Consider the following 55,279-nt stretch of genomic DNA (forward strand, 5'->3'; position numbering starts at 1 on the left):
CCTTCAACACCGACGCCGTCCAGGACGAGATGCTCGTCGGCGTCGCGAAGATCACCGCCGCCACGGAATAACACCCGAGGGTCGCACCCCTCGGGGTGTGACCCGGAATCCGGGTCGTCTTCGTGGCGACGCACCGGCCCCGCCCTGCTCGACGGGGTCGGCGATCCCGGTGGACCCCGCCTCGTGCTCACGCACGGGGCGGGGTTTTTCCGTTTCCGCAACGCGCCCCGCGCAGTCAGGAACCCGCGCCAGGCTCGGGAGGCGCGGCGGGCGGCCACGGGTCGGGCTCGGCCGTGCTGCGCGCGATGAGCGAGCGGACGTCGGCGTCGTGCTGCAGCGTCCACGCGACGGCCGAGTTGAGCGACGCGGCCGTGTGCAGCCACGGCCGACGCCCGTCGCCGTCCCGGCAATGGGCGTACACGTCGAACGCGAAACCGCCCGTGACCGGCCGCTGGCGCACGTAGCCGAGCGGAGCCGCCTCGCCCTGCCGGATCAACCAGAGCCCCTGACCGCCCGGGATCGGCGGGATCGCACACGGGTGCTCGGCCGGCGGCTTGTTCAACGCCGCCCGCGCGTTGTCGAACTTCGTCTGCACGCCCATGCCGGTGACCGTAGGCCCGACCACCGACGTCGGCCGGCCCCGCGAGATGTCACGACGTGCCGCTCACCTTTGGACAAGAGCGGCACGTCGTGACATCTCGAGCTGCTGGGGAGGCACCGGCGTACGACGAAAGTCGTAGGGCAGGTCCCGACTCCTGCACCCGGTGTCGCGGCGGCGCGACCGCGAGCGTAGAGACATGATCACGACACCGACCCGAGAAGCCCCTCCGTCCCGCCGGCGCCACCCGCGCCTCCTCGTCCGCAAGACCCTCGCCGCCGCGGCCGTCGTCGCCCTGGGCGTGACACTCGCCGGGTGCGCGACCGGCGCGACGGGAGCGACCGCCGACCCCGCGCCTCCTGCGCCGCCGCAGCACCAGCCCGGCGGGCACTCCCTGACACAGGACGACGTCGACTCGTGGCTCGACGGGGCCGTCGGCTCGGCGTTGCCGACGACCGGCATCCCGGGGGCGACCGTCTCGGTCGTCGCCGACGGCGAGCTGCTGACCGCCCGCGGCTACGGCATGGCCGACACCGGCACCGGTGACGCGCCCGCCGAGGCCGTCGACCCCGACCGCACGCTGTTCCGCGTCGGCTCGGTCTCGAAGGTGGTCTCGGCGACCGCGATCATGCAGCTCGTCGAGAAGGGCGAGCTCGACCTCGACGCCGACGTGCAGCAGTACCTCGACTTCGACCTCGACACCCCGAAGGGCCCCGTCACCCTCCGGCACCTGCTCACCCACACGGCCGGCTTCGAAGAGGTCATCGCGGGCCTGATCGGCACGCCCGGCAGCGAGAAGACCCTGCGCGAGGCCGTCAGCGACGCGCCGCCCGCCCAGGTCTTCGTGCCCGGCACGACCCCGGCGTACTCCAACTACGGAGCCACCCTGGCCGGTTACATCGCCCAGCGTGTCAGCGGCGTCCCCTTCGACGACCTGCTGCAGCAGCAGGTCTTCGACCGCGTCGGCATGACCTCGTCGTCGTTCGCCCAACCGTTGTCCGCCGACCTCGACGCCCGCCTGGCCCACGGCTACCCGGACGACTCGAAGCCCGCCGTCGCCACCGAGGTCGTCAACGCGGCCCCGGCCGGCGCGATGTCGGCGACGGCGACCGACATGGCCCGCTTCATGCTCGCCCACCTCGGCGACCTGCCCGAGGACGAGGCGCTGCTGCACCCCGAGACGCTCGCCGAGATGCACCGACCCGCCCTCGGCGCCGACGACCTCGGCACGCTCGCGGCCGGCCAGCGCATGGACCTCGCCTTCTTCGACGACAGCACCCCCGGGCTGGCCGCCTTCGGTCACGACGGCGACACCCAGGTGTTCCACTCGGCGATGAGGATGTTCCCCGATCACGACGCCGGCATCTTCATCAGCATGAACGGCAGCGGGCGCTCGGCACTGGCCTCGCTCGACCTGCGCACCACGGTGCTGCAGGGGTTCGCCGACCGATACCTGCGTGACTCGGCGACGGAGGCGTCCGCCGACGCCCAGGACGAGTCCGCCGACGCGTCGGACGGCCCCGTGGCCGCCGACCTGGCCGGCACCTACCTCTCGTCGCGCTCTCCCGTCACCAACCCCGGCGCCCTGCTCGCCCTGAGCGGTCAGACGACGATCGCGCCCCGCTCGGACGGCACGGTCGCCGTCACCCCGAAGCCGCTCGGCGTGACCACCGGCGTGTACGAGAAGGTCGGGACCGACCTGTGGCGCGAGGTCGGCGGGGACGCCCTGCTCGCGACGCGGACGGCCGGCACCGACGGGGACGCGACGGTCGAGGCGATCTCGTGGGGCGCCTCCTTCACCATGCTGCGGGCGCAGCCGTGGCAGGCGGCCTCGGCCGTGCTGCCGGGCGTGCTCCTCGCCGTCGTCGTGCTGCTCGCCTCGATGATCGTCTGGCCCGCCACCGCTCTCGCGGGGGTCGGACGCCGACGCCGGGACCTCCGGGCCGGAGTGACGGCCGGGTCGGTCGCCACGACACCGCGTCGCCGCGACCGCACCCTGTTGCTGTCCCGCCTGGGGCAGGCGTCGACGCTGCTGGCCCTCGTCGGCTGGGCGGCCGTCGCCGTGCAGGCCATGTCGTTCGCCGAGGTGTCGGCCGTGACCCTGCGTGTCCTCCAGGGACTGCAGCTGCTCGGAGTGGTCGCGATCGTGCCGGCGGCCCTGGTCGCCTGGCAGGCCGTCCGCGACCGTCGTGGCTGGGCCGTGGTGACCGGACGCGTGCTGGTCGTCGTGTCACTCGTGGTGCTCGCCGGCTTCGCCTTCGGGTTCCGCCTCATCGCGCCGAGCGTGAGCTTCTGATGACTCGTCCCCCGCGCGACCACCGGGCCGACGGTGCACAGCCGTCGTCGGGCCGGGGTCGCGAGGGCCGCGGCACCTGGCATGCTCGGACGGTGACCACGACCCCCGACACCGCGCCCGCCGCGACCATCTCGGCACCGGGCCACGCCTCGGTGGCCTCGGCCGGGCCCGGCGTGGCGACGGTGCGTCGCGTGCTCGAACGACTGGGCGTGCACACGGCACTCGGCCGCGACGTCGCACTCGCGGTCGTCTGGGCGCTCGTGACACTGGCCTTCCTCACGACGCTGGTGGCTGCGGGCGAGTTCTACGGGGCGAACCGCAGCATCCCGGCCGCCCAGGTCGTCGTCGTCGTCGTGCTGGCGCTCGTCCAGCAGGTGCCCCTGGTGATGCGGCGCATCCGACCGGTCACGGCGCTGCTCGCCGTCGCCGTGGTGCAGGCGGGCCTGCTCGCGGTGCTGCCGACCGGCCTCGCCCTCTGGACGGCGGCACCCGTCGTGACGGCCTACACGGTCGCCACGCTCCGACCGACGCGGGTCGTCGTCGGCGCCGTGCTCGCCGCCGTCGGGATCGAGGCCGTCGGCGCCGCCGTCGGAGCCTCGGCGATCGTCAAGGACCAGCTCGGGGCCACCCCCGGGCTCGGCGAACTCGGCGCGGTCGTCGAAGCACTCGCCCTCGTGGCCAGTGCGGTGCTGATCAACGGCGTGAGCGCCGCCGTCGGCTCGTGGGTGGCCCTGCGCCGCGCCCACGACCGCGACGCCCGGGCCCGTGCGGCCGAGAGCGTCGAGCACCAGGCGACGCTCACCCGGGCGGCGGTCGCCGCCGAGCGCACCCGCATGGCCCGCGAGCTGCACGACGTCGCCGCGCACCACCTCACGGGGCTCGTCGTGCAGGCGGGGGCCGCCGAACGCCTCGTCGACGGCGACCCCGAACGCGCGAAGGAGTCCCTGCGCAGCGTCCGCGCCCAGGGCCGCGAGACCCTCGACGCGCTGCGCTCCATCGTGGGCATCCTCCGAGAGACCGGCGACGGGCCGAGCGGCACGGTGCCGGTGCCGGGACTCGCTGACGTGAGCGACCTCGTCGACCAGGCCCGCGCCTCCGGGGCCGTCGTCGAGTCGCAGCTCGACGGGACCCTGCCGTCATTGGCCCCGCTCGCCGACGTGACGGCCTACCGCACGGTGCAAGAGGCACTCGTCAACGCCCGCCGACACGCACCGGGGGCGGCGGTCGAGCTGCGCCTGCGTGCCACGGCCGACTCCTTCGTGATCGTCGTCGAGAACGACCTGCCCGTCAGGCGCGACGCGTCTGCGGACGGCGGGTTCGGGCTCGTCGGCATGCGCGAGCGGGCCGACCTGATCGGCGGACGACTCGACACCGGGGCGACGCCCGAGGGGCGGTGGCGGGTGCGGCTCGAGCTGCCCGTCGAGACCGACGCCTCGGCGACCGGGCTCGCCGGCGGGGGTCCGGAGTGATCCGGGTCGTCCTGGTCGACGACCAGGCGATCGTCCGGACCGGCTTCCGGGTCGTGCTCGAGACGGCGGGCGGCATCGAGGTCGTCGGCGAGGCGGCCGGCGGGCGCGAGGCGGTAGAGGTCGTGCGACGCACCCGACCCGACGTCGTCGTGATGGACGTGCGCATGCCCGGGGGCGATGGCATCGAGGCGACGCGCGCGATCGTCGACGCCCGGGTCGGGCCCGGTGGTGCCACCACGCTCGCCGGCGCCACGACGCTCGCCGGCGCCACGACGCTCGCCGGCGACGGCGTCACCGGTGTCGAGCAGGAGGCACGGGTCGGTTCGACGAGTGCCCCTGCCGTCCTCGTCGCCACGACCTTCGACCTCGACGAGTACGTGTTCGGCGCCCTCGAGGCCGGCGCGAGCGGGTTCGTGCTGAAGGACGTCGAGCCGGACGAGTTCGTCGGGGCCGTCCGAGCACTGGCCTCGGGTCGGGCGGCGATCGACGGCGCCACCACGCGTCGGGTGATCGCCGAGTTCACCCGACGTCGGCGGGCATCGGCGGTCGAGCCGTCACCCGACGTCCTGACCGAGCGCGAGCGCGAGCTCGTCCGCCTGCTCGGCGAGGGGCTGTCCAACGACGAGATCGGCGAACGCCTGGTGGTCGAGACGAGCACGGTCAAGTCGCACCTCACGCGCATCACCACCAAGCTCGGCACCCGCGACCGACTGCAGACCGTCGTCTGGGCCTACCGCTCGGGCCTGCTGCCCTGAGCCCGTGTCGCACCACCTGCTGAACGTCGCACCACCCATTTAGGCGGTGCGACGTTCAGTCCGTGGTGCGACTCAGGGGCCGAGTCAGGCGACCGGCTCGACCAGCGCGACGTGCTGCGTCGCCACCCGCACGGGCTGGCCGGCGAACGCAGCGGCCCGCGCCTCGGACTGCAGGTAGGCGGCCTCGACCTCGGCGAACCGTGCGGCGTCGCCGGGCGTGCTGACGGCCCAGACGAACTGGTTCGCGTCACGGTCCGCATAGGCGAACTCGATCGCGAAACCCTCGGACAGGCGAGCCGGGATCAACGTCGAGGTGAACCACGCGACGAAGTCGTCGAGCACCCCCTCGACGAGCTCGTAGCGGCGCAGCTGGACGATCTTCGACGAGTCGGTCATGCCGCCACCCTACTGACGCCGCGCCCCTGCCCAGCCCCAGCCCCAGCCCCAGCCCCAGCCCCAGCCCCACAGCACCACGAGATGGCCACGGCACCACGACCAGTCCTGGCGCTGTGGCCACCTCCTGGTGCCATGCCGACCCAGCACGCCGGGTAGCGTGGCGGCGTGACACCGCTGACGCTCGCCCTCGCCGCCGCGGCCATCGTGGTCGGTGCGCTCACGCAACGGATGGCGGGCATCGGCTTCGCGCTCACCGCCGCGCCCCTGCTCGTCGTCGTGCTCGGCCCCGAGGCCGGCGTCTCGGTCGGCAACGCCCTCGCCGCCGTGTTGGCGCTGGTGGTGCTGGCGAGCACCTGGCGGACGGTGCGGTGGCGGACGGCGGCCCTGCTCGTCCTGCCCGCGCTCGTGACGATCCCGATCGGGGCGTGGGTCGTGCGGACCGCCCCGACCGGCCCGCTGACCGTCGCCGTGGGCGCCCTGGCCCTGATCGGGGTGCTGGTGATGGCGTTCTCGAGCCGCGCGCGCCTCCTGCCCGGCCGGGTCGGTGCCGTCGCCGCCGGGGCTCTCGGCGGCTTCATGAACGTCACCGCCGGCGTCGGCGGCCCTGCGCTCACGGTGCACGCCACGAGCGACCGCTGGCCGAGGGAGGTCTTCGTCGGGACCGGCCAGGTCTTCCTGCTCTCGATCAACCTGACCTCGGTGCTGACGAAGGGCATCCCGCCCGAACCGGTTCCGGTCTGGGCGGGAGCGCTCGGCCTGCTGTTCGTCGGCGCGTTCGTCGGGCACCACCTCAGCAAGGTCGTGCCGGCCCGGGTCGGTCGCGTCCTCGTGCTGACGCTGGCCGCCGTGGGCAGCGCCCTCGCCCTGGTCCGGGGCATCACCCAGCTCTGACCCGGGCCCGCATCCCGCCGAGACGTCACGACGTGCCGCTCGTGTTCGCACGTGAGCGGCACGTCGTGACATCTCGGCGGCTGGAGCCCGCGCCCCTCGCCTAGACTCGGCCCGCCATGCAGTGCGACTACTTCGACGCGGGGCTGTGCCGGTCGTGCACGCTCCTCGACCGCCCTTACCCGGTGCAGGTCGCCGAGAAAGAGGTGCGCGTCCGCGACCTCCTCGGCGAGCGCCACGCCCCTGCGGCCTGGCTGCCGACGATGACCGGCCCCGAGTCGGGGTTCCGCAACAAGGCGAAGATGGTCGTCGGGGGGACGATCGACGAGCCGACGCTCGGCATCCTCGACGGGCGCGGGCAGGGCGTCGACCTGCGGGGGTGCGGGTTGCACACGGCGGGCATCCAGGCCGTGCTGCCGACGCTGGCGGCGTTCGTGACCCGAGCGCGCCTCCTGCCCTACGACGTTCCGAAGCGCCGCGGCGAGGCGAAGTACGTGCACGTGACCGAGTCGCCGACGGGCGAGCTGATGGTGCGCTTCGTGCTGCGCAGCGAGCAGGCGTTGCCGCGACTGCGGGCCGAGTTGCCGTGGCTGCTCGAGATCCTGCCGCAGGTCGTCGTGGTCTCGGTCAACCTGCTGCCCGAGCACAAGGCCGTGCTCGAGGGCACCGACGAGATCGTGCTGACCGAGCGCGAGACGCTCACTATGGGGCTCGGTCGGGTCGACCTGCAGTTGAGGCCCCAGAGCTTCTTCCAGACCAACACCGCGATCGCGGCCGGGCTCTACGCGCAGGCGGCCGAGTGGGTCGACGAGCTCGATCCGGCCTCCGTCTGGGACCTCTACTGCGGCGTCGGGGGGTTCGCCCTGCACGTCGCCCGACCGGGCGACGGCCGGACGAGTCGGCACGGGCACCGCGAGGTCACGGGCATCGAGACCAGCGAGGAGGCGGTGGCCAGCGCCCGGGGCAGCGCCCGACGCGCAGGCCTCGACCACGTGCGATTCGCGGCGGACGACGCCACCCGGTTCGCGACGACCGCGTCGGCGGGGCCCGGCACCGCGCCTCCTGAGCTCGTGATCGTCAATCCGCCCCGACGCGGCATCGGCGCCACGCTGGCCGGGTGGCTCGAGGGGTCGGGCGTCGAGCACGTCGTCTACTCGAGCTGCAACCCCGTCACCCTGGCGAGCGACCTCGACGCCATGCCCTCGTACGACGTGGTCGCGGTGCGCCTGTTCGACATGTTCCCGCAGACGCCCCACCTCGAGGCGATGGCTCTGCTGCACCGCCGCTGAGTCGCGCCCGGCGGTCAGTCGCGCCCGGCGGTCAGTCGTCCTCGCGGCGCTCGTTCTCGACGTCGGGCGCGGGCTGGCCGGGCTGCGTCTGGCCGGGCTGCGTCTGCCCGGGCCGGCCCGCGCCGCCGTCCTCGGCACCCGGCGCGGGGGTCGGCGTGGCCGACGGGGCGGGCGCAGGAGGCGCGGGTCGCGTGACCGCGGACCCTCGCGGAGCCGCGAACTCGCCTCCGCCGTACTGCGCGTTGACCGCCTGCATGACCGGTCGGAACACCCGGTGCCGGGCGGTGTCGGCCGAGCCCTCGGTCAGCCGGTTGCCGCGCATGCTGATCTCGCCCTGCACGTTGCCGACCCAGACGGCGGTGGCGACCTCGGTGGTCGAGCCGACCATCCAGGTGTCCTTCGAGTTGTCGGTGGTGCCGGTCTTCCCCAGGACGTCCACTCCGTCGCCGGGGTTCGACGCGGTGCCGGTACCGCCCGAGGCCATGACCGACTCGAGCGCCAGGGTGGCACCACGGGCGGCCTCCTGCTGCACGGCCTGTCGGCAGTCGGCACCCGGCGGGGCGATGGCCGACCCGTCGGGCCGGGTCACGCTGTCGATCGCGATCGGGCGGCAGGCCTGACCGTCGTTCGCGATCGCGGCGAAGGCCGACGCCATCTGCAGTGGGGCGATCGTGTTGCCGCCCGAGCCGAGCACGTCCGACGGCAGGGCGCTCAGGTCGTCGCCGCTCGCCGTCGTCACCCCGAGGTCCGCCGCCGTCCCGGCGATGTCGCACAGGTCGAGCCGGGAGGCCATCGCGATGAAGCCCGTGTTGACCGAGGCACGCGTGGCCTGGAGCGGCGTGAGGTCGCTGCCCGCGCCTCCGGTGTCGTTGCGTACGTTGTAGGTGGGGCCACTGAGCCTGGCGTCGCAGGCGGTGAACGACGACATCGGCCAGGCGCTCCGCGACGCGGGGACGGTGTCGTACAGGCTGTTGCCCTGCTGCAGCCACTCGACCAGCGTGAACGCCTTGTAGGTCGAACCGACCTGGAATCCCGCCGAACCGCCGTGTGCCGTGTCGGCCGAGTAGTTGACCTGGGTGGTGCCCGGCCCGGCGTCGGCGCTGCCGTAGGCCGTGTTCTGGGCCATGGCGACGATGCGGCCGGTGCCGGTCTCGGTCGAGACGACCGAGCCGCCGATGTCGGTGAACGCCGCGGTGGCCGGCACCTGACGCTGCAGCTCGCCGGCCGCGACGTCCTGCAGTCCGAGGTCGAGCGTCGTCACGATCTCGAGCCCGCCGCGGCGCAGCAACTGGCTGCGCTCCTCGCGGGTCTCGCCGAACTCGGTGCTGTTCAGCACCTCCGAGCGGACGTACTCGCAGAAGTAGGCGGCCGAGGCGGGCTGGGCGTTGCCGCACCCGCTGGTCGACGGGGTGATGACGGGCGTCACGGGTGTACCGATCGCGGCCTCGGCCTGCTCGTCCGTCAGCAGGCCGGCATCGCGCATGTTCGCCAGCAACAGGTCGCGACGTTCGGTGTTGGCCGGGATGTTCTCGGGCAGGTCGATGCGCAGCGACTGAGGCGAGTTGACCATGGCGACGAGGCTCGCGGCCTGCTCGGGCGTGACGCCCGCGGCCGGGACGCCGTAGTAGTACCGGGCCGCCGACTCGATGCCGTAGACCGTGCCGCCGTAGTTGGCGATGTTGAGGTAGGCCGTGAGGATCTGCTCCTTGTCGAAACGCTCCTCGACGCCGATCGCCATCTTGATCTCGCGCAACTTGCGTTCGAGGGTCGTGGTCGTGGCCTCTTCGTAGGCGACCTCACCCGCCGCGACGACCTCGGGGTCACCCGACTCGAGTTGTGCCTCGGCCTGCTGGACGAGGACGTTGCGGACGTACTGCATCGTGACGGTGGACGCCCCGCTCTCGATGTCGCCCCCGCTGAGGTTCTGGAACACGGCTCGCACGGCGGCGAACGAGTCGACCCCGTTGTGCTCGTAGAAGCGGGGGTCCTCCGTCGCGACGACGGCGTCCTTCACGCTCTGCGCGATGGCGTCGGGGCCGACCTCCTCGCGGTTCTGCGAGAAGAACTCGGCGACCTTCACGGGCTGCCCGTCGCGCGTCGCGTAGATCGTGCTGGTCTGGGCCTGGTCGCCGATCTCGAGCGCCTCGGGGATCGTGTTGAACGCCTGCACCCCGAAGCTCGCGGTCGTGCCGGCCACGGCGATCACGGGTGTGACGAGGATCGTGACGAGCACACCGGCCAGCACGGTCAGGCCCGTCATCGCGGCCAGCGCACCGATCACCCCCGCGGGGCCGGAGCGGGTGGTCGTGCTCGGGAAGGTGGCCTCGGGTCGGGCCTCTCGGGTCGCCATCCCCTCCACGGTAGGTCGGCGACCCGGCCGGGCGCGAGGGCCGACCGCCCCCGGGGAGGTCATTCCCAGGCGACAGGTGTCGTTCTCTCAGGCGGTGAGGAGGCGCGGGAGGCACGGCAAGCGTGGGAGGCGCGAGGACGCGGGAGGCGCGAGCTACGTCAGAGCACGACGGTGCTGCTACGCCAGCCGAGCGAATCGTCGCCCGTCTGCCACACGACCGTGAGGCCACGACCGGCCCCGCTCGACTCGCCGATCTCGGTCGTGAAGCGTTTCCCCGAGCCGGCCGACACGGCCGCGATCGAGGGCAGCTGCTCCCCGTCGAGGAAGACCCAGAGCGTGTCGGGGTAGCCGACGACGCTCGGCTCGGTCTGGTCCTGGCTCTGCGGGCTCGCGAACGAGATCGACGCGGGGGCCGTCGTGTCGTAGGCCGCGCCTCCTGCGGTCTGGTCCTCGGCGCCGGCGGCGGGGTTGATCCACTCGTAGAGGGAGTCGCCGGTCGGCGGCACGCCGGCGTCGTCCACCCGCAGACCGTCGGCGGTCTCGCGCACGACCCAGGCGTCGGCCAGCTCGTCGGTGGTGGCGCTCACCAGGGTGAACGCCCCCTCGGGCCCCTCGGCGGAGACCAGCGGGGCGTCGCGGAGGACCGCCGCCTCGTCGGGCGTGACCGTGCCGTCCGTAGCCGAGGTCGACGCGAAGGTCGACTCCGAGCCGTAGAAGTCCTGGGCCTCGGGGCTCAGCAGGGCCCAGGCCGCCGCGGTGTCGGCATCGGCGATCGCGTCGAGGTAGCGGGTGACGATCGCCTGCTCGGCCGAGGCCGGCGCGGCGTCCACGGGGGCGGTGGTCGCGGTGACGCTCGGTGATCCGGTGCCCGCGGCGGTCGGCGCGGTGACGGCGGGGTCCGACGTGCACCCGGTGGCGGCGACCAGCGCACCGACGGCGAGGGTCGAGGTCATGAGTAGCTCTCGTGTCTTTGCCATGCGTGGCACGGTAGCGAAGGCCTCGGCGGCCTCGTCGCGACTCCCAGGGGATGCCCACGCACGGCGGCCGACCTCGAGCGGGCAGAAGATGCGGCTCGCGTGCGGCGGACGAGCATCTTGTGCCCACTCGTGACCGACACCTCGAGAAGGGGGCCACGACCGCAGGAGGCGCGGGCCGGGTCAGGCGCCCTCGACCACCGCCCAGCCGTGCGGGCCCACCGACAGGACGTCGCCGTCGAGCCCGGCGTCCCGGCCCGCCAGCCATCCGCCCGGGGCGGGGTCGGCCACGCGGAGTTCGTCGTCTCCGAGGTTCAGGGCCACGATCAGCGACTCCCCGGGCGACGAACCGGTCACCTCGAGCACGAGCGACTCGTTCGCGACCGACACGGTGCGGCTGCGGGCGGTGTGCAGCCACGGGTGCCGCCGACGGACGCCGATCAGCTGCTGGTGCAGGGCGAGGACGTCGGGGAGGGCGTCCGGCACGCCGGCCCCCGGGGCGTCGGCAGGCGTGGGCGGGAACGCGGGACGCACGGCGTCGTCGCCGCCGACCCGCGCCTCCTTCACTGCTCGCAGGCCGAACTCGTCGCCGTAGTAGACCGAGGGCGTGCCGCCCAGCGTGAAGAGCAGGGCGAGGGCGTGGTCGTGGTGGCGGTCGTCGCCGATCTGGCTGGCGATGCGCGTGACGTCGTGGTTGCCGACGAAGGTGAGCGGTACGAAATGGTCGAGGAACCCGTCGTGACGCTGCAGAGCCCACTCGAGCTCGAACAGGTTGACCTCGTCCAGGGCGTGCCAGACGCCCTGCCAGAGCTCGTACTGGGTGACGGAGTCGAGGCCCCCGTCGCGGACGGCCGCGACGTAGTCGCCGTGCAGCACCTCGCCGACGACGTACACGTCCGGGTGCCGCTCGCGCAGCGGGGGCAGCACCGTGGCCCAGAACGACGAAGGCACCGAGTAGGCGGCGTCGAGCCGCCACGCGTCGGCGCCGCGGTCGGCCCAGTGGGTCAGGACCTCGGTCACCATGCGGGCCACCTCGGGCGACGAGTGGTCGAGGGCGATGAGCCCGCCGTGCCCCTCGAAGGTCGCGAAACCGTCGCCGTCGCCCGCCTCGTCACGCCGGAAGAGGGCGGCGGAGGGCGAGTCGGGGTCACGACGTGCCTCGACGAGCGCGGGGAACTCGGGCCCGACGTGGTTGAAGACGCCGTCGAGCATCACCTTGACGCCCTTGGCGTGGGCGGCGTCGATCAGGGTGACGAGGTCGGCCTCGGTGCCGAGGCGCGGGTCGACCGTGAACCAGTCGATCGTGTCGTAGCCGTGGGTCGACGACGCGAAGACCGGCCCGAGGGCGAGCCCGTTGGCACCGAGCGCCAGCAGGTGGTCGAGCCACGGCACGAGATCGAGGAGGCGCGGTGCCGGCGAGCGGTCCGCCCCCGTCGTGTCGGCCCCGACGAAGCCCAGGGGGTACACGTGCCACCACACGACGTGCTCGGTCCAGGAGGGACCCGCCAGGGCGGTGCCGGTCGTCGCGGGATCGTGTTCGCTCATTCGCGCCACCCTAGTGACGGGTCGTCGTGAGGTGTCCCCCGAAGGCCACGCGTTCGTCGTCGACACCAGCCGAGAGGCCACAGCTTCCGACCGGAATCGGTATAACCGGGCATGGAACAGGCCGAAGTCTTGCCGACTTGGTCGCCGAACGGAATCCGTCTAGGGCATGAAAGCCTGCCCACCCCACTGACGTATTATCCAGACATTCCGGCGAACGGACATCTACCGAAAAAGTGGGAGAAAACGTGATCACACGACGAACACTGGCCACGAAGGCGACGGCCCCACTCCACAAAGACCGCAAGGAGGAACCGCGCATGACGTACGTCAAGTACTTCGGTTGGTTGATCCCCACGGTGATCGGTGCCGTCATAGCGATCTCGACTTCGATCGATCCCTGGCTGATCGGGGCGGCAGTCGCGGTAGTGATTCTGGTCGTCTACTCAGGTGCCGGAATGGTCACTCAGCGGGGCATGACCCGCGCGGCAACGAAAGCTAAACGACAGTCCCACCACGGCCATGCCCGCTCGGGGCGGTAGAACAGGGCGAGGCGAAAGGCCCCGACGCCGAGACGTTGCGGACTGTCGTCGCGACGAGTTCGGTCCGGCGGCTCATCCCCACAGCGGGCGGGTCTCAGCTCGCCGGGCCGAGCAGGACGGCGAGCAGGGCCGCGGCGCCCCCGACGATGAAGAGCATCGTGCCGGCCTGCATCGTGCGGGTCTTGTTGCGGTCGGCCGTCGGGACGTCGACCTCGAGGATGGGGCAGCCCGACCAGCCGATCAGCCCGACGCTCAGGGCGACGAGCGCGGCACCGACCCAGAACAGCGTCGCGAGCCCGGCCGTGAGCAGGGCGGGACGCCAGCCGGTCGAGAGCAGCAGCCCCAGGGCCACCGCCACGCTGCCGACCGCGGCAACGAACCAGATCGTGCCGGTCCACATGATGCGTTGGACGTTCTTCTCGGGGGTCATCAGGTCGTGCAGCTCGTGGGTCACCAGAACATCTTTCACCTTCTGCAGCGATCCGGCGCACACGGGCACGGCAGAACACGCAGAAACGGGCGGGTTCGGGCGGTGCGGGCGTCCGAAGACGTCCGGACCGCCCGAACCCGCCCGCCCTGCTCGCCGAGCCGCGAGCCGCGAGCCGCGACTACTTCGTGGCGCCCTCGAGGAGCGGCACCAGCTTCTCGAGCGCGTACTGACGCGAGAGTGCCGAGCCGAGCGAGTACGCGGCGGCGACGTCACCGTCGATGACGACGGCGTGGCCGTCCCGGACGGCCGCGAGGGCCTTCCACTGCGGGTCGTCGGTGATCTCGGTCGTGTCGATGTAGATCGGGAACGCCACGATGACGTCCGCGTCGATCTGGTCGAGCTGTTCGCTCGAGATCGACACCGAGAAGCCGCCGGCGTTCGGCTTCAGCGCCGTGATGGCGGGGTTCTGTTCGAAGCCGAGCGCCTCGAGCTGGTCGACGCGCTCACTGTCCTCGACGTAGGCGCCCCAGCCCTCGCTGGTCTTGGTGGCGGCGGTGATCGTCTTGCCCTCCCACTCGGGGTGGGCGGCGGCGACGGCTTCGACGGCCTTCTCGTTCTCGTCGACGAGCTGCTCGCCCTTGGCCTCTTCTCCCAGCGCCTTCGACACGAGCTCCATCTGGTCCTCGAAGTCGGTCAGGTAGCTGTCGCCCCCCTCGGGCACTCCGACGGTCGGGGCGATGCTCGACAGGCGGTCGTAGCGCTCCTGGTCGCCCGAGCTCTTCGTGTCGAGGATCACGTCGGGCTCGAGGGCCGCGATCGCCTCGTACGAGGGCTCCAGGGTGCCGATGATCTCGGGGGCCTGGTCGTAGAGACCCTGCGCCCAGGGGCCGACGCCGTCGTTCTCGTCGCCGAAGGCCAGCCAGTCCGACGCCCCCACGGGCTGCACGCCCAGAGCGAGCGCGGCCTCGGCGTCGCCCCAGCCGAGCGCGACGACGCGCGTCGGCTTCTTCTCGACGGTCACCTCGCCGAACTTCGTGTCGATCGAGACGGGGAACGCGCCCGACCCGCCCGAGGTGCCACCGGCGGCGTCGTCGGTGTCGGTGCCGGCCGAGCAGCCGGCCAGGGCGAGGGTGACGACCGTCAGGGCGGCGGCGATCGAGAGTGTCTTGCGCATGGATTCCTCGGGGCTGTGACGTCGGTGCTGTGACGTGGGGTCGGGCGGAAGGTCGAGTGCGGGGGTCGAGACGGGTGACACCCGGCACGACTCCAAGTGAGGGTAGCCTAAGCTAATCATCATGGCGATGCCCCGAGCGCTCACGGTCGGCCGCGCCCCGCGACCGACGCGAGGCTCCCGGCGCACCCGCACGCGCCTCCTCGCCCTCGTGGGCGCCCTCGCCCTGTTGGCCCTCGCCGTCGTGCTCGGCCTCGCCGTCGGCGCGCGGCCGGTCGCCTTCGACGAGGTGGTGCGCATCCTCTCGGGGGCCTCGAGCCGCGACACCGCCGACGCCACCGCCGTGCTCGACCTCCGCCTGCCGCGCACGGTGGCCGCGATCGTGGCCGGGGCAGGTCTCGGGGTCGCGGGCGCCGTCGTCCAGGCCGTGACACGCAACCCGCTGGCCGACCCGGGCATCCTCGGCGTCACCTCGGGCAGCGCCTTCGCCGTGGCCCTCGCGGTCGGCTTCGCCGGGGTCACCTCGGCGAGCGGCTGGGTCTGGTTCTCGTTCGTCGGCGCGGGCGTCGCCACCGTGGCCGTCGCCCTCATCGGCGGCGCCGGACGAGGAGGCGGTGGCCCTGCCCGCCTGACCCTCGCCGGTCTCGCGCTCGGGTCGGTGCTCGCGGGCATCACCTCGTCGATCGTGCTGGCCGACCCCCGTCGGTTCGACGCCGTCCGCGCCTGGGAGGTCGGGTCGCTCGCCGACCGCGGCTGGGAGCCCGTGCTCACCGTGCTGCCCTTCGTCGCGGCCGGGGTCGTCGTCGCCCTGATCGCCTCGCGCCCGCTCGACGCCGTCGCGCTCGGTGACGAGCACGCCGCGTCGGTCGGGGTCTCGGTGCCCGCGGTGCGCGTCGTCTCATTGGTCCTCGTCACCCTGCTGGCAGGAGGCGCGACCGCGGTGGTCGGGCCCGTCGCCTTCGTGGGGCTCATGGTCGCGCACGCCGCACGGGGCGTGGTCGGACCCAGCCAACCGTGGATCACGGCGCTCTCGGCCGTGCTCGGGCCCGTGCTGCTGCTGCTCGCAGACGTTCTCGGCCGCGTGGTCGCGCCCCCGGGCGAGCTGGCCGCAGGACTCGTCACGGCTGCCATCGGCGCGCCCGTGCTGATCGCCATCGCCCGACGCCGACGGGTGGGTGGCGCGTGACGCGGGCGACCGAGCCGGGCACGCGGACGACGCCGGGGTCCCCGGGTATCGGCCCGCGCCTCCTGCGCTCGTGGCGGTCGGCCGGTGGGCGGCGGCGCACGGCGACACCGGCACTGGTCGTGGTGGCCGTCGTCGTGACGATCGTCTCGCTCGGCATCGGCGACTACCCGCTCAGCCCGGCCGAGGTCGTGCGGGCCCTGTTCGGCGGCGACGGGTTCGCCTCGACCATCGTGCTGAACTGGCGACTGCCCCGGGTGCTCGCGGCCCTGGTCTTCGGAGCGGCGCTGGGCGTCTCGGGCACGATCTTCCAGTCACTGACCCGCAACCCGTTGGGCTCGCCCGACGTGATCGGCTTCTCGACCGGGGCCTACACCGGGGCGATCGTCGTGATCGTCTCGGGCGCGGCCTCGACGATCGGCACGGCGGCCGGCGCCCTGATCGGCGGACTCGTGACGGCGCTGGTCGTCTACCTGCTGGCCTACCGCCGCGGGGTGCACGGGCTGCGGCTGATCATCGTGGGCATCGGCGTCACGGCGCTGTTGCACTCGGTCAACAGCTGGCTGCTGCTGCGTGCGCAGACCGAGGTCGCCCTGACCGCGTCGTTCTGGGGGGCGGGCTCGCTCGCACTGGTCGGCTGGAAACAGCTGGTGCCCGCGCTCGTGCTGCTCGCCGTGCTGACCCCGCTCGTCATGGGTCTGTCCCGTCCGCTGCGACAGCTCGAGCTAGGCGATGACGCCGCCCGGTCGCACGGCCTCCGCGCCGAGCGGTCACGCCTGGCGCTGGTCGTGGTGGGCGTCGCGTTGACCGCCGTGGTGACCGCCAGCACCGGACCGATCGCCTTCGTGGCCCTGGCCGCGCCACAACTGGCCCGACGCCTGGTGCGGTCGGCCGGGGTGCCGCTCGTGGCCGGCGGGCTCGTCGGCGGGGTGCTGCTGCTCGTCGCCGACCTGGTCGCCCAGCACGTGGCCGCCAACCCGGTGCCGGTCGGCCTCGTCACCCTCGTGATCGGCGGCGTCTACCTGATCACGTTGCTCGTCTCGGAATCCCGGAGGTCCGCGTGAACGCCGATGCCACCCGCCCGCCCCGTCTCGTCGCCCGGCAGGCGCATCTCGCCTACGACCGCCGCACGGTCAGCGAGGCCGTCGACGCCGACGTGCGCGACGGCTCGTTCACGGTCATCGTCGGACCGAACGCCTGCGGGAAGTCGACCTTGCTGAGGGCCTTCGCGCGCCTCCTGAAGCCCCGCTCGGGCTCGGTCCTTCTCGACGGACGCGAGCTCGCGGGCGTGCCGGCGAAAGAGGTCGCCCGCATCGTCGGCCTGTTGCCGCAGACCTCGACCGCACCCGACGGCATCACGGTCGCCGAGCTCGTCGCGCGCGGTCGCTACCCGCATCAGGGGCTCTTCCGGCAGTGGACCGGCTCCGACCGCGAGGCCGTCGACGCGGCCCTGGCCGAGACCGACCTCACCGAGCTGGTCGACGTGCCGGTCGACGAGCTGTCGGGTGGGCAACGCCAACGCGTCTGGGTGGCGATGGCCCTCGCTCAGCAGACGCCGGTGCTGCTGCTCGACGAGCCGACGACCTACCTCGACATCGCGCATCAATACGACCTGCTCGACCTGTTCGCGCGGCTGCACGGGCAGGGCACGACCGTGGTCGCCGTGCTGCACGACCTGAACCAGGCGGCACGGTACGCGACCGACCTGATCGTGATGGCCGACGGCGACGTGGTGGCCACGGGCACCCCGACCGAGGTGCTGACCGAACGACTCGTCACCGACGTGTTCGACCTGCCCTGTGTCGTCGTGCCGGACCCCGTGACCGGGTCGCCGATGGTCGTGCCCCGCCGCCGCTGACGGCGGCCCCTGCCCCGACGAGGGAGGCAACGTCGAACCACAGATGTGGCGTCGAACCACGCATATCGGTGGTTCGACGCCACGTCGATGGTTCGACCCGAAGGGCGGGTGGCGCGGGCTAGCGGGTGCGGGCGGCCGGGCGGGCGCCGCGGCCACGGCGGTCGGCGCGCGGGGCACGGGAGGGCAGCACTGCCGCGACCAAGAAGAAGACGATGCCGAAGATGACGACGATCGACCCGATGACCATGAGGGCGATGATGACGGTTTCCATCCGACCATCCTCCCGGGCGGACGGGGCGCGCACAAGGCGCGACTCCTGAGCATCCGCCGCCGCGCCTCCTCGGCTCTCGGTCGGCGAGTGGGCAGGGACTGCCCTTCCGACGGGGGCGGACGGCACCTTCTGCCCGCTCGGCGCCTCCGACAGAACCAGGAGGCGCGGGTCGGCGGGGTACGCCTCCCAGCGTCCCGACCCGCGACCGCGGGCAGACAGTCGTACCACCGGCTCGTCTCGCACGCCCTCATTCGGCCCGATGACGGTGGCGGGACGTAGCGTCGAGGATGCCGGGGCGACGGGGGACGTCGCCCGGCACCACGTCTTCTCCGAGGAGTCCGAGTGACCAGCGACACCGCCACCACCCGCCCCACCCTGTTCTGCCTGCACGCCCTCGGCATGAGCCGGCTCGAGTTCGGCCCCCTGACCGAGGCGCTCGGCGACGAGTTCGAGGTGGTCTCGCTCGACCTGCCCGGCTTCGGCGACGCCACGACCGCCGACGGGGTGACCGTCGACGACATGGTGCGCCAGGTCACTCGGCAGATCCGCCGCCACGGCGCCACGCGATGGCTGCTCGTCGGCCACAGCATGGGCGGCAAGATCGCCTCCATCGTCGGCGCCCGCACGCTCGCCGGTCAGGGCGGGCTCTTCGGCCTCGCGGGGGTCGTGTTGCTCGCGGCCTCCCCGCCGTCGCCCGAGCCGATGAGCGAGGCGAACCGTGAGCAGATGATCGCCGCGGCCGCCGACGGTCCCCTCGACGCCGAGACGGCGCGTTCCTTCGTGGACGACAACGTCGGGGCACCGCTCCCGTCGGTGCTCGACGACCAGGCCCTCGCCGACCTGCACCGCGCCTCCCCCGAGGCGTGGACCGCCTGGTTCGACCGCGGCAGCCGAGAGGACTGGTCGGCCGAGGTCGGCACGCTCGATCTTCCCGCCCTGATCGTCGCCGGGGGTGCCGACGGGCCACTCGGCGAGGACGCCCAACGCCGCCTGAACGGCGGCGTCTACCCGCGTGCCACCCACCTGACCCTCGAGGGTGCCGGCCATCTGCTGCCGCTCGAGCGCCCGACCGAGGTCGCCTCGGCCATCGCCGACTTCTGGCACGACGACGCCGGGCGGGCTCCCGTGATGTCCGACGACTTCGCCCGCGTGATGGCGTCGAGCCGCACCGCGTCGAACACGCGCGGCATCCTCGCGAAGCGAGCCGTCGCCGACGACCCGCGCTACGCCCCGACGGTGCTGACCGAGGCCCAGCTGACCACGCTGCGAGCCGTCGCCGCCCGCGTCGTACCGCAAGAAGACCCCGCGCACTCGATCGACCTCGCCGCCCGGGTCGACGCCCAGCTGGCCGCGGGCTACGGCGACGGTTGGCGCAACGCCGACCTGCCGAGCGACCCCGAGGCCTACGCGCTGGGTCTCGACGCCCTCGCCGACTTCACCGACCTGACGCCCGAGCAGCAAGACGAGCGTCTCGCCGCGATCGTCGCCGGCGACCCTGACGACACCCTCGAGACGGTCGGCGACAGCGGCGGCGGCGACTCGCACCACGGCGGCGACCAGGGCGACGCCGGGCTCACCGGCGGCACCCCGGGCAGCACCGACCAGCCCAGCGCCGACGAGGCCCACCCCTTCTCGGTCGAACAGCTCACCGCGTGGTTCGAGGACTGCCGAGTCGACCTGGTCAAGCTCTGGCTCGCCCACCCCGCGACGATGGAACGCATCGGCTTCGACGGCTTCGCGAACGGCCGTGCCGGTCGCGCCCTGCAAGGATTCAGCCGGCTCGGCGCCGGCCAACGAGAGGGCTGGGAACCAGCCATGGAGGTCACCCGATGAAGCTCGACGGACAACGCACCTACGACGAGTCCGAGGTCGTCGACGCGGTCGTGATCGGAACGGGCGCCGGTGGTGCGCCGATCCTGGCGAAGCTCGCCCTGCAGGGGCTCAAGGTCGTCGCCCTCGAGGCCGGTCGCAACTTCGAGCCCGAGGAGTACACACAGGACGAGATCGAAGCCGTCCAGATCAACTGGATGGACGAGCGCCTGAGCGGCGGCGAGACCCCGACCGCCTTCGGCCAGAACAACAGCGGCAAGGGCGTCGGTGGCTCGACCCTGCACTGGGGTGCGTTCACGCCGCGCCCCGACGAGCGAGACCTCAAGCTCAAGTCGCTGACCGGCAAGGGCGAGGACTGGCCCGTCGACCACGCCGAGTTGATCGGGTACGTCGAAGAGGTCGAGCACTTCGTCGGCGTCTCGGGCCCGGCCGACTACCCGTGGGATCCCTCCCGTTCGTACCTGATGCCGCCGCCCGCACGCAACGCGTCGAGCGACATGATGATCCGCGGCTGCGAGGCCCTGGGCATCCGGGCGACGGACGCCCCCGCCGCCCTGGTCAGCCGTGACTGGCGCCAGGAGCACGTCGGCACCCGCCCGGCCTGCGTCGGCTGCGGCAGCTGCCACCAGGGGTGCCGCAGCGGCGCGAAGGTCAGCATGGACACCAGCTACCTGCCGATGGCCGTCGCGAACGGCGCCGAGATCCGTCCCGAGTCGATGGTCACGGGCATCGAGCTCGACGAGGCCGGCGAGGTGTCGGCCGTGGTCTACGTCCGAGACGGCGTCGAGCACCGCCAGCGCACCGCCGCGCTCTTCCTCTGCGCGGGCGGGGTCGAGACGCCGCGCCTGCTGCTGCACACCGGCATCGCCAACAGCAGCGACCAGGTCGGACGCAACTTCATGGCCCACGGGGCCACCCAGGTCTGGGGCACCTTCGACACCGAGATGCGCGGCTACCGCGGCTACCCGTCGTCGATCATCACCGAAGACACGATGCGGCCCGAGGGCGTCGACTTCGTCGGCGGCTACCTGATCCAGAGCCTCGGGGCGATGCCGCTGACGCTGGCGACGACCCTGGCGCGAGGTGCCGGCCTCTGGGGCCCCGAGCTCGTGAAGGCCCTCGACGACTACCGGTTCATGGCCGGTGTCGGCATCAACGCCGAGTGCCTGCCGAGCGAGCAGAACCGGCTGACCCTGTCCGACGAGGTCGACGAGTTCGGCATGCCCAAGGTGGTCGTCACGTTCACGCCGGGCGACAACGAGAAGGCCATCGACGACCACGCCGTCGAGACGATGACCGCGATCGTCGAGGCGGCCGGCGGGCGCGACATCAGGGTGCTGGCCCGCACGGCGCACACGATCGGCACCTGCCGCATGGGCACCGACCCGTCGACGGCCGTGGTCGACCCCGACGGGCGCAGCTTCGACGTGCCGAACCTCTGGATCGCCGACAACTCGGTCTTCCCGAGCGCCGTCGTCGCCAACCCGGCGCTGACGATCATGGCCCTCGGCCTACGCACGGCCGACCGCTTCCTGGCGAGCGCCGGGCTGTCGGGTGCCGTCGCCGGCGAGCGCGTGGGGGCCGACGTCTCGCGCGTGGTCGACGCGGCCTGACGCAGCTTTCGCGACCCGCGCCTCCCGCGACCCGCGCCTCCTGAGCCCCCGGCCCCGGAGGCGCGGGTCGCGTCGGCCGGCCGGCATCGTCCTCCGGGCGCACGGTGTGGTCCCCGAGGGGGACGCGGGCCGAGGGGCTCGTCCCTAGGCTCGACGGATGGCCTTCCGAACCCTGCGCCGGGCGATCGCGGCACCGGTGGCTGCCGCACTCGTCGTGTGCGGCCTCACCTCGTGCTTCTTCGCCGAACCGCCGCCGGAGGGCTCCGAGGAGTCGTTGGCCGAGCTGACCGATCGGATCGAGGCGATCGACGGCGTCGCCTCGGTCGAGACCCGACTGCAGCAGCGCGACGCGAAGGACGACCCCTTCACCTGGGATGCATACGTCGACGTCGTCGCCGACGGTCCCGACCTCGGGGTGGCGGCCCGCATCGACCACGCGGTGGGCGAGGGCGTCACGGGCGCGGCCCTCGACATCGACCTCGACGTCCCCGGCGTCCCGGGCCTCGCCCCGGTCACCCTCGATCCGAGGTCGGAGGTCCAGGTGGGGCTGGCGGACGCCCTGCGCGGCGAGAGCACCCTCGCCTCCGTCGACACCACCCGCTACGCCTACTCGGCGGTCGTCGCACCCGGGAGCTCGTTCGCGACCGCCGCGGCCGCCGTCCAGCCGCACCTCGGCACGGCCGGCCCGACCTTCGCCCTCCGCCTCGACGAGGCCGCGAACACGATGTCCGTCCCTCCGTCGGTGGCACTGACCCCGACCTCGCCGTCACCGACGATGCTCGCGACGATCGACGCCGTCCTCGCGCTCGACGGCGTCACCGACCTGGCCTTCGTGCCCGGAGAGGCCGCCGGGAGCACTCGCCCGTCGTTGGGCGTCTCGGCCTATGATCCCGACACCGTGGTCGCCGGCCTGGTCGGGGCGACCGACGACCAGGCCGACGCCGGGGTCGCCCGCCGCACCGAGTTCTCGGTGCGGCGACCCCGGGCGACCACGTCGATCACCGGCTGGATCGGTCTGCCTCCCGGCGCGCCCGAACCCGATGACGGCCCCGAGCCCCAGCCGGGCGACGTCGGCGAGGACCCGTTCGTCAACGAGGGCCCCGTCGCCGAGCTGCCCGAGCAGGAGGCCGCCGTGCGGGCGTACGTCGAGGCGTCCGTGGCATCGACCGGGGTGCCGGCCGAGGTCGAGACCCGACGCGAACTCTGCGAGACCGAGTACGGCACCCGGGTGGTCGGCTCGGTGGTCGTGCCCGTGTTCACCGTCTACGACGACGCGCAGGGCCCGTTCGACGCGGTCGTCGACGGCTGGTCGGCCGACGGGTTCCACCAGGCCGGCCGGGCCATGGGTCGTGACTACTGGTCCGCGCCTCCCGACCGGGCCGACGGCATCGAGTCGGCGAGCATCCGGGGCACGGCCGACGGCTTGTCGTTCGGCGTCCAGACCGGGTGCCTCTCGTGAGTCCGCGCGTCGAGTGGTCGCGAAGCGTCCTTCCGGCTGCGTCGAAGGACGGTTCGGGACCACTCGACCCTGGGCGCGGGCGGTACGGGCGTGGACGACGAGCCCGGAGCGTCACGGCGATCGCGGCGGCCACGACCGTCGCCCTCGGCGTCGTCGCGACGCTGGTCGTTCCGGGGCTGGCCGGCGACCTCCTCGGCTCGGCGCTCTACACCGTGCTGCTCGCCCTGCTGCTCGCGCTGGTCGCGCCGCGTCTGCCCGGGCTCGCCCTCGCGGCGACGGCGACCGCGGTCTCGGTCGGCGTCGAACTGCTGCAGCTGACCGGGTTGCCCGCAGCCGCGACGGCGGCGTTCCCGCCCGCGGCGTGGGTGCTCGGCTCGACGTTCGCGGCGACCGACCTGCTCGGGTACCTGGCCGGGGGCGTCGCGGGGCTGGTGCTGCTTGGGGTCCTGCGCCGCGCCTCCTGACCTCGCCACCCCGGGAGGCGCGGGTCGAGTGGGCAGGAACGGCCCTTCGTCGAGGCGGGAAGGGCACCTTCCGCCCACTCGACCGGCACGGGCGTGGGGGTGTCAGCTCGTGGCGCCCCGCCCGCGCCAGAGCAGCCAGACGAAGTACGGCGTGCCGATGACGGCGGTCAGCAGGCCGGCGCCGAGCTGCGCCGGAGCGATCACCGTGCGGCCGAGCACGTCGGCGGCGCACACCAGCACCGCGCCGAGCAGCACGGCGACGGGCAGCACCCGGGCGTGGCGCCTTCCGACCAATGACCGGGCCGCGTGCGGGGCGACGAGCCCGACGAACCCGACCACGCCGACGGCGGACACGGCCGTCGCCGTGAGCAGCACCGCCAGCGACAGGAACACCAGCCGCGACCGCGAGAGCGAGACCCCGAGGAGGCGCGGGGTGTCGTCGTCCACCCCGAGCAGGTCGAGGCGACGACGCAGCAGCACGACCACGACGAGGGCGGCGACGAGCACCAGCGACACCGGCACGACGTCGTCCAGCGTGCGGCCGTAGGTCGAACCGGACAGCCAGGTGAGCGCCTTGGCGCCGTTGAACGGGTCGGTCAGGACGATCAGCAGGCTGATCGCGGCCGCCGTCGCCGTCGAGACGCCGATGCCGATCAGCACGAGCCGGTTCTGCGGGAAGCCCCCTCGGGAGGCCAGGCCGAACACGATCACGGCCGCCAGGACGGCTCCCGCGAACGCCGCCCCGGCGACGCCCCAGCCGGTCGCGAGCGGCACGGTCGTGACGAGCAGCACGGCGCCGAGGCCGGCACCGCCCGTCACGCCGAGGATGCCCGGCTCGGCGAGGGGATTGCGCGTGACGGCCTGCACGAGCGTGCCGGCTAGGGCCAACGCGGCGCCAGCGGCGAGCGCCCCCACGACCCGGGGGACGCGCGTGTCGAGGACGTAGGTGACGACGCGGCCCGAGCGGCCGGCGGCCCAGTTCGCCACGTCGCCGAGCAGCAGCTTGGCGTCGCCGAGCAGCACCGAGCCGAGCACGACGGCGACGAGCGCGGCCGCGACGACCAGCAGCACCACCGTGAAACGCCGACGCGAGACCACGGGGTGCCGGTCGGTGGGGGTGACGCCGCCGTGGTCGCGGGCGCGGAACGCCAGCACGACCAGGAAGACGGCTCCGAGCAGCGAGGTCACCACGCCGGTCGGCACCTGCACCGAGGTCTCGGCACCGACCAGGGCACGCAGCAGCACGTCGGCGCCGAGCACGAGGGCCGCCCCGGCGAGGCCCGCGAGCGGGAGCAGGACGAGGAACCGGCGGACCGAGGGCACGGCCCGACGCAGCAGCCGGACGAGGGCGGGGGCACAGAGGCCGACGAAGCCGATCGGGCCCGCGAGGGTGACCGCGGAGGCCGAGAGCAGCACGGCCGCGAACACGGTCACCACGCGGGTGGTGCGGACGTCGACGCCGACGCTGCGGGCGGCGTCGTCACCGAGGGCGAGGGCGTCGATGCGGACGTTCACGACGACGAGCACGAGCAGTCCGACCACGATCACCGGGGCGAGCTGGACGACACCGTCGAAGCCGTTCTGCGAGATGCTGCCCTGTCCCCAGGCGTAGAGGCCCGCGGTCTGCTGCGGGAAGAGCAGCAACAGGGCGCTCGTGACCGAGGCGAGGCCGAGGGCGAGGGCGCTGCCGGCGAGCACGAGCCGCACGGTGCCGGCTCCCAGGCCGGACAGCGCGAGCACGAGCCCTGCGGCGAGCAGCCCGCCGACGAACGCGACGCCGGAGGACGCCAGCAGGGGCAGGCTGAGTCCGGTGACGGCGGCGATCGTGAGGGCGACGTAGGCGCCGGCGTTCACGGCGAGGGTGTCGGGCGAGGCGAGCACGTTGCGGCTCATCTGCTGCAGGGCGGCCCCGGCCGCTCCGAGGGCGACGCCGACGAGCAGGCCGGCGAGCATCCGCGGGAGGCGCGAGGCCACCACCACGGACGCGTCACCTGCCGTCGCGGTGCCGGTCAGCGCCTGCCAGACCTGGCGGGCGCCGACGTCGGCGGTGCCCTGCGTGACGTCGACGAGGGCGAGCACCACGACGACGGCGACCAGCGCGACCGTCACGCCCACCGACCCGAGCGTGAGCCGGCGGGGGGCGGCGAGCCGCGCCTCCCGGGCTCGTGCCGCACGGAGTGCGCGCTCGTCGGGCCCGGCAGGGGGCTCGCCGAGCCGGGGCGGCGCGGGGTCGGTGGGGGTGACGGTGGTGCTCACGGTGCGGGCGCTACTTCGTCAGGGTCGACACCAGCGAGTCGACGTAGGCGGTCATCGCGGCGGGACCGCCGAACATCCAGATGCCGTCGTCGAGACGGTGCACGTCACCGGACTGCACGAACGGCAGCGACGTCCACACGGCGTTCGAGGCGAGCGACACCGCGAACGGGTCGTCGGCACCGGCGGCCGTGTTGTCGATGTAGAGGAACTGCACGCCGGCCGGCAGCTGCGTCAGGCCCTCGACGTCGGTCGTGGCGAGGCCGTACGCCTCGTCGCCCTCGACGGTCCAGGCGTTGGTGAGCCCGAGCTCTTCGGTGACGTCGGAGACCAGCGAGCCCTCGGCGTAGGGGCGGATGCTGACCTGCCCGGCGTCGACGTACGCGTCGGCGAAGGCGAAGGGCTGACCCGCGAGCCCGGCGTCGGCGAGGGCCTTCGTGCCTGACGCGACGGCGTCGGTGAACTCCTTCTTCACCTCGGTCGCCTTGTCCTCGGTGCCGGTGGCCTTGGCGATGAGGTCGAGGTTGTCCATGCTGTGCTCGATCTGGCGCGAGGCGTCGGCCGAGGTGATCTGCAGCACGGGAGCGATCTCTTTGAGCTGCGTCACGGCGTCGGCGCTCAGGCCGTCGGTCGCGACGATCAGGTCGGGGGCGAGCGACGCGACGGTGTCGAGGCTCGGCTCGCCCCGGGTGCCGATGTCGGTCGGCTCGTTGGTCAGCGGCACGGCCGAGTCCCACTCGCTGTAGCCCTTCACGTCGGCGACGCCCACGGGTTCGACGCCGAGGGCGACGAGGTCCTCGACGACGTTCCATTCGGTGCCGACGACCTTCGTCGCCGGGCCGTCGAGGGTGATCTCGGCCCCCGTGCCGTCGGTCAGGGTGATCTGCTCGCCACTGCCCGAGGTCGGGCCGGCGTCGGCCGACTCGGTGGTGCCGCAGCCGGCGAGGGTCAGGGCCGCCGCGGCGGCGACGGCGGTGACCGTCAGCAGTCGGCGGGCCGGGCGGCGGGCGGGGCCGCCGGCGGTCGGGGTGTGGCGGGGCGTCGTCAACAGGCGCTGGGTCACAGGTGGTGCCTCTCTCATCGGACGGGCGTCTCGGCCCGGGCGTGGTGTCGGCCGATCGCGCGGGTGCGCAGGTGGCCGGTCGTGGGGTCGGTGTCGACGTCGATGCGGATGCCCCAGACGTCGGTCAGGAGGCGCGGTGTCAGCACGTCCCCGGGGTCGCCCTCGGCGACGATGCGGCCCTCGCTCAGCACGACGATGCGGTCGGCGAGCGCGGCGGCCTGGTCGAGGTCGTGCAGGACGACGCCGACAGCGATGCGGCCCGAGTCGGCCAGGTCGCGCACCAGGTCGAGCAGCTCGACCTGGTAGCGCAGGTCGAGGTAGGTCGTGGGCTCGTCGAGCAGCAGCACCCCCGTGTCCTGCGCGAGGCAACTGGCGAGCCAGACGCGCTGCAGCTGGCCGCCCGAGAGCTGGTCCACGCCACGGTCGGCGAGGTCGGCCACGCCGGTCAGCTCGAGCGCGCGGTCGACGGCGGCGGGGCCGTCGGGGTCGGAGCGCCCCCAGCGGCCCCGGTGCGGGTAGCGGCCGAAGTCGACCACGTCGCGCACGCTGAGGCCCCCGGGTGTCGGGCGCCCCTGCGTCAGCAGCGCCACACGGCGGGCGAACTGCCGCAGCGACAACTCGAACCCGTCGACGTCCTCGCCCGGGCTCGCGCTCGGCCGGTCGAGTGGTCCCGAATCGTCCTTCCCGTGTGCACGAACGACGTTCTCGGACCACTCGACTCTCGCAGGAGGCGCGGCGAGGGTCAGCGTGCCCGTCCGCGGCTTCTGCAGGCGGGCGAGGGTGCGCAGCAGGGTCGACTTGCCGCTGCCGTTCGGGCCGACGAGCGCGGTGACGCAGCCGGGACGCAGGTCGATGCCGGCCGCGTGGACGACGTCCACGCCGTCGTAGGCGACCGAGACGTCCTCGGCCCGGAGGGCGGCCGAGGCGGGTGCGGCGGGTGCGGTGGCCTCGGCGGGCAGGTCGGTGGTCACGCGCTTAGGTTAGCCTAACCTCACCCAGGGGCCGCAACCCCGGCCTCTCGACGTCGAGCGGACCCGCGCCTCCCGGGGCATCGGCGAGACTGGAGGGGTGATCTCACGGACGACGAAGACGACGACCCTCCTGACCGCCGCCGCCCTCGGCCTCGGCCTCGGCCTGACCGGCTGCGCGTCACCCGGTTCGGTGACCCCGACGGTCACCCCGAGCACGAGCGACACCCCGGTCCCCCTGCCCAGCCCGATCGCCCCGCCCGACCTCTCGACCACCGAGGTCGAGGCCGCCCTGACCGACCTCGAGGCGCGCTACGACGCGCGGATCGGCCTGAGCGTGCTCGACACCGGCTCGGGCGCCACCCTCGCCCACCGGGCCGACGAGCGGTTCGGCTACGCGTCGAGCCTCAAGGTCCTCGCCGCGGCGGCCCTGCTCGACGCGACCGACGACGCCGACCTCGACCGCGTCGTCACCTGGACCCAGGCCGAGGTCGACGCCGCGGGGTACTCCCCGCTGACCAGCGAGCACGTCGCCGACGGGCTGCCGCTGCGACAGCTGGCCGAGGCGGCCGTGCGGCAGAGCGACAACACCGCCCTGAACCTCGTGCTGACCGAGCTCGGCGGCCCCGGGGGCTCGACGCCGCCCTCGCCGCGCAGGGCGACGACGTCACCGACGTCGTCCACTCCGAGCCCGAGCTGAACACGCTCACCCCGGGCAGCACGGCCGACACGACCACGCCGGCGGCCTTCACGGCGACCCTCGCCCGCGTCACGGACGGCGACTGGCTCGCCGCCGACGACCGCGCCACCCTGCTCGAGTGGATGTCGGGCAACGCCACCGGCGACACCCTGATCCGCGCCGGAGCCCCCGACGGCTGGCAGGTAGCCGACAAGTCCGGAGGCGCGGGCGGCATCCGCAACGACGTCGCGATCGTGGTCCCCCCGTCGGGCGACCCCGTGGTCATCTCGGTGCTCACCACGCGCAACGACCCGGCCGCGACCTACGACGACGCCCTCGTCGCCGGGGCCGCCGAGGTAGCCCTCACCGCCGTCGCCGGCGCCCGCTGACCCGGCCTGCACCTCTCCCGACCAACACGCCGCCGAGTGGACACCACGCCGAGTCGTACCGCGGTGTCGTGTCCACTCGGCGGTGCCCAGCCACGCGCCGCACCCGCACCTCACACCTCACGCCGCACACCCCACGCCCCGCCACCCCCTGTTCGCCCCTCGTTCACGCGGCCTCCCCCGGGACGTCGCCGCGCCTCCTTAGCGTGCCCAGCGGGCCGTCCGGTCCCCCGTCGCCGCTCCCGGCGAACCCCGGCCCCGCACCCGAAGGACCCCACCGCATGATCGACAAGCGCCTGCTCGTCTCGGCCGCCACCCTCGGTATCGCCGCCCTCGCCCTGACCGGCTGCTCGGCGAACGCCGACGCCGACGGCGCAGGAGGCGCGGCGAACGGCACCGACGCCGCCACCGCCACCAGCGCCGAGGACTTCGGCGGCATGGACGCCCTGGTCGAAGCCGCACAGGCCGAGGGCGAGCTCAACGTGATCGCCCTGCCCGACACCTGGGCGAACTACGGGAAGATCATCGACGGGTTCGAGGAGAAGTACGACATCACCGTCAACTCGGACAGCCCTGACGTCTCGAGTGCCGAGGAGATCACGGCCGCCCAGAACCTGAAGGGTCAGGACACCGCTCCCGACGTCTTCGACCTCGGCTCGGCCGTGACGCTCGCGAACCTCGACCAGTTCGCGCCCTACAAGGTGTCGACCTGGGGCGACATCGCCGACGACCACAAGGACGCCGACGGCAGGTGGGTCTACGACTACACCGGCCTGATGTCGGTCGGCTACGACGCCGACGCCGTGCCCGCCCCCGAGAGCCTGGACGACCTGCTCGGTGGCGACTACAAGGGCAAGGTCGCGATCAACGGCGACCCGACCCAGGCCGGTGCCGCGGCCGCGGCCGTGGAGTGGGCCGCGCTGCAGTCCGGCGGCGGCGCCGACGACGTGAGCGCGGGCGTCGACTGGTTCTCGAAGCTGGCCGACGCGGGCAACTTCCTGCCCACCGACCCGACCCCGGCGACGATCGCCTCGGGCGAGACGCCCGTCGTCTTCGACTGGAGCTACAACAACCTGGCCGCGGCGGCCGATGCCGGCGGACGCGACTGGAAGACCGCCGTGTTGCCCGGCACCGCCCTCGGCAGCTACTACAACCAGGCGATCAACGTGGACGCACCGCACCCGGCCGCGGCCCGCCTGTGGCAGGAGTACGTCATGAGCGACGACGCGCAGAACCTCTACCTCGCGGCCGGCGCCTACCCCGTGCGCCTCGCGGCGATGACCGAGGCCGGCACGGTCGACCAGGACGCCCTCGAGAAGGTCGGCGAGCAGCCCGCCGACACCGTGCAGTTCACGGCCGAGCAGACCGAGGCCGCCTCGAAGGTCCTGGCCGATTCCTGGGCCACGGCGATCGGCTGATCGTGACGACGTCGACCCGCGCGGCGGACACGACCGCCGACGTGCGGTCGGTACACGAGGGGGGCCGGGGCGACCTGTCGACCCGCGCCTCCTCGTCCTCCGACGGCGTCGGCCCCTCACGGGGTCGGCGCCGTCCGGCGGCGTGGTGGGGACTGACCCCGTTCGCCGTCTGGGTGCTCGTCTTCTTGATCGTGCCGTGCCTGCTCGCCCTCGGCACGGGCTTTGTCGACGGCGACGGCACCCCCACCCTGGACAATCTCGCCGCGCTGGGCGATCCGCTGATCGTCCGGGCCTTCGCGAGTTCGGCCGCGGTCTCGGCCGTGACCGCCGTGGCCGGTGCCGTCGTCGGCGCCGTCGTCTGCTGGGGGCTCACCTCGGTGCGCCCGGACGGCGCCGTCCGCACCGCGATCGACGCCGCGTCGAGCGTGCTCGCCCAGTTCGGCGGTGTGATGCTCGCCTTCGCGTTCATCGCGACCATCGGCATCCAGGGCGTCGTCACCCGGCTGCTGATCGACGTCGCCGGCGTCGACCTCTACGCCGACGGGGTCTGGTTCTACCAGGTGCCCGGGCTGCTGCTGCCCTACCTGTACTTCCAGGTGCCGCTGATGGTGATCACGTTCATGCCGGCTGTCAGCGGCCTCCGCCCGCAGTGGAGCGAGGCCGTCGCCACGCTCGGCGGCACCCGGTGGCAGCACCTCGTCCGCGTGGTCGTCCCGGTGCTCGCCCCCGCGTTCGTCGGCAGCCTGCTGCTGCTCTTCGCCAACGCCTTCTCGTCGTACGCCACCGCCGCCGCCCTGATCAGCCAGGGTGCGCAGATCGTGCCGCTGCAGATCCGCGCGGCACTGATCAGCGAGACCGTGCTCGGCCGCGAGAACGTCGCGGGCGCTCTCGCGCTCGGCATGGTCGTCGTCATGGCCGTGCTCATGACGGGCTACTCGGTGCTGCAGCGTCGCACCGAGCGGTGGCAGCGATGAGCGCCCGGTCGGGGGACGTGACGCGGTCGACGAGCGCTCCGCGGTCGACGAGCCCAGGAGGCGCGGGCACCGTCGCGCGCCGCACCGCCCTGATCGTCGTCGGGGCCCTCTTCGCCGTGCCGATCGCGGCGATGGTCGCGTTCTCGCTGCGCAGCGCCGATGGCACCGGGCACGACCTGGGCCACTGGCTGGCGATCGTCGACCCCGAGAACGAGCGGATGTACCGCAACCTCGTCGAGGGGGTGACGAACTCGCTCTTGCTCGCCGTCGTCTCGGCGCTGCTCGTGCTCGTGCTGCTGGTGCCGGCGATGGTGCTCGTGCACCTGCGCTACCCGCGTCTGGTGCGCCCGCTCGAGTTCGTCTGCCTCGTGCCGATCACGGTGCCCGCGATCGTGCTCGTGGTCGGCCTGGCGCCGGTCTACTCGGTCGTCTCGCGGGTGGCCGGCTCGGGCGCTTGGACCCTCGCGCTCGCCTACGGCGTCACGGTGCTGCCCTACGCCTACCGTGCGGTGCAGTCGGACCTCGCGGCCACCGACCTCCGCACCCTGACCGAGGCCGCGCGCACCCTCGGCTCCAGCTGGCCTCGCACGATGGCCCTCGTCGTCGTGCCCAGCCTGCGCCGGGGCCTGCTCGCGGCGGCGTTCATCACCGTCGCCGTGGTGCTCGGCGAGTTCACCATCGCCTCGCTGCTGAACCGCGTGAACCTGCAGACCGCCCTGGTGCAGGTGTCACGGTCCGACCCCTACGCCGCCGTCATCCTCGCCCTGGTCTCGCTGGGCTTCGCGTTCGTGCTGCTGCTCGTCATCGGCCGTGTCGGAGCCCTCGGCGCCACCCGCCCGATCCCCTCCCGGAAGGCCCTCTCGTGACCGCCACGCTCCCCCGCCCCTCCGTCGCGAGTCCGACCGCGAGCGTCGGGGCCGCCGTGGCGTTCCACGACGTGACGAAGCAGTTCGCCGGACACCGCGCCCTGACCGGACTCGACCTCGAGCTGCAGCCGGGCGAGCTCGTCGCCGTGCTCGGCCCGTCGGGCTGCGGCAAGACGACCGCGCTGCGAAGCCTCGCCGGGCTCGAGGACGTCACGGGCGGCCGCGTCACGATCGACGGCCGCGACGTGGTGGGCGTGCCGACGCACCGCCGCGACGTCGGCATGGTGTTCCAGGCGTACTCGCTCTTCCCGCACCTGACCGTGCGGCAGAACGTCGAGTTCGGGCTGCGCATGCGTCGCGTCGACAAGGGGTCCCGGGCGGACCGTGCGGTCGAGATGCTCGACCTGGTCGGGCTCGGAGACCTCGGCGACCGTTACGCCCACCAGCTCTCGGGCGGCCAGCAGCAGCGTGTCGCCCTGGCCAGGGCGTTGGTCACCCGCCCCCGGGTGCTGCTGCTCGACGAACCGCTCAGTGCGCTCGACGCCCGGGTGCGGGTGCAGTTGCGGGACGAGATCCGACGCATCCAACGCGAGCTGTCGATCACGACCCTGTTCGTCACCCACGACCAGGAGGAGGCCCTGGCCGTCGCCGACCGTGTCGCCGTCATGCGGGCCGGGGCGATCGAGCAGGTGGGGACGCCCGAAGAGCTCTACTCGGCCCCGGCGACCGCGTTCGTCGCCGAGTTCGTCGGCACGAGCAACCGGGTGTCGGGCGAGGTCGTCGGCACGCTGGTGCGGCTCGCGGGCTGCCCCGAGGTGCCGGTCGTGGGGACACCGCCCGAGGGACCGGTGTGGGCCTACGTCCGGCCGGAGGACGTGTCGTTCGTCGAGCAGGGCGGGCTCGCGGGGGTCGTCGAGTCGGTGTCGTTCCTGGGGGCCGTGTGCCGCACCCGCGTGCGCGTCGACGCCGAGACGCTGCTGGTGGTCGACCACCGGGCCGACGAGCGACGCGAGCCGGGGTCGCCCGTGCGCGTCTCATTCACACCCGCTCGCGTGGCCGTGACGACCCGCGCCTCCTGATCCGCATCGCGTTTCGCGCCCGAGTGGTCGCGAAACGTCCTTCACGCGCCCCCGAACCACGATTCGGGACCACTCGACCGCCGAGGGTGCTAGAGGGGGCTAGCGGGTGTTCCAGGAGGCGCGGACGACGGTGTCGAGGGCGCTCGAGAGGTCGGTGCACCACCAGCGGCGCTCGGGGGCGACGGCGAGGACGAGTTCGTAGCCGGCTTCCGTCCGGGCGACCGTGCCGACGACGACGAGGGCGCCGCGCTCGGAGCGTCGGACGTCCACGACGCGCCAGCGGCCCCGGCCGACGGCGTCGAGCCGCAGGTCGAGTGCGCTCGCCACGGGCCCCCGCCCGGGCCAGGTCGTCCCCGACCGGCCCCTGCCGCCCTCGTTGACCATCGTCGCCCCTCTCGCGGCCCGCCCCTGTGCGGCTCCACGAGGTGCAGGCTAGCCACGCGACCTGACAGCGGTAGGGGTTGACGACCGAGACATCGCGTGATCCCCGAGGCCCGGCGCCTACCCGGCCCCCGTCGCGGGGGACGGGTCGCGGGTCCGGACGCACGGGCCTCCGCCTGTCAGGGTGGAGGCATGCCGTCCCCCACCTCGTCGTCCGAGGCCGCGTCCCTCGAGGACTTGCGCGCCTCCGTCCTGTCGACCCGAGGAGGCGCGGTGGACGACAGCATCCCCCAGCTCGCCGAGGCCGACCCCGAGTTGTTCGGGGTCGCCGTGGTGCGGCCCACAGGCGAGGTGGTCGCCGCCGGCGACTCCGGTCACTCGTTCTCGATCCAGTCGGCGGTCAAGCCGTTCCTCTTCGCGCTGGCCCTTGCCGACACCGGCGGAGCTGCGCTCGACCAGGTCGGCATCGAGCCGACCGGCGAAGCGTTCGACGCGATCAAGCTCGAGGGTGGCACCGGACGGCCGCCGAACCCGATGGTCAACGCCGGAGCCCTGCTCACGGCCAACCTCGTCGACGGCGACACCTGCGACGAGCGCACGACGCGCATCCTGTCGGGCCTCGGAGCCTTCGCCGGGCGCGAGCTCGACTACGACCGCGAGGTCAGCGAGTCCGAGCAGTTGCACGGAGACCGCAACCACGCTCTGGCACACCTGATGCGATCGGAAGGCACGCTCGAGCGGACGGCCGACGAGGCGGTCGCGCTCTACGCCCGGGCCTGCTCGGTGCTGGTCGACACGGAGGCCCTCGCCGTGATGGGCGCGACGCTCGCGTTCGGTGGGCGCAACCCGGTGACCGGCGAGCAGGTCGTCAACGCCCGGGTCGCCCGCGACGTGGTGTCGGTCATGTCGACCTGCGGCGTCTACGACGGATCGGGCCGGTGGATGCGCGGCGTCGGCGTCCCGGCCAAGTCGAGCGTCTCGGGCGCCATCGTCCTGTCGGCACCGAACCGGCTCGGGGCGGCGGTGTTCAGCCCGCCGATCGACGAGCAGGGGACGAGCGTCCGCGGCGCCGAGCTGAGCCGCCGGCTGAGTGACGAGCACGGCCTGCACTCGTTCGGCTTCGGCGGCTGAGCGGCGCGGCCGGCGCGCCCGCCGACCCGCGCCTCCTGCACTGCAGCCCCGCGCCTCCTGCGTTACCGCCCTGCCCTCTACCGAACCGAACCCGACCGCGCGCCCGCCCCCGAACGGGCAAATCGCGACACCTGCCGCCCGACACGCCGCCAGTTCGTGGCGTCGTGGTCGGAGAACCGGCGAGTTGTCGCGATTTGCACACCCCGCAGGGCGGGACGAGTCGGGTCCGGGCTCAGGCCTGGACGTCTCCGCGCCAGGCGCCGTCGACGTTGCCCTCGCGCTCGATGAACTCCTTGAAGTTCTTGAGGTCCTTCTTGATGGCGTGGTTGTCGGCGCCGAGCGTGTTGCCGACCTTCTCGAGGAAGCCCTCGGGGGTCCAGTCGATCTGCACCGTGAGGCGCGTCACGTCGTCGCTCAGCTTGTGGAACGTGATGACGCCGGCGTGGTCGACCTCGCCGCCCGTGCTGTTCCAGGCGACGCGCTCGTCGGGGTGCTGCTCGGTGATCTCGGCTTCGAAGGTCTTCTCGACCGGTCCGACCTTGACCTTCCACACCGTGAGGGTGGGGGTGGTCTGGGTGATCGACTCGACCTCGTCGAGGAACTTCGGGAACGACTCGAACTGGGTCCACTGGTTGTAGGCGACGCTGACGGGGACGTTGACGTCGATGGTCTCGATGGCCTGTGCCATGGTGCACTCCTTGCTGACGGTGTTCAGAAATGTCGGGCGACGCCGAGTCGGCGTCGTGCCCTGAGATGAACGGTAGGAGGCGCGGGTCGGCTTCGCCCACGTGCGGAGGCAACGGTCAGGTGCCGGGTGACACCGCCGACCGGGGCGCCGCACAGTACTCGCGTGCCCGCGTCCGAGTACTCGCGCGACCGGGGGCGGAGCGGCCGAGCGGTGTCGTCGCCGGAACGGGACCACCCCGCCACGACGGTTCGTGACGGGGTGGTGGGGCCGACGGCGTGACCGCCCGAAGGGTCAGCTGGCCGTGTCGCGGGCCGGTGATGCGTCGATCGCGTCGACTGGTTCGTGCGCCTGGCCAGAGACCACCTCGATCTTGCGCGGCTTCGCCCTCCCGCTGACCGGGATGACCAGCGACAGCACGCCGTTGTCGTAGTGGGCGGTGATGCGACTCGAATCGATGCCCTCGCCCACGCTGAACTCGTTGACGACACGAATGTACCTCTGACCAGCGTTTCGTACCTCAAATGCAGCTTGAACGCTGCCGAGAGATCACTGAGGATCGATCACGGCGTCCAGCCGGGCGATCTCGGCGAGGTTGTGCAGCTTGTCGAGGAACACCGCAGTGGCGGCATCCCGATCGGGGTGGAGTCGCACGGTCCTCTTCAGGACGACGCCACGCTCGTCCCGCAGGAAGGTCGTCCACCTCCCGTCCTGGTGGGCGATGACCTGAGCGTCCGGGATCTGTGACACTGCATCCCCGATGACACCGCCGAGGTCTCCGAGCCCCCGCCTGGCCACCTCTGCCCGGAGCCCGTCCAAACCCTCGCCGTCGCCCGATTCTTGGCTCGTCGGGTCGCGTTCGACGCGCTCGAGGTCGCGCTCCCGGTGCAGGTCGCGGAGGAGCTTCTTCAGCCGGAGCAGGACGAGGAAGTCCTCCAGGGCCTCGGACTCGCTCGGGTAGGTCCGCACGCTCCCTTCGACGACCGCCGCGCGCTCGTCGGTGGAAAAGGTCACCCAGGCATCGTCTCGTCGGGTGACGACGAGGCAGTCCGTCCTGTTCGCGTGGTCACCGTCGATGACGTGCGCCAGGTCGTCGAGTCCCTCCGCCGCCATGACGACGCGCACCGATTCGATCGTCGCCATGTCAGGCCTTCCCCGGTCGGTCGTCTCGTGACGCCTGCCACGTCTCGTGGGCGAGCCTGTTCTTCTCCCTGATGCGCGACATGAGTGCGTCCTCCTCGGCCCTCAGCCTCAGGAGACGCAGGAAGTCGTCCAGAGCGTCGGAGAGTTCCTCGTATGTGCGAACGCTGGTCTCCTCGACACCGGCACGTTCATTGGTCGAGAAGGAGGTCCAGACGCCGTCCCGTCGGGTCAGGACCAGGGCGTCCGCCGAGCTGGCGTGATCATCACCGATCACGTAGGCGAACCTGTCGAGCCCCTCGGCCTCGATCGTGGCGACCGTTTCTTGGAGCGTCGTCATCCCCTGGGGCCCCTCGGCGGTCGTCGATCCTCAGCCTCGAGGAGGGCCCTCAACTCCTTCAACCGGGCGACGTTCTGCATTTGGGACATGAACTCCGTCACGGCAGAGCGTTCATCCGGATGCTCGACGAAGGTCAGCTCTTCGACGACACCTCGTTCGTCGCGCAGGAAGGTCACCCACACCCCGTCGATCTGCCCGATCACGTGCGCGCCGGGGACGGGCAGGGACGTGTTCCCGATGAGGAAACGGAGGTGCCCGAGCCCGGCCGCTTCTACTTCTGCTCTCAGTCCGCCCACGTCGGTCCTACTCATCAGCCCTCGAGCACCGGCTAGACGTCCTTCTCAGCCGCGGCCTCGGAACGAAGCCGATTGACGAGCGCGATGCCGTCGAGCAGAACGAGGAACCCCTCGACTGCCGACCGCTCGTCCGGATACGTCCGGACGCTCTTGACCCTGGTCAGCCCTCTTTCATCCCTGACGAAGGTGCTCCAGCCATCTTCGCCCTGGGCGATGACGAGTGCGTATGGACGCTGTGTCTCCCCGTCACCGATCAGAAAGTTCAGGTGCCCGAGCCCGAGTTGGTTGACGCGGTTCGGCAACGAGGCGAGAGTGTTCGAGTCGTCATCAGTCATGGATCTCCTCGAGGAGGCGGTTGATCCTCTCGTGTAGTCACCATCGATGACGTGGTCCAAGCGAAGGAGACTCTGAGCCTCGAGGAGGGCCCGCAGCTCCTCCAACCGGGCGACGTTCTGCAACTGGGACATGAACTCCGTCACGGCAGAGCGCTCATCCGGATGCTCGACGAGTGTCAGCTCCTCGACGAGACCTCGTTCGTCGCGCAAGAACGTCACCCACACCCCGTCGATCTGCCCGATCACCTGCGCGCCGGGGGCGGGCAGCGACGTGTTCCCGATGAGGAAACGTAGATGCCCGAACCCGGCCGCTTCCACCTCTGCTCTCAGTCCGTCCTCGTTCATCACGCTCCGCGACGCGATCGTGACCGAAGCCCATCGCCCGGCCGCCCTTTCACGCGTTCGAGGACCGACCGAGGCGTTCCGCGTCTCGTTCTCGCTGCAACGTGGCGATGAGGCCTTTCAACCGCATGAGCTCGAGGAAGTCGTCCAAAGCTTCGGACTCGCTGGAGTAGGTTCGGACGCTCTCCGACATGACTGCGGCACGTTCGTCCCGGGAGAAGGACACCCACCCTCCCTCTTGACGGCACAGGACGAGGCAGTCGGTCTCGTTCGCGCCGTCAGAGCCGATGACGTACTTGAGACGATCGAGCCCCTCCGCCGTCAATGCCGCGCGTGTCTCGTCGATGGTGGTCATCTCGCTCCTAGTTCGCGACTCTCTTGAGGAGACCGAGATCGACCATGACATCGGCTCCGAACGGCAGCTGGTACTGGGTACCACCACCGACTTCGCCGAAAGCTTCGTCGATCTCGCCCGCGAAGACGCGGATGTCGTTCCAGTCCAGTTTGTAAAGCTTCATCGTGGCATCGATCTGCAGCTTCAGCTTCGTGTCGGTCGACGCGTCGTACGCCCCACGGATGTCCCTGAGGTCGCCGACGACCTCGTACGTGCGCAAGTCGTTTTCAACCCAGGGCAGCGCCCGAGTTCCGTGGGCGGCGTGCGTACCGTCCGCGTTGAGCGGAGAGGTGAACCGCCCCGTCTCCGGGCCCTCTCGATCAAGTCGCGTGCCGAGGGGGATGTCGGGGTCGGGCGTCTTGATGGGGTGTCCGTCATCGTTCAACGTGAATCCGTCGTGGGGCGCCTCGTCTCTCCAGTTGACCTTACCGTCCGGCCCGAGGACGCTGGCGTCGCTCGGCACCTGCTGATCGGCTGGCCACGTTCCCTTCTCGCGGAACACCGCGCCGGCGTTGGGGTCGACGGCGTCCAGGTAGTCGGCGAGCTGATTACGAGTCATGGCGCTTCTGTCGATGACATCGGTGAAGGGTCGACCGGTCGTGTCGGTGATCGGACCCGTCGGAGCGTCCTTGACCGGGGCTGGCTCCACAGGGCCGTCGTCGCCGCCCGAGCCACCCGTTCCGGCATCGTCGTCGGCGTGACCGGGCTGGTCGGCCGCGGGGGCGTCGTCGGCGTGACCCGCGCCTCCTGCGTCGTCACGGACGGGCGGGGCGGAGGCGTCGTCACCACGGACCGGCCCGGGCGTCGTGTCGGGGCCGTCGACGCGCGTGGGCGGCGGTGCGAGGCCGTCGGCGCGGACGCCGACGATGTCGTCGAGGCGGGTGAGTTGCTCGTCGAAGCGCGAAGGCGCGGCGTCCGAGCCTCGGTCCACCTGGGCCTTGCCCTCCATCACGCGACGAGCACCCTCCGACATGAAGTCGAGGGCATGACCCGCATGCGTGAGGCCGATCCGCGACAACGAGCCCGCGGGAGCTCGGTCGGCAGCCCGGTGCGCGGCGCTGCCGAGCCGCGCGAGGCCTGACGCCGCCTTCGTCCCCCCGACGGCCGCGCCTCCGACCGGGACGAAGAACGACGCCACGCCGAGGGTGGCGAAGGTGCCGGCCGCGACCGGGTCCTCGTCGTACATCTCGGGCGTGCCCACGATCCCCTGCGTGACGCCCTCGATCGTGGTGCGGTACCAGTCGACGGCCGGCTGGGCGGCCGCCGGCACCGTGCCGGGGGGCGAGTAGGCCAGCGCGATCGTCGCCGGACCCGTGATCGCGATGGCCCCCAGCCCCTGCAGCAGGCCGCTCCAGGCCTTCAGGCCGAACTCTTTGGTGACGCCCGTTCCGCCTTGGACGTCCCAGCCGACCAGGGCCGCGGCCCCGTAGCCCGCCTCGGCGATGAACATGCCGAGCCCCGTGCCGGCCGACTCGGCGCACGTCTTGTGCGGGTCGCCCGGGGCGCCGTAGGGCAGGTCCTTCATCGAGTCGAGCTGCTCGGCCGTGAAGGCGACCTGCTCGGGGAAGCACATCGGGTCGGTGCGCAAGGCGTTGATGCCGTTCTCGCACTCGGCGCGGGCGGCGTCGATCTTGGCGACCTCGGCGTTGACCTCGCCGAGCAGCTCGTCGTTGCGGTTGCGCGAGGGGATGTGGTCGTACCACTCGACGGTGACCTCGTCGGGGCCGCTCGAGATGTACGAGTTGTAGCTCTCGGTGCTGTAGGTGACGCCGCCGGACACCTCGGCGTTGAAGGCCTCGGCCTCGGTGACGAGCTCCTTGAGCCGGGCGACGGGCGCGGCGACGGCGCTGGCCAGGTCGTCGAGCAGCGTCGCGACCTTGCCGAACGTGTCGCCGAGGGTCTGCGTGCTCGTGCCGACCGGGTCCATGGCGACGAACAACTGCTCGGCCTCGGGCGCCGCGTAGACACCCGACAACCCGGACCACGACGTGACGACACCCGCACCCTGCTCGGCGATCGCCGTGGCCGTGCTGCGGAAGGTGGCGGCGGAGGTCGAGATGGCCGCCGGGTCGATGGTGACTCCGGGGATCGCCCCGGGGACGATCAGCGAGGGGCTCATCGCGGCACCCCCGGGGCCGACACGGGCGGGATGCCGGCGACGCCCTGCTCGCTCGCCAGGGCGGGCGCCTGGGACGCCGCCGTCACGGCGGCCGACTGGGCGTTGGCCGCCATCTCCTCGTCGCCGGCGACGTAGGCGATCGTGGCCTCGGCGGCACCGGCGCCGCACGACTCGATGCGGTTCACGACCGACGTGAGGGTCGTGGTCTGGGACTCGATCAACCCCAGTACGGCGTTGGAGACGCCGATCAGCAGGTCGCCGACGCCGCCGCTCAGCTCCTCGTGACCGGTCGCGAGACCCTCGGCCGCCGTGCCGAGATCGCCGGCCGAGACCTGGACGTCGGCCAGGACCGCCTGCACCCCGCTGGGCGAGATCGACCACGAACTCATGCGCCTGCTCCCTCGTTCGTCGTCGCGGGCGCCGCGGTCGCAGGCCTCGACCCGCCCGGCACCGCCTCGACGATGACCCGCCCCCCGGTGTTGCGGACGAGCGCCTGCACGACCGCGTCGGACACCGGGTCGGTCCCCGGCGCGTAGGCCTCGGTCAGCCAGCTGCCCGCCTCGACGTCCACCCCGAGCAGGACGGAGGCGTCGGCCGGGTCCTCGACGTAGGTGCTGCGCACGATGGCCAGCACGAGCCCGTCGTCGGTCGCGATCTGCAGCCCGCCGCCCTTCCAGAGCTTGCCCAGGCCGAGGTACGGGTCGACCTCGGCGGCCGCGCGGGCACCGTCGACGGCGGTCACGGGCTCGGGTGTCACCACGGTGTACTCACGAGGCACGGTGCACCCCCGGCGGCGTCATCGCGGCGAGGATCTCATCGGCGCCGACGATCTCGACCGCGTCGGCGAAGCGGTGCCAGCGGGCTGCGGCGACACCGTCGTCAGCACCAGCACCAGCACCAGCACCAGCACCAGCACCAGCACCAGCACCAGCACCAGCACCGACATCATCCGCCGGCCCCTCGTCGAACGACACGAGCACCGACGGCGTCCGGGACGACCCGAGCACCCGCCCGCCCACCCGACGGACGAGACCCTCGACGTCCAGCTGCATGCCCCGCACGCTCCGGGCCCCGACGACGGCCGCGAGCGGCTGCGGTGCCACCCGGTCGTGGGCGGACACCGTCCCGTCGGCCCGGCCGGACAGCGACCAGGCCGTGGCCAGCAGGACCTGCTGTCGACCGGCGACGTCGGCGAGGGCGTCCGCGACGACCCCCGGGGCGACGGCACCGGTCACGACGATCCGGGTCTCCTCGACGACCCCGTCGTCGCTGCGCGAGACACGCACCCACCCCCGGTACCTCGGTCCGGAGGCGTCACCGCCGGCCACGTGGAACCGCGTCTCGGACGGCATGCGGCTGCGCGCGGCGGCCGTGAAGAAGTCGCGGTCCCAGACCGTGGTGGCCGGCTCGGTCGTCCCCCACAGGGTGCGGGTGCCGGGCGCGAGCGCCTCCACGAGTCGTTCGAGCGTCCCGCCGAGTCGGGCCTCGGCCCGCGCGCGGTGGTGCGTGACGACGGCGAGCTGCGTCCACGGGACGGCGTCGGGGTCGACCGAGCGCCCCTCGTCGAGCCGCCCCTCCGACGGTGCCTCGTCCCGCGGCAGCGGGTAGCCGTCCTCGGTCACCCCGAGGCCGTGCGCCGGCGAGCGCACCGGCTCGAGCGTGACCGCCCGACGCAGCGAACCGTCGGAGGCGCGGGTCAACCAGACCCCGCCGAGCAGGTCGAGCAGGTGGAACAGCGAGTACGTGAGCCGCGACCCGGGGTCGGTGACGAGCGCGACGCGGGTGCCCGGCCCGGCACAGTCGACGAAGAGGGCCGAGAGGCCGCTGGACACCCCGACGACGGGCTTGCTCGACCGCGACTCGACCCAGCCGGGCCCGTGCGTGTCGAGCATCGGATGCAGCAACGAGACGGTCGTCGTGGCGTCGTCGGTCATGGCTTCCCCCCGGTAGCGGCGACGTCCATCGTACGGTGGCGTTCACACTCGGCGCGGTCGGCCTAACGCCCCACGTGGTCGTACCCCGGTGGCCGACACGCACCCGACGGCTCAGCCGAGGTCGAGAGAAGAGAGCGAGTGACGGGAATCGAACCCGCGCTATCAGCTTGGGAAGCTGAAGTTCTACCATTGAACTACACTCGCGCAGCGCCTCGAGGACGCGTAAGACCACTATAGCGGCCCACGTGTGGCACCACCGAATGGACCTCACACCGCCGAAAAGCGTGGTGCGACGTCCAGAAGGCGGTGCGACTCCGCGCACCATCGGCAGGAGGCGCGCTCAGGCCCCGGTCGCGACCGAGACGATGCGCAGGTCGACCGATGCCGGCGGAACGGGCTCCCCGCTCACCCGGTCGAGCAGCGCCTGGGCGACCGCCCGGGCCACGAGCGGGCCGGAGCCGGTCTCGTCGACCGCGATGTCGAGGGTGATGCGGGTCTCGAGGTCGGCCACGGCGATGCCGACGAGCGGCACGGGTCGGCCGGAGGCGGCGGCCTCGGCCGAGGCCGGGTCGGCGCGCTCGGCGTCGGGGACGTCGGACGCGCCCGACGCGGCAGCGACCGAGTCGTCGCTCTGCACGGTCGAGCCCACGACCCCTCCGCCCCCGACGACGGCGCTCAGCCCCTGCAGGGCCGAGCGGACGACGCTGCCGAACCCGGGCCGGGCCCGGACGTGGACGACGCCGTCGACCGCGGCCGCGATCTCGCCGAGCTCGGCGGCGAGCAGGGACAGGTCGGTCGGGCTGATGCGGGCCCGCAGGCCGTCCTCGTCGCTCATGCCGCGCCTCCTTCGCTCTGCAAGTGGACGTCGTCGACGACCACGTCCACGCTCTCGAGGGTCAATTCGGTCTGACGGGACAGGCTCGACGACACGGCCGACTTGACCGCCTCGGCGAGCGCCGGCAGCGGCTCGCCGAACAGGCCGCTGACGACGACCTCGACCCGGACGAGCGCCCCGGGCACGCTGACGTCGCCGTGGATCGTGCACGAGATGACCATGGCGCCGTCGACGCCGTCGCCCGCCTCGCGGATGAGCGCCCGCACGGCGCCCTCGGTGATGTGCAGGGTCGACCGGTCGTCGATCGAGGCGAGGGGGATCTGCCGTCCGGCCCGCGACTCGAGGCGTACGCGGTCCATCACGCCCGAGATCCAGCTGGGGTCCGGCGCGGGCGTCGCGTCGGCGTCGGACTCGAGCAGCCGGGCACCCATGGCCCGGAGGCGCTCGAGGGCGGCGAGCTGGGCCCGGGCCTCGGGCGACTCCTCGATCTCGGGGTCGTAGGGCTGGCGACCGGCGTCGAGGTAGTCGACGAGACGCTCGGGCGAGACGCCCTCGTCAGCGCCCTCGACGAACTCGTCGGGGGCCGGGTCGGCCTCGACGGACTCGCCCAGGTCGACGGGAACGTCGGGCGGGGTCGGGTCTTCGTGGGCGTGGTCGGTGCCGTGTGGACGGTCACTCATCGCCAGGCCTCCATCTCGCGGGTCAGGGTCTCTCGTGCCCGGGCGAGCTGCCCCCGGACCGCGGTCACGGTGGTGCCGGTCCGTTCGGCGATCTCGGTGTACGACTCACCGCCGACCTCGCGCAACGCCCAGACCTGCCGTTGAGCGGCAGGCAGTCGGGCCAGTGCCGCACGGAGTGCCTCCATGGCGTCGCTCGACGCCGCCCGGCGTTCGGGATCGGTCGTCGGCGTGGCCGCGGGCAGTTCGAGGTCGTCCACGTCGTCGGTGAGACGACGGGAGCGGATCAGGTCGAAGGCCTTCCGCGACACGATGCGCATCATCCAGCCCTTGACCGCGGCAGGAGTCTGCAGCGTGGGCAACTCGCGCCAGATCGTGATGGACGCCTCTTGCACCGCGTCGGTCGCGTCGGCGCGTGAGCCGGTCAGCCGGGTGGCGTAGGCCGTCATCAGCCCGAGGTGGCGTCGCAGCAGCACCTCGAAGGCCCGCTCGTCGCCCTCGGCGGCACGCGACGCGAGCACGGCGTCGGAGGCCTCGCTCAGGTCTGCCGACATGCCCACCCCCTCTGGTGCAGCGTCCGCCCGACCCCCGGACGAGGAGGCACGGGTCGAGACCCACGGAAAAAGTACCGACGGATTCCGTGACGTTCGAGCCCCGGGACGCGTCTCATCCCTGGATACACCGGAACCACCTGAACCGGTACCGGTTTATCCGGTGCGTCGATGTGCGCCCTCGGTGCTCCCCATCGGGTAGGACCGAAGGGCGGCATCGACGCCGCACGCACCGAACGACGAGAAGGAGTCCTCCATGGCACCCGCCGACACGGCCCCCCGCAGCACGCTCTCGAGCACCCCCGCTCCCATCACCACCGCCCCGGCAGGCAGGACCGTCGTGGCCGACGGCGTCGTCGCCAAGGTCGCCGGCATCGCCGCCCGCGAGGTGCCCGGCGTCTTCGCCCTCGGTGGCGGCACGGCCCGGGCGTTCGGCGCCCTACGTGACGTGATCGGCACGACCGACCTCGGTCAGGGCGTTCGCGTCGAGGTGGGCGAGACCCAGGTCGCCGCCGACGTCACGATCGTCGTCGAGTACCCGACCCCCATGCACACGGTGGCCGAACAGGTGCGTGCCGCCGTGACCCGGACCATCGAGCAGCTCGTGGGCATGGAGGTCGCCGAGGTCAACGTCGCGATCAACGACGTCCACATCCCCGGCGACGACGACGCCGACGACGACGCCATGCGCCAGAGCCGCGTCTCGTGACCGCCACCACCACGGGCATGGCCGTCGGCGCCGTGCTCGCCCTCTCGGCCCTGGCCTTCGGCTTCTGGGGTCTCGTGCTCGTCGCGGTCTTCATCGCCGTCGGGGCGCTCGTCGGGCGCGTGATCTCGGGCCGGACCGACGTCAAGGCCCTGCTCGACGCCCTGCGCGGACGGCGCTCGTCGTCATGACCGCCGCCGCCACCGCCTCCGGACGCGCGCCGGTCACCTCCGACGACGGTCCCGGCACGGGCACGGGCACGGGCACGGGCAGCGTCGCCGGGCACGTCAGCATCCCGGGCAAGGTCCTGCAGAAGGTGGCCACGGCCGTCGTCGCCGAGACCCTGCGCGTGCGTCGGGCCGACGTCCGCGTCGAGGCGGCGGACGACGCCGGTGACCTCGCCCTGCGCGTGTCGACGCCGGTGCGCGTCCCGATGCTCTCCGAGGCCGTGACGATGCCCGAGGGCGGGGTGGTCGCCGTCGTGCGCGACCTCCAGTCCACCCTGACGCGTCGGGTCTCCGAACTCGCCGGGCGCACCGTGTCCCGCGTCGACGTCACCGTCAGCGGCAGTCGTGTCGAGCGGACGGGTCGCACCTCGTGAGCGCGATCGAGCCCGGGCTGTACCGCCGCATCCTGCGTCGTGAGCAGCACTCCTCCCGTTCGGGCAGTGCCGTGGTCGTGCTCGTGCTGCTGACCCTCGTCGTCGGATACGTCGGCGTCGAGGCCGTCTACGCCTCGCTCGGGCGACGGGCCCTGCTCTTCTCCCCGGTCGACGTCCTCGCGACGCTGACCTCGTCCGTCGACGGCGGCGGCACCTCGGGCCTCGTCCTCGGCGCGGGTGTCGGCGCGGTGGTCGTGGGCCTCGTCCTGATCGCCCTCGCCGTCACGGCCGGCCGTCGCGGGCGCCACACCATCGACGACGACCGCCTGGCCGTGGTCGTCGACGACCGGGTCATCGCGTCCTCGCTCGCCCGGGTCGCCCGCACCTCGGGTCGGCTGTCCGACCAGCAGGTCTCGGCCTGGGTGTCACGTCACCGGGCGCAGATCGACCTCATCCCTGCTTCGGGGCTGGCGGTCGACGAACGAGCCGTCGAGACGTCCGCCCGCGCCGAGCTCGAGTCCATTGCCTACCGACCGGCGCTCGCGGCACGGGTGCGCACCGCCGACCGCGGAAGGCCCGGCGCATGACCTCCAGCAACCGGTTCGCGAACCGACTCCTCCTGTTCGTCGTCGGGCTCGTCACCCTGGCCGTCGGGGCGTTCCTCGTGATCGTCGCCCTCCCCGGCGGGGGTGCGGTGCGCGACCTGCTGCCCCCCGCGTCGTCGGCCGTCGACGACGCCGTCGCCACGACCGGCATCGACCCGGGCGACTCGACCGGTGGCAGCTGGCTGACCCTGGCCCTCGCGCTGCTCTGCCTGCTGCTCGTGATCGTCTTCGTCGTCGCGATCTTCGCGCGCGGGCACGGTCGGACCGACAGCGTCGTCGTGCACGACGACCCGGCCGGTTCGATCGCCGTGTCGAGCTCGTTCGCCGAGACCGCGATCACCGACGCGCTGGGCGACCGACGCGACGTGGCCTCCGTCGCCGTCTCGGCCTGGACGGTCACGGGCCGGGCCGCTCTCAAGGTGCGCGTGCGACTCACCGCGGGGTCGTCCCCGGCCCCCGTCGTCACGGCGGCGTCCGACGTCGCCCGCGGGCTCGACCGCGTGCTGGGCGAGACCGTGCCCGTGCTCGTCGAGATCACGGGAGCATCTGCCGTGCGCAAGGGGGCCGACAGCCGCGTGTCTTGACGACCCGCGCCTCCTCGGCTGTGCGTCGGGCCCGACCTAGCGGACCGCGAGCAGGATCTTGCCGCTGTGGCCGCCGGACTCCATGCGCTTGTGGGCCGTGGCGACGAACTCGAGCGGGTAGACGCTGTCGAGCACCGGACGCACCGACCCGGCCTCGACCAGCGGCCAGACGTTCTCGCGCACCGAGGCCATGATCGCGCGGCGCTCGTCGAGGGGGCGGGCGCGCAGGGTGGTCGCCCAGACCCGGCCGCGCTTGGCCATCAGGCGTGACAGGTCGACCGTGGCCGACGCCCCGCCCTGCACCGCGATCACCATGACCCGGCCGTTCACGGCGAGCGCCTCGACGTCTCGGGCGATGTAGTCGCCGCCCACCAGGTCGAGCACGACGTCCACTCCGCGTCCCTCGGTCAGCTCGTGGACCACCGCGACGAAGTCCTCGGTCTTGTAGTCGATGCCCCGGGTGGCGCCGAGCTGCTCGCAGAACGCGGTCTTGTCGGCCGACCCGGCGGTGGCGTAGACGGTCGAGCCGAGCGCCACGGCCATCTGGATGGCGATCGAACCCACGCCGCTGGCGCCGCCGTGGACGAGCAGGGTCTCGCCCGGCTGCAGTCCGGCGCTCATGAAGACGTTCGACCAGACGGTGGCGACGGCCTCGGGCAGGCCGGCCGCCTCGACCAGGTCGACCCCGCGGGGCAGGGGCAGCACGAGGCCCTCGTCGACCTGCACGCGGTCCGCGTATCCGCCGCCGGGCAGCAGGGCCACGACGTAGTCACCCACGGTGGCGGTGGTGACGTGCTCGCCGGTCGCGACGACGGTGCCGCTGACCTCGAGTCCGGGCCAGGCGGGTGCTCCGGCGGGCGACGGGTAGTGGCCCTCGCGCTGGTTCACGTCGGCGCGGTTGACACCGGCGGCGGCGACGTCGATCACCACTTCGCGGGGACCGGGCACCGGCTCGGCCACCTCGGAGACGACGAGGGCGGAGGGCCCTCCGGGCACGGGGACGGTGATGGCACGCATGCGACCATCCTCCCCCCGCGGCCCGGCACGCGCTGACTAGGCTTGTCGCGTGCTGCTCTCCGACCGCGACATCAAGCTCGAACTCGACGCCGGGCGAATCGGCCTCGACCCCTACGACCCGACGCTGATCCAGCCGTCCAGCATCGACGTGCGGCTCGACCGGCTCTTCCGTCTGTTCGACAACCACAAGTACCCGTTCATCGACCCGGCCGACGAGCAACCCGAGCTGACCCGACTGGTCGAGGCCAAGGCCGACGAGCCGTTCATCCTGCACCCGGGCGAGTTCGTGCTGGGCAGCACCTACGAGTTCGTCAGCCTGCCCGACGACGTCGCGGCACGCCTCGAGGGCAAGAGTTCGCTCGGGCGCCTGGGTCTGCTGACGCACTCGACCGCCGGCTTCATCGACCCCGGCTTCGGAGGGCACGTCACGCTCGAGCTGTCAAACGTCGCCACCCTGCCGATCAAGCTCTGGCCCGGCATGAAGATCGGCCAGCTCTGCTTCTTCAAGCTCAGCTCGCCGGCCGAGCACCCCTACGGTTCGTCCGAGTACGGCTCGCGTTACCAGGGCCAGCGCGGTCCGACCGCCAGCCGGTCGTCCCAGAACTTCGTGCACACGGACGTCTCCGCCCGCGACTGACCTCGGCCCCACAGACGAGAAAGGGGTGCGGAAGGAACCCGACTCCCTCCGCACCCCGGCGACACGAGAGAAACCCGACGTCGATCTCGTGCGCTGTGACTCGCGGTCCTGAACCTGTCACCGCGAGGCTTTTTCATTCTGCGGCTCTCCGCCCGACGGGCAAACCCGGCTCTGTCCGCAAAACGAAATGAAAGCTCAGCTTGCGAAGCGTCGGCGGAAAGTCACCCGTCAGGACTCGAGGGTGTCCCGCGGCGAACGGCCGAACTCGGCTGTGTACTGGGCGGCGAACCGTCCGGCGTGGGCGAATCCCCAGCTGAGGGCGATGCCGGCGACCGTGTGACCGAGGGTCGGATCGGCCATGACGAGGTCGCCGTGTGCCCCGCGCAGTCGGGCCCGCCGCAGCTCGGCCATGGGCGTCGAGTCGAGGTGACGACGGAAGGCCAGCTGCAGGGCCCGCGGCGTCACCCGTGCCGCCTCGGCGATCTCGACGACGCCGATGTCGTCGTGGGCGTGCTGCTCGATGTAGGCGCGAGCCCGTCTGACGGTCGTCGGCAGCGGGGGGAGACCGTCAGCCCCGCCCAGGGCGACGACGTTGGTCTCGAACGTCTCGAGGTAGGCGGCGACGAGCGACCGGAACGCCGACCCGCGCACCAGCGGGCTCGCCATCGCGGCGTCGTTGCCGATGACGTTCTGGTGCACGTGCAGGACGAGCTCCGACCAGTAGCGGCCCAACGCCACGGAGACCGCCTCGGTGGCCGTGGAGCGCAGGCCCCCGGGCGCCGTGAGTCGCATCGCGCCGAGCTCGCGTTCGACGGCCCCCCGGTCGAGCATCACCTGGCCGAGGACGAGGTCGAACGACTCCGTCGTCTTCGCGTCGTGCGAAGGGAACGCGACGGGGAGGCCTGGTGTGATCCGCAGGTCGTGACCCCGCGTCGTCAAGGACATCCGCCCGGCCATCACACCGCCGGCGACGAGGAACCCCGAGGGGTCGCTCTCGGTCAGCAGTCGGCCCCGCCGGTACTCGAAGCGGCACAGGGCGAAGCGGTCGTCGCCCGACACGGCACGACTGTAGACGAACGGGGCGGGCCCCTCGCCCTCCAGTCTCGTGACGCGGTAGTTCTTGCGGATCAGGGCGTGGGCGACCTCGCGGTCGCCCGTCGACACGCTGCGGACTCGCGGGTCGGCCGTCGCGCCGACGGACGGCCTGGCGATGAGGTTCTGGTGGTCGGATTCTGATCCGGCAGCCGATGCGGCCGCCTGCGGTGTGGATGACACGGTCGTTCTCCTCGGATGGGAGGTGATCCGGGGTGGTTGGTCCCGGCCCGGTCGGGTCCGACGTCGGTGTCGGACGACCATCTCGAGATTATCCACCAGGCGAACCGGGAGCGCCCCGGATGCGTGAGGTCTCGCACCCCCCGTCCGCAGCACCCCGGCACGCGTAGCGTCGGGTCATGGACTACAGAACCCTCGGAAACAGCGGTGCCTCGGTGTCGGAGCTGACACTCGGCACCATGACGTTCGGCGCCGAAGCCGACGAACCGACCTCGCACGCCATCCTCGACGCCTTCGTGGCCGGCGGTGGCACGTTCGTCGACACGGCAGACGTCTACAGCGCCGGCACCAGCGAGAGCATCATCGGTCGTTGGCTGGCGAGCCATCCCACCGACGCCGAACAGGTCGTGCTCGCGACGAAGGGGCGCTTCCCGATGGGCGACGGCCCCAACGACGTCGGCCTCTCGCGTCGGCACCTCGCCAAGGCCCTCGACGCCTCGTTGACCCGGCTCGGCGTCGAGCACGTCGACCTCTACCAGATGCATGCCTGGGACCACCTCACCCCGATCGACGAGACCCTGCGGTTCCTCGACGACGCGATCTCCGCCGGCAAGATCGGCTACTACGGATTCTCGAACTACCTCGGGTGGCAGGTGACGAAGGCCGTCGGCCGGGCCGAGGCGCTCGGTCTCGCCCTGCCCGTCACGCTGCAGCCGCAGTACAACCTGCTCGTGCGCGACATCGAGCACGAGGTCGTCCCGGCCTCGCTCGACGCCGGGATCGGCCTGCTGCCCTGGTCGCCGCTCGCCGGCGGCTGGCTGAGCGGCAAGTACGTCCGCGACCAGGCCCCCACCGGCGCCACGCGCCTCGGCGAGGACCCGAAGCGCGGCATGGAGGCCTGGGAGGCGCGCAACGCGGACGAGCGCACCTGGACCGTCCTCGAGGCGGTCACCTCGATCGCCTCCGCGCACGACGCCTCGGCCTCGCAGGTCGCGCTGGCCTGGTTGCTGCGCCAGCCCGCCGTCACGTCGGTGATCCTGGGCGCCCGGACGGTCGAGCAGCTCGACGACAACCTCGGCTCGTCGCCCCTGGCCGCGGCCCTCAGCGACGACGAGGTCGCCCGCCTCACGGCGGCGAGCGCACCCCGGGTCGACGACTACCCCTACGGCACGGCAGGCGTCGCCCAGCGCGACCGCAAGATCACCGGCGGCCGCTGACCAGGAGGCGCACCGCGCCTCCTGCGGGCACCGCGCCTCCTGCGGGCACCGCGCCTCCTGCGGTCCCCACACGACGCCATGAGATGGTCATCGCGCCAGGATTAATCCTGGCGCGGTGACCATCTCGCGGTGCGGTGCGGTGCGGTGCGGGCTCAGCGGTGCAGCGACGCGGTGGCGCCGACCCGACCGCGGGCGACCCGCACGGCGATCGTGACGACCAGCACGACGGCGGCGGCGACGATCGCGGCCACCCCGGCGACGGCGTTCTCGGGTTCGCCCGCCAGGCGTCCGACGGCGATCCAGGCGAGTCCCCACGAGAGCGACAGGGCCGGTGCGATGCGACCGCGCCCGGCGAGGGCGAGGACCACGCCGACGAGCGCGGCCACACCGAGCACCAGCGACGACCAGAACCCGGCCGCGATGCCGAAGCCGTCGAAGCCCGCGTCGACCAGGCCGGCGGCGATGTTGGCGACCGTCGCGACGCTGACCCAGCCGAGGTAGAGGCCGAGGGTGCCGTCGGTGACGACCGCGTCGACCCACCCGCTCGACGCGGTGTGGAACAGGATGACGAAGATGCGCGCGAGCACCAGCAGCAGCGCGACGATCACGACGGCGCCCAGCCAGACGCTGCCCAGCTGCACGGCGGCGAACAGCCAGGCGGCGTTGAGCAGCAGCGAGGCCGCGACCCAGTAGCCCAGCCGACGGTGACGGGTCACGGCGCGCTGACCGGGCAGGGCCTGGTAGATCGCGTAGGCGACGAGGCCGAGGTAGATGACGCTCCAGATGCTGAAGGCCGTGGTCGCCGGGGCCACCGTCGTGGCCGTCGCGCTGAGGGCCCCGCCTGCTGCGTCGGACACCGAGACGCCGCCGAAGGCTCCCGAACCGTAGGCCGCCAGCACGATCGCGAGCACCGCGGTGACGACCACGACGATCTGGCGGATGACGTCTCGCGACGTCGCGGTCTCGGCAGGGGGACGGTTGCTCGTGTCGGCGGTCATGAGGGGGACGCTAGTCGCGCCCGCCCACATTTCTCTTAGTTGCTAAGACGATTGCCAGGGAGGCGCGGTGCGGGCGGACGGTCAGCCCACCTGCACGGGCGGCCCCGCGATCAGCAGCACCACGAAGACGACGACCACGGCGGCGGCCAGCAGCACGAGCGCGAGCACGAGGTGCCCGAGCATCCAGCGCAGCAGTCGGTCGAGCGGGCGCCGGTCGCGCGGGTCGTCCGTCGCCGTGCGGCGCCACGAGCCGGCGAGGAGACCTCGACGGTCGATCCAGCGCTCGACGGGCAGCGACGCGAACGGCACGACGGCGCTGGCGAGGGCGGCCAGGGTCACCCCGGCCGACCAGCGCTGATTGACCGCGACGACGACCCCGGCGACGAGGTAGGCCAGGAACACGAAACCGTGGATCGGCCCGGCCACGCTCACGGGCCAGTCGCCCACCCGCACCGCGTACTTGAGGATCATGCCCACGATCAGCAGCGACCAGGTCACCACCTCGGCGACGGCGAACGAACGGAAGAGGGCGCGAGGCGACACGAGCTGCTCCTGCTGAGGGGCCGACGGGGTACCCCTCCATGCTCGCAGCCCCCGCCTGGACGTCGGCCCGGGGCCGGTCGGGCGCGAGCGAACAGGAGGCGCGGGGCGCGGTGACCACGCAGCCCGCGTACCCCGTCAGCTGGGTGCCGCGTCGCGCCTCTCCGGTTCGATGGACCGCATGACGACACTCGCGATCATCGGAGCAGGCAAGGGGCTCGGCGCTGCCGTGGCCCGACGATTCGGCGCGGAGGGTTTTGACGTCGCGCTCATCTCGCGACACCAGGGCCGGCTCGACGCCCTAGCCGCTGAGCTCGGAGCCGACGGCATCACCGCCGAGGGCTTCACCGCGGACGTGCGCGACCCGGCGAGCATCGCCGCCGCGCTCGAGCAGGCGACCGAGCGGCTCGGGGCGATCCAGGTGATGCAGTACAGTCCGCTGCCGCAGAAGGACTTCATGCGTCCGGTGCTCGAGACCACACCCGCCGACCTGGTCGGCCCGGTCGAGTTCTCGATCTACGGGCCGGTCGCGGCGGTCCACCAGGTGCTGCCCGGCATGAGATTCTTGCCCGACGGCGGCGGCACCATCCTCTTCGTCAACGGCGGCTCGGCCGTCACGCCCGGGGCGAAGGTCACCGGCACGTCCATCGCCTTCGCGGGCCTGACCGCGTACGCGCAGCTGCTGCACGACGAACTCGCCGACGAGGGCATCCACGTCGGGCAGCTGATCATCCCCGGCGGCATCGAGCCCGAGAGCCGCGACAAGAGCCCGGAGGCGCTGGCCGAGTTGCTCTGGCAGCAGCACGTCACGCGCGGTGAGTTCCGCACCACGGCGCCCGAGACGGGCACGCCCGCCTGACCGCCCGGGCTCGCCGCCCGAGTCCCCGCGGCGGAGCCACGAACCCCGTTTCGAACGATGCACCCCGAAGAAGGGGCGCATCGTTCGAACTGGGGTTCTCAGCGGATCAGGACAGCGACTTCCACAGAGAGGGAGCGTTGATCCAGTTCGGGTCGCCGGCCCCCTTGCTGCCCTGCACGGCCTCGAAGAGACGCCCGTCGTGGGCCACGACGTCGCCCTTCTCGTAGGTGCCGAAGGGGTTCCAGCGCGGAGCCGAGACCTGGTTGTCGTCGTCAGCCGCGTCGGCCTTGGGCGTGCTCACCTCGAGTTCCTGGCTGTGACCGGACTTGTTGCCTGCGGCGTCCACGGCGCGCACCGTGTAGTGGTATTTCTTTCCGGGCTTGACGGTGGTGTCGTCGAACATGGTCGCGTCCGACCTGAACGTCTTGACCTCGTGCCCCTCAGTCCGGGTGACGACGTAGTGGTCCACGCCGACGTCGTCGACCGACTCGGTCCACATGAGCGTGACGAGCCGCGGATCGACGGCCATGGCGTGCAGGCCGGTGGGCTTGGTCGGTGCGGACTCGTCCTTCGCCGGCAGCGCCTTCGTCGTGATCGTGAGCGCGTGGCTCGTGCCCGAGACGTTCCCCGCCGCGTCGAGTGCCTGCACCTGGTACTCGTAAGCCGTCTCCGCCGAGAGACCCGTGTCGGTGAACTCCGGGGCCGAGACGGAACCGACGACCTTGCCGTCCCTGAGCACGCGGTACTCGGCCACGCCGACGTCGTCCGTGGACGCCTTCCACCGGATCGTGGCCGAGGTCGTGGCGACGTGATGGGCGCTGAGCCCCGACGGCGTCGACGGGGCCTGGGTGTCCGGTGCCGACTCGCCCTCGATGTCGACGTCGATGGCGTTGTAGAACGCATTGGGCGTGTCGGCCACGTCCCACACGGCATAGATCACGTGATAGCCGTGGTGGTCTGCCGGGACGTCCACGAAGTGCTTCGGGTTCGTCGTGGCCGCGCTTCCGTCGTGCTTGATGGTCGAGATGCGCTGCAGGTCCGACCGCGTGATGGGGGCGTTCGGGTTCCAGCCGTTCTTGGTGATGTAGTAACGCCACTGGGACGTCTTGTGGGGCGCCGTGTAGTTCCAGTCGATCTCGACCGGACCGGCCTTGATCTCGTTCTTCGCCCACAGATCCGACTTCTGCTGGTCCACCTGCGAGAAGGCGGGGACTCCCGCCGACGGCAGATGACCATCGACCGGCCCGTCTGCGGGGAACCCCTTCGGAGCCTCGAACGACTGCTTGTCGTAGGCGGCCGCGCCGACCACTCCGGCGTTCGCCGGCATCGCCTGGCGAGCGACGAGTTGCGACCCGCTCGCCCCGACCCAGCCGTGCGCACTGGCGGCGGTCGTCAGTCCGAGGGTGGAGACGCCGGCCAGGAGGCCACAGGCGACGACCCCGGCCACGAAACTGTTCTTCTTCGACATGTAACAACACCTTTTCGCTCGCTGATGAATCTTGCGTACGAAATGTTACGTATCGATTCTTGGTAGCGGCTGTTAGTGTCGAGGAGGGCAGCAGGACGCACGAGAAGCAGCCGCCCTGCGGGGCGAGTGCGTCGGTCGCTGGTGTGGACCGCACACGAGAGGGCCTCTCGACCAAGGCTCAGACGCCGCCGAAGCGCTCGGTGCGGACACGGGTCGGCGCGTGCCCGAGTTCGACCAGCCAGCCGGCGACGACCGCCACGAACGAGTTCGCCCCGCAGACGTAGACCAGCGGGTGCTCGGAGGCCGGCAGCACGAGCTGCTCGAGCTCGTCGCGGGTGAGCCGGCCCGCCCGGCGGTCATGCCCCTCGGGGGCCGTGCGGCTGTGCACCCAGTCGACGACCAAGGGCGCGGGCTCTTCGCCCGCGACAGAGGGCGGCTTCGATGCGACGAGAGCCGAGGAGGCGCGAGCGGCCTCGTCGAGCTCCGTCACGAACCATCGAGACCCCGGGTCGCGCACCGAGGCGAGCAACCGCATCGGGGGCGCGTCCCGA

The 55,279-nt window shown here is 72.4% G+C and carries 59 protein-coding genes, 1 tRNA gene and 1 pseudogene (1 of these 61 cut by a window edge); 28 read left to right on the forward strand and 33 right to left on the reverse strand.

Going from position 1 to position 55,279, the window contains the following annotated elements; genetic code table 11:
- Nucleotides 1-235 precede the first annotated feature (235 nt).
- Nucleotides 236-601, reverse strand: a complete 366-nt coding sequence (locus HRF36_RS06270; protein WP_173208062.1) for a hypothetical protein — start codon at nt 599-601, stop codon at nt 236-238.
- Nucleotides 602-797: 196 nt separating this feature from the next.
- On the opposite strand from HRF36_RS06270, the gene HRF36_RS06275 reads away from it, so the two are divergent.
- The 3 genes from HRF36_RS06275 to HRF36_RS06285 all read left to right on the forward strand — a co-directional run bounded on the left by HRF36_RS06275 (nt 798) and on the right by HRF36_RS06285 (nt 5,118).
- Complete coding sequence (locus HRF36_RS06275; protein WP_173208065.1) at nt 798-2,894, forward strand: serine hydrolase; 2,097 nt, start codon at nt 798-800, stop codon at nt 2,892-2,894.
- 92 nt (nt 2,895-2,986) lie between these two features.
- Nucleotides 2,987-4,363, forward strand: coding sequence for a sensor histidine kinase (locus tag HRF36_RS16235; RefSeq protein ID WP_371740050.1), 1,377 nt, complete (start codon nt 2,987-2,989; stop codon nt 4,361-4,363).
- On the forward strand, nt 4,360-5,118 hold the full coding sequence (locus tag HRF36_RS06285; RefSeq protein WP_173208071.1) for a response regulator transcription factor: 759 nt from the start codon (nt 4,360-4,362) through the stop codon (nt 5,116-5,118). Before HRF36_RS16235 ends, HRF36_RS06285 begins: the two co-directional genes overlap by 4 nt.
- A gap of 84 nt (nt 5,119-5,202) precedes the next feature.
- Here HRF36_RS06285 and HRF36_RS06290 read toward each other — a convergent pair whose 3' ends face one another.
- Nucleotides 5,203-5,514, reverse strand: a complete 312-nt coding sequence (locus tag HRF36_RS06290; protein WP_173208074.1) for a hypothetical protein — start codon at nt 5,512-5,514, stop codon at nt 5,203-5,205.
- A 165-nt stretch (nt 5,515-5,679) separates the two neighbouring features.
- Here HRF36_RS06290 and HRF36_RS06295 point away from each other — a divergent pair, with 165 nt between their 5' ends.
- Together HRF36_RS06295 and rlmC are read left to right on the forward strand one after the other, a co-directional pair.
- The gene (locus HRF36_RS06295) at nt 5,680-6,405 is read left to right on the forward strand and encodes a sulfite exporter TauE/SafE family protein (RefSeq protein WP_173208077.1); all 726 of its coding nucleotides are present in this window, start codon (nt 5,680-5,682) and stop codon (nt 6,403-6,405) included.
- Nucleotides 6,406-6,521: 116 nt separating this feature from the next.
- The gene (gene rlmC, locus HRF36_RS06300; protein ID WP_173208080.1) at nt 6,522-7,691 is read left to right on the forward strand and encodes a 23S rRNA (uracil(747)-C(5))-methyltransferase RlmC; all 1,170 of its coding nucleotides are present in this window, start codon (nt 6,522-6,524) and stop codon (nt 7,689-7,691) included.
- A gap of 31 nt (nt 7,692-7,722) precedes the next feature.
- Here rlmC and HRF36_RS06305 read toward each other — a convergent pair whose 3' ends face one another.
- The 3 genes from HRF36_RS06305 to HRF36_RS06315 all read right to left on the reverse strand — a co-directional run bounded on the left by HRF36_RS06305 (nt 7,723) and on the right by HRF36_RS06315 (nt 12,560).
- Nucleotides 7,723-10,041 (reverse strand): transglycosylase domain-containing protein, encoded by a 2,319-nt coding sequence (locus HRF36_RS06305; protein ID WP_173208083.1) that lies wholly within the window; start codon nt 10,039-10,041, stop codon nt 7,723-7,725.
- A gap of 158 nt (nt 10,042-10,199) precedes the next feature.
- The gene (locus tag HRF36_RS06310) at nt 10,200-11,018 is read right to left on the reverse strand and encodes a hypothetical protein (protein ID WP_173208086.1); all 819 of its coding nucleotides are present in this window, start codon (nt 11,016-11,018) and stop codon (nt 10,200-10,202) included.
- Between the two features lie 180 nt (nt 11,019-11,198).
- A complete protein-coding gene (locus HRF36_RS06315; protein ID WP_173208089.1) occupies nt 11,199-12,560 on the reverse strand; it encodes an alpha-amylase family glycosyl hydrolase in 1,362 nt (453 codons plus the stop codon).
- A gap of 317 nt (nt 12,561-12,877) precedes the next feature.
- Here HRF36_RS06315 and HRF36_RS06320 point away from each other — a divergent pair, with 317 nt between their 5' ends.
- Nucleotides 12,878-13,099 (forward strand): hypothetical protein, encoded by a 222-nt coding sequence (locus HRF36_RS06320; RefSeq protein WP_173208092.1) that lies wholly within the window; start codon nt 12,878-12,880, stop codon nt 13,097-13,099.
- Nucleotides 13,100-13,193: 94 nt separating this feature from the next.
- Here the strand turns inward: HRF36_RS06320 and HRF36_RS06325 are convergent, their stop codons facing one another.
- Together HRF36_RS06325 and HRF36_RS06330 are read right to left on the reverse strand one after the other, a co-directional pair.
- Nucleotides 13,194-13,553 carry a hypothetical protein gene (locus tag HRF36_RS06325; RefSeq protein ID WP_123519733.1) on the reverse strand — a complete coding sequence of 120 codons (360 nt, stop codon included), beginning with the start codon at nt 13,551-13,553 and terminating at the stop codon, nt 13,194-13,196.
- Between the two features lie 154 nt (nt 13,554-13,707).
- Entirely contained in the window at nt 13,708-14,703 is a 996-nt protein-coding gene (locus HRF36_RS06330; RefSeq protein WP_173208095.1) for an iron-siderophore ABC transporter substrate-binding protein, read from the reverse strand.
- Nucleotides 14,704-14,824: 121 nt separating this feature from the next.
- Between HRF36_RS06330 and HRF36_RS06335 the strand changes: the two genes are divergently transcribed.
- From HRF36_RS06335 to HRF36_RS06345, 3 genes are read left to right on the forward strand one after another with little or no spacing between them, the layout of a single operon-like run.
- Nucleotides 14,825-15,886: an iron ABC transporter permease gene (locus HRF36_RS06335; RefSeq protein WP_173208098.1), complete on the forward strand. Its 1,062-nt coding sequence runs from the start codon at nt 14,825-14,827 to the stop codon at nt 15,884-15,886.
- Nucleotides 15,883-16,947, forward strand: coding sequence for an iron chelate uptake ABC transporter family permease subunit (locus HRF36_RS06340; protein ID WP_173208101.1), 1,065 nt, complete (start codon nt 15,883-15,885; stop codon nt 16,945-16,947). The genes HRF36_RS06335 and HRF36_RS06340 overlap by 4 nt, the downstream gene beginning before the upstream one ends.
- Complete coding sequence (locus HRF36_RS06345) at nt 16,944-17,741, forward strand: ABC transporter ATP-binding protein (protein WP_371740051.1); 798 nt, start codon at nt 16,944-16,946, stop codon at nt 17,739-17,741. The genes HRF36_RS06340 and HRF36_RS06345 overlap by 4 nt, the downstream gene beginning before the upstream one ends.
- A gap of 118 nt (nt 17,742-17,859) precedes the next feature.
- On the opposite strand, the gene HRF36_RS06350 is transcribed toward HRF36_RS06345, so the two are convergent.
- Nucleotides 17,860-18,012 (reverse strand): hypothetical protein, encoded by a 153-nt coding sequence (locus tag HRF36_RS06350; RefSeq protein WP_173208104.1) that lies wholly within the window; start codon nt 18,010-18,012, stop codon nt 17,860-17,862.
- 342 nt (nt 18,013-18,354) lie between these two features.
- On the opposite strand from HRF36_RS06350, the gene HRF36_RS06355 reads away from it, so the two are divergent.
- From HRF36_RS06355 to HRF36_RS16240, 4 genes are all read left to right on the forward strand, one after another.
- Nucleotides 18,355-19,845 (forward strand): alpha/beta hydrolase, encoded by a 1,491-nt coding sequence (locus tag HRF36_RS06355; RefSeq protein WP_173208107.1) that lies wholly within the window; start codon nt 18,355-18,357, stop codon nt 19,843-19,845.
- Nucleotides 19,842-21,455: a GMC family oxidoreductase gene (locus HRF36_RS06360; RefSeq protein WP_173208109.1), complete on the forward strand. Its 1,614-nt coding sequence runs from the start codon at nt 19,842-19,844 to the stop codon at nt 21,453-21,455. The genes HRF36_RS06355 and HRF36_RS06360 overlap by 4 nt, the downstream gene beginning before the upstream one ends.
- Nucleotides 21,456-21,612: 157 nt before the next feature.
- Nucleotides 21,613-22,914: a hypothetical protein gene (locus HRF36_RS06365; protein ID WP_173208112.1), complete on the forward strand. Its 1,302-nt coding sequence runs from the start codon at nt 21,613-21,615 to the stop codon at nt 22,912-22,914.
- Complete coding sequence (locus tag HRF36_RS16240) at nt 22,911-23,378, forward strand: DUF2809 domain-containing protein (RefSeq protein ID WP_173208115.1); 468 nt, start codon at nt 22,911-22,913, stop codon at nt 23,376-23,378. The genes HRF36_RS06365 and HRF36_RS16240 overlap by 4 nt, the downstream gene beginning before the upstream one ends.
- A gap of 102 nt (nt 23,379-23,480) precedes the next feature.
- Here the strand turns inward: HRF36_RS16240 and HRF36_RS06375 are convergent, their stop codons facing one another.
- The 3 genes from HRF36_RS06375 to HRF36_RS06385 form a co-directional block, all read right to left on the reverse strand.
- Nucleotides 23,481-25,634: an iron ABC transporter permease gene (locus HRF36_RS06375; RefSeq protein ID WP_173208118.1), complete on the reverse strand. Its 2,154-nt coding sequence runs from the start codon at nt 25,632-25,634 to the stop codon at nt 23,481-23,483.
- 10 nt (nt 25,635-25,644) lie between these two features.
- Nucleotides 25,645-26,619, reverse strand: a complete 975-nt coding sequence (locus tag HRF36_RS06380; protein WP_254281187.1) for an iron-siderophore ABC transporter substrate-binding protein — start codon at nt 26,617-26,619, stop codon at nt 25,645-25,647.
- An 89-nt stretch (nt 26,620-26,708) separates the two neighbouring features.
- A complete protein-coding gene (locus HRF36_RS06385; RefSeq protein ID WP_371740052.1) occupies nt 26,709-27,665 on the reverse strand; it encodes an ABC transporter ATP-binding protein in 957 nt (318 codons plus the stop codon).
- Nucleotides 27,666-27,855: 190 nt separating this feature from the next.
- On the opposite strand from HRF36_RS06385, the gene HRF36_RS16130 reads away from it, so the two are divergent.
- The 6 genes and pseudogenes from HRF36_RS16130 (at nt 27,856) to HRF36_RS06415 (ending at nt 33,064) form a co-directional block, all read left to right on the forward strand.
- Nucleotides 27,856-28,362 carry a serine hydrolase gene (locus HRF36_RS16130; RefSeq protein WP_371740132.1) on the forward strand — a complete coding sequence of 169 codons (507 nt, stop codon included), beginning with the start codon at nt 27,856-27,858 and terminating at the stop codon, nt 28,360-28,362.
- Nucleotides 28,356-28,730: pseudogene (locus HRF36_RS16135) on the forward strand (serine hydrolase); the annotation flags it as partial. The gene HRF36_RS16130 and the pseudogene HRF36_RS16135, both read left to right, overlap by 7 nt.
- 278 nt (nt 28,731-29,008) lie before the next feature.
- The gene (locus tag HRF36_RS06400) at nt 29,009-30,145 is read left to right on the forward strand and encodes an ABC transporter substrate-binding protein (protein WP_173208126.1); all 1,137 of its coding nucleotides are present in this window, start codon (nt 29,009-29,011) and stop codon (nt 30,143-30,145) included.
- Between the two features lie 2 nt (nt 30,146-30,147).
- Complete coding sequence (locus HRF36_RS06405; protein WP_371740053.1) at nt 30,148-31,119, forward strand: ABC transporter permease; 972 nt, start codon at nt 30,148-30,150, stop codon at nt 31,117-31,119.
- On the forward strand, nt 31,116-31,985 hold the full coding sequence (locus tag HRF36_RS06410) for an ABC transporter permease subunit (RefSeq protein WP_173208129.1): 870 nt from the start codon (nt 31,116-31,118) through the stop codon (nt 31,983-31,985). The genes HRF36_RS06405 and HRF36_RS06410 overlap by 4 nt, the downstream gene beginning before the upstream one ends.
- Nucleotides 31,982-33,064: an ABC transporter ATP-binding protein gene (locus HRF36_RS06415; protein WP_173208132.1), complete on the forward strand. Its 1,083-nt coding sequence runs from the start codon at nt 31,982-31,984 to the stop codon at nt 33,062-33,064. The genes HRF36_RS06410 and HRF36_RS06415 overlap by 4 nt, the downstream gene beginning before the upstream one ends.
- Nucleotides 33,065-33,163: 99 nt before the next feature.
- On the opposite strand, the gene HRF36_RS06420 is transcribed toward HRF36_RS06415, so the two are convergent.
- The gene (locus tag HRF36_RS06420; protein WP_217271078.1) at nt 33,164-33,448 is read right to left on the reverse strand and encodes a hypothetical protein; all 285 of its coding nucleotides are present in this window, start codon (nt 33,446-33,448) and stop codon (nt 33,164-33,166) included.
- Between the two features lie 189 nt (nt 33,449-33,637).
- Here HRF36_RS06420 and glsA point away from each other — a divergent pair, with 189 nt between their 5' ends.
- Nucleotides 33,638-34,576, forward strand: coding sequence for a glutaminase A (gene glsA, locus HRF36_RS06425; RefSeq protein WP_173208138.1), 939 nt, complete (start codon nt 33,638-33,640; stop codon nt 34,574-34,576).
- A 232-nt stretch (nt 34,577-34,808) separates the two neighbouring features.
- Here glsA and HRF36_RS06430 read toward each other — a convergent pair whose 3' ends face one another.
- From HRF36_RS06430 to HRF36_RS06500, 15 genes are all read right to left on the reverse strand, one after another.
- Nucleotides 34,809-35,264: an SRPBCC family protein gene (locus HRF36_RS06430; protein WP_056044418.1), complete on the reverse strand. Its 456-nt coding sequence runs from the start codon at nt 35,262-35,264 to the stop codon at nt 34,809-34,811.
- Between the two features lie 291 nt (nt 35,265-35,555).
- The gene (locus HRF36_RS06435) at nt 35,556-35,756 is read right to left on the reverse strand and encodes an Hsp20 family protein (protein WP_173209902.1); all 201 of its coding nucleotides are present in this window, start codon (nt 35,754-35,756) and stop codon (nt 35,556-35,558) included.
- Between the two features lie 54 nt (nt 35,757-35,810).
- Nucleotides 35,811-36,386 carry a hypothetical protein gene (locus tag HRF36_RS06440; RefSeq protein ID WP_173208141.1) on the reverse strand — a complete coding sequence of 192 codons (576 nt, stop codon included), beginning with the start codon at nt 36,384-36,386 and terminating at the stop codon, nt 35,811-35,813.
- A 19-nt stretch (nt 36,387-36,405) separates the two neighbouring features.
- A complete protein-coding gene (locus HRF36_RS06445) occupies nt 36,406-36,741 on the reverse strand; it encodes a hypothetical protein (protein WP_173208143.1) in 336 nt (111 codons plus the stop codon).
- Complete coding sequence (locus HRF36_RS06450) at nt 36,738-37,037, reverse strand: hypothetical protein (protein WP_173208145.1); 300 nt, start codon at nt 37,035-37,037, stop codon at nt 36,738-36,740. Before HRF36_RS06450 ends, HRF36_RS06445 begins: the two co-directional genes overlap by 4 nt.
- Before the next feature lie 32 nt (nt 37,038-37,069).
- Nucleotides 37,070-37,720 (reverse strand): hypothetical protein, encoded by a 651-nt coding sequence (locus HRF36_RS06455; protein WP_173208147.1) that lies wholly within the window; start codon nt 37,718-37,720, stop codon nt 37,070-37,072.
- A 46-nt stretch (nt 37,721-37,766) separates the two neighbouring features.
- Nucleotides 37,767-38,069: a hypothetical protein gene (locus HRF36_RS06460; RefSeq protein WP_173208150.1), complete on the reverse strand. Its 303-nt coding sequence runs from the start codon at nt 38,067-38,069 to the stop codon at nt 37,767-37,769.
- Between the two features lie 7 nt (nt 38,070-38,076).
- Nucleotides 38,077-40,227, reverse strand: a complete 2,151-nt coding sequence (locus tag HRF36_RS06465; protein ID WP_173208152.1) for a TNT domain-containing protein — start codon at nt 40,225-40,227, stop codon at nt 38,077-38,079.
- Nucleotides 40,224-40,616, reverse strand: a complete 393-nt coding sequence (locus tag HRF36_RS06470) for a DUF6507 family protein (RefSeq protein ID WP_173208154.1) — start codon at nt 40,614-40,616, stop codon at nt 40,224-40,226. Before HRF36_RS06470 ends, HRF36_RS06465 begins: the two co-directional genes overlap by 4 nt.
- Nucleotides 40,613-41,005 carry a hypothetical protein gene (locus HRF36_RS06475; RefSeq protein ID WP_173208156.1) on the reverse strand — a complete coding sequence of 131 codons (393 nt, stop codon included), beginning with the start codon at nt 41,003-41,005 and terminating at the stop codon, nt 40,613-40,615. Before HRF36_RS06475 ends, HRF36_RS06470 begins: the two co-directional genes overlap by 4 nt.
- A complete protein-coding gene (locus tag HRF36_RS06480) occupies nt 40,995-42,161 on the reverse strand; it encodes a DUF6177 family protein (protein WP_173208159.1) in 1,167 nt (388 codons plus the stop codon). Before HRF36_RS06480 ends, HRF36_RS06475 begins: the two co-directional genes overlap by 11 nt.
- Nucleotides 42,162-42,294: 133 nt before the next feature.
- Nucleotides 42,295-42,365, reverse strand: a tRNA-Gly gene (locus tag HRF36_RS06485).
- Nucleotides 42,366-42,501: 136 nt separating this feature from the next.
- Nucleotides 42,502-42,996, reverse strand: a complete 495-nt coding sequence (locus HRF36_RS06490) for a hypothetical protein (RefSeq protein WP_173208161.1) — start codon at nt 42,994-42,996, stop codon at nt 42,502-42,504.
- The gene (locus HRF36_RS06495) at nt 42,993-43,676 is read right to left on the reverse strand and encodes an Asp23/Gls24 family envelope stress response protein (RefSeq protein WP_173208163.1); all 684 of its coding nucleotides are present in this window, start codon (nt 43,674-43,676) and stop codon (nt 42,993-42,995) included. The genes HRF36_RS06490 and HRF36_RS06495 overlap by 4 nt, the downstream gene beginning before the upstream one ends.
- Nucleotides 43,673-44,227 (reverse strand): RNA polymerase sigma factor, encoded by a 555-nt coding sequence (locus HRF36_RS06500; RefSeq protein WP_173208165.1) that lies wholly within the window; start codon nt 44,225-44,227, stop codon nt 43,673-43,675. The genes HRF36_RS06495 and HRF36_RS06500 overlap by 4 nt, the downstream gene beginning before the upstream one ends.
- Before the next feature lie 253 nt (nt 44,228-44,480).
- Here HRF36_RS06500 and HRF36_RS06505 point away from each other — a divergent pair, with 253 nt between their 5' ends.
- The 5 genes from HRF36_RS06505 to HRF36_RS06525 are packed head-to-tail and all read left to right on the forward strand — an operon-like array spanning nt 44,481 to nt 46,720.
- Nucleotides 44,481-44,933: an Asp23/Gls24 family envelope stress response protein gene (locus HRF36_RS06505; protein ID WP_173208167.1), complete on the forward strand. Its 453-nt coding sequence runs from the start codon at nt 44,481-44,483 to the stop codon at nt 44,931-44,933.
- A complete protein-coding gene (locus HRF36_RS06510) occupies nt 44,930-45,121 on the forward strand; it encodes a DUF2273 domain-containing protein (RefSeq protein WP_173208169.1) in 192 nt (63 codons plus the stop codon). The genes HRF36_RS06505 and HRF36_RS06510 overlap by 4 nt, the downstream gene beginning before the upstream one ends.
- Complete coding sequence (locus tag HRF36_RS06515) at nt 45,118-45,531, forward strand: hypothetical protein (protein WP_173208171.1); 414 nt, start codon at nt 45,118-45,120, stop codon at nt 45,529-45,531. Before HRF36_RS06510 ends, HRF36_RS06515 begins: the two co-directional genes overlap by 4 nt.
- Nucleotides 45,528-46,118, forward strand: coding sequence for a hypothetical protein (locus HRF36_RS06520; RefSeq protein WP_173208173.1), 591 nt, complete (start codon nt 45,528-45,530; stop codon nt 46,116-46,118). The genes HRF36_RS06515 and HRF36_RS06520 overlap by 4 nt, the downstream gene beginning before the upstream one ends.
- Nucleotides 46,115-46,720, forward strand: a complete 606-nt coding sequence (locus HRF36_RS06525) for a hypothetical protein (protein WP_173208175.1) — start codon at nt 46,115-46,117, stop codon at nt 46,718-46,720. Before HRF36_RS06520 ends, HRF36_RS06525 begins: the two co-directional genes overlap by 4 nt.
- Nucleotides 46,721-46,756: 36 nt before the next feature.
- Here HRF36_RS06525 and HRF36_RS06530 read toward each other — a convergent pair whose 3' ends face one another.
- The gene (locus HRF36_RS06530) at nt 46,757-47,737 is read right to left on the reverse strand and encodes an NAD(P)H-quinone oxidoreductase (protein ID WP_173208177.1); all 981 of its coding nucleotides are present in this window, start codon (nt 47,735-47,737) and stop codon (nt 46,757-46,759) included.
- A gap of 49 nt (nt 47,738-47,786) precedes the next feature.
- Between HRF36_RS06530 and dcd the strand changes: the two genes are divergently transcribed.
- Nucleotides 47,787-48,374, forward strand: a complete 588-nt coding sequence (gene dcd, locus HRF36_RS06535; RefSeq protein WP_123519760.1) for a dCTP deaminase — start codon at nt 47,787-47,789, stop codon at nt 48,372-48,374.
- A gap of 228 nt (nt 48,375-48,602) precedes the next feature.
- Here dcd and HRF36_RS16245 read toward each other — a convergent pair whose 3' ends face one another.
- Nucleotides 48,603-49,649, reverse strand: a complete 1,047-nt coding sequence (locus HRF36_RS16245; RefSeq protein ID WP_173208179.1) for a helix-turn-helix transcriptional regulator — start codon at nt 49,647-49,649, stop codon at nt 48,603-48,605.
- A gap of 176 nt (nt 49,650-49,825) precedes the next feature.
- Between HRF36_RS16245 and HRF36_RS06545 the strand changes: the two genes are divergently transcribed.
- On the forward strand, nt 49,826-50,863 hold the full coding sequence (locus HRF36_RS06545) for an aldo/keto reductase (RefSeq protein WP_173208180.1): 1,038 nt from the start codon (nt 49,826-49,828) through the stop codon (nt 50,861-50,863).
- Between the two features lie 152 nt (nt 50,864-51,015).
- On the opposite strand, the gene HRF36_RS06550 is transcribed toward HRF36_RS06545, so the two are convergent.
- Nucleotides 51,016-51,861, reverse strand: coding sequence for a tryptophan-rich sensory protein (locus HRF36_RS06550; protein WP_173208181.1), 846 nt, complete (start codon nt 51,859-51,861; stop codon nt 51,016-51,018).
- 81 nt (nt 51,862-51,942) lie between these two features.
- A complete protein-coding gene (locus tag HRF36_RS06555; protein ID WP_173208182.1) occupies nt 51,943-52,404 on the reverse strand; it encodes a DUF3817 domain-containing protein in 462 nt (153 codons plus the stop codon).
- A gap of 178 nt (nt 52,405-52,582) precedes the next feature.
- Here HRF36_RS06555 and HRF36_RS06560 point away from each other — a divergent pair, with 178 nt between their 5' ends.
- Nucleotides 52,583-53,260 (forward strand): SDR family NAD(P)-dependent oxidoreductase, encoded by a 678-nt coding sequence (locus HRF36_RS06560; RefSeq protein WP_173208183.1) that lies wholly within the window; start codon nt 52,583-52,585, stop codon nt 53,258-53,260.
- Nucleotides 53,261-53,366: 106 nt separating this feature from the next.
- Here the strand turns inward: HRF36_RS06560 and HRF36_RS06565 are convergent, their stop codons facing one another.
- Nucleotides 53,367-54,728, reverse strand: coding sequence for a lytic polysaccharide monooxygenase (locus HRF36_RS06565; protein ID WP_173208184.1), 1,362 nt, complete (start codon nt 54,726-54,728; stop codon nt 53,367-53,369).
- A 178-nt stretch (nt 54,729-54,906) separates the two neighbouring features.
- A protein-coding gene (locus HRF36_RS06570) for an FAD-binding oxidoreductase (RefSeq protein ID WP_371740054.1) crosses the window boundary here: on the reverse strand, nt 54,907-55,279 show its end. Its footprint extends 554 nt past the window's final position; 373 of the gene's 927 nt are visible here — the last part of the coding sequence; the start codon falls outside the window, past its right edge; it ends in the stop codon at nt 54,907-54,909.

It is taken from the genome of Frigoribacterium sp. VKM Ac-2836, assembly GCF_013248995.1.
In the GTDB taxonomy this organism is placed as follows: domain Bacteria; phylum Actinomycetota; class Actinomycetes; order Actinomycetales; family Microbacteriaceae; genus Frigoribacterium.

Bases quoted from the DNA above. Each gene is read 5' to 3' on its own strand.
- HRF36_RS06270 (WP_173208062.1), bottom strand. From the start codon at position 601: ATGGGCGTGCAGACGAAGTTCGACAACGCGCGGGCGGCGTTGAACAAG.
- HRF36_RS06275 (WP_173208065.1), top strand. From the start codon at position 798: ATGATCACGACACCGACCCGAGAAGCCCCTCCGTCCCGCCGGCGCCAC.
- HRF36_RS06290 (WP_173208074.1), bottom strand. From the start codon at position 5,514: ATGACCGACTCGTCGAAGATCGTCCAGCTGCGCCGCTACGAGCTCGTC.
- rlmC (WP_173208080.1), top strand. From the start codon at position 6,522: ATGCAGTGCGACTACTTCGACGCGGGGCTGTGCCGGTCGTGCACGCTC.
- HRF36_RS06305 (WP_173208083.1), bottom strand. From the start codon at position 10,041: ATGGCGACCCGAGAGGCCCGACCCGAGGCCACCTTCCCGAGCACGACC.
- HRF36_RS06310 (WP_173208086.1), bottom strand. From the start codon at position 11,018: ATGGCAAAGACACGAGAGCTACTCATGACCTCGACCCTCGCCGTCGGT.
- HRF36_RS06315 (WP_173208089.1), bottom strand. From the start codon at position 12,560: ATGAGCGAACACGATCCCGCGACGACCGGCACCGCCCTGGCGGGTCCC.
- HRF36_RS06320 (WP_173208092.1), top strand. From the start codon at position 12,878: ATGACGTACGTCAAGTACTTCGGTTGGTTGATCCCCACGGTGATCGGT.
- HRF36_RS06330 (WP_173208095.1), bottom strand. From the start codon at position 14,703: ATGCGCAAGACACTCTCGATCGCCGCCGCCCTGACGGTCGTCACCCTC.
- HRF36_RS06335 (WP_173208098.1), top strand. From the start codon at position 14,825: ATGGCGATGCCCCGAGCGCTCACGGTCGGCCGCGCCCCGCGACCGACG.
- HRF36_RS06350 (WP_173208104.1), bottom strand. From the start codon at position 18,012: ATGGAAACCGTCATCATCGCCCTCATGGTCATCGGGTCGATCGTCGTC.
- HRF36_RS06360 (WP_173208109.1), top strand. From the start codon at position 19,842: ATGAAGCTCGACGGACAACGCACCTACGACGAGTCCGAGGTCGTCGAC.
- HRF36_RS06365 (WP_173208112.1), top strand. From the start codon at position 21,613: ATGGCCTTCCGAACCCTGCGCCGGGCGATCGCGGCACCGGTGGCTGCC.
- HRF36_RS06400 (WP_173208126.1), top strand. From the start codon at position 29,009: ATGATCGACAAGCGCCTGCTCGTCTCGGCCGCCACCCTCGGTATCGCC.
- HRF36_RS06410 (WP_173208129.1), top strand. From the start codon at position 31,116: ATGAGCGCCCGGTCGGGGGACGTGACGCGGTCGACGAGCGCTCCGCGG.
- HRF36_RS06420 (WP_217271078.1), bottom strand. From the start codon at position 33,448: ATGGTCAACGAGGGCGGCAGGGGCCGGTCGGGGACGACCTGGCCCGGG.
- glsA (WP_173208138.1), top strand. From the start codon at position 33,638: ATGCCGTCCCCCACCTCGTCGTCCGAGGCCGCGTCCCTCGAGGACTTG.
- HRF36_RS06430 (WP_056044418.1), bottom strand. From the start codon at position 35,264: ATGGCACAGGCCATCGAGACCATCGACGTCAACGTCCCCGTCAGCGTC.
- HRF36_RS06445 (WP_173208143.1), bottom strand. From the start codon at position 36,741: ATGACGACGCTCCAAGAAACGGTCGCCACGATCGAGGCCGAGGGGCTC.
- HRF36_RS06460 (WP_173208150.1), bottom strand. From the start codon at position 38,069: ATGACCACCATCGACGAGACACGCGCGGCATTGACGGCGGAGGGGCTC.
- HRF36_RS06465 (WP_173208152.1), bottom strand. From the start codon at position 40,227: ATGAGCCCCTCGCTGATCGTCCCCGGGGCGATCCCCGGAGTCACCATC.
- HRF36_RS06470 (WP_173208154.1), bottom strand. From the start codon at position 40,616: ATGAGTTCGTGGTCGATCTCGCCCAGCGGGGTGCAGGCGGTCCTGGCC.
- HRF36_RS06480 (WP_173208159.1), bottom strand. From the start codon at position 42,161: ATGACCGACGACGCCACGACGACCGTCTCGTTGCTGCATCCGATGCTC.
- HRF36_RS06490 (WP_173208161.1), bottom strand. From the start codon at position 42,996: ATGAGCGACGAGGACGGCCTGCGGGCCCGCATCAGCCCGACCGACCTG.
- HRF36_RS06495 (WP_173208163.1), bottom strand. From the start codon at position 43,676: ATGAGTGACCGTCCACACGGCACCGACCACGCCCACGAAGACCCGACC.
- HRF36_RS06500 (WP_173208165.1), bottom strand. From the start codon at position 44,227: ATGTCGGCAGACCTGAGCGAGGCCTCCGACGCCGTGCTCGCGTCGCGT.
- HRF36_RS06505 (WP_173208167.1), top strand. From the start codon at position 44,481: ATGGCACCCGCCGACACGGCCCCCCGCAGCACGCTCTCGAGCACCCCC.
- HRF36_RS06515 (WP_173208171.1), top strand. From the start codon at position 45,118: ATGACCGCCGCCGCCACCGCCTCCGGACGCGCGCCGGTCACCTCCGAC.
- HRF36_RS06525 (WP_173208175.1), top strand. From the start codon at position 46,115: ATGACCTCCAGCAACCGGTTCGCGAACCGACTCCTCCTGTTCGTCGTC.
- HRF36_RS06530 (WP_173208177.1), bottom strand. From the start codon at position 47,737: ATGCGTGCCATCACCGTCCCCGTGCCCGGAGGGCCCTCCGCCCTCGTC.
- HRF36_RS06545 (WP_173208180.1), top strand. From the start codon at position 49,826: ATGGACTACAGAACCCTCGGAAACAGCGGTGCCTCGGTGTCGGAGCTG.
- HRF36_RS06550 (WP_173208181.1), bottom strand. From the start codon at position 51,861: ATGACCGCCGACACGAGCAACCGTCCCCCTGCCGAGACCGCGACGTCG.
- HRF36_RS06560 (WP_173208183.1), top strand. From the start codon at position 52,583: ATGACGACACTCGCGATCATCGGAGCAGGCAAGGGGCTCGGCGCTGCC.
- HRF36_RS06565 (WP_173208184.1), bottom strand. From the start codon at position 54,728: ATGTCGAAGAAGAACAGTTTCGTGGCCGGGGTCGTCGCCTGTGGCCTC.